Genomic DNA, 54,465 nt, shown 5'->3' on the forward strand with positions numbered 1-54,465 from the left:
GACGCGCACGCGTGACGCTGAGCTGCCCGGCAGGCGCATCGCGGGTGATCACCGAGCCCGCGCCGATGGTGGCCATGGCGCCGATCTCGATCGGCGCCACCAGTGCGCTGTTGGAACCGACAAAGGCGCCATCGCCGATGCTGGTCTGCGACTTGTTCACCCCATCGTAGTTGCAGGTGATGGTGCCGGCGCCGATGTTGACCTTGCTGCCGATCACCGCATCGCCCAGGTAGGTCAGATGATTGGCCTTGCTGCCCACGCCCATCGTGACCTTCTTGGTCTCGACGAAGTTGCCGATATGCACGCCATCGGCCAGCACGGTGCCAGGACGCAGCCGCGCGAACGGACCGATCTGCACCGCCCCTTCCGTCACCACGCCTTCCAGATCGCAATGTGCGCGCACCTGCGTGCCGGCGCCGAGCGTCACATCGCGCAGGCGCACGAACGGACCGATCACCACGCCATCGCCCAGCGTCACATCGCCTTCCAGGATCACGTCGATATCCAGCTGCACGTCGCTGCCCACCGTCACCGTGCCGCGCTGCTCCACGCGCGCCGGGTCGGCCATGCGCACGCCCTGCAGGCAGAGCGCACGGGCGGCACGCAGCTGCCAGGCGCGTTCCAGCTGCGCCAGTTGCCAGGGGTCGTTGGCGCCTTCCACATCCTGCACGTCGGCCACATGCACCATGTCGGCCGGGGTGAAATCGGCGGCGGCGCTGGCAAACACGTCGGTGAGATAGAACTCGCCCTGCGCATTCTCGTTGGACAGGCCGGCCAGCCAGCGGCGCAGCGCCGTGGACTCGGCAGTGAGGATGCCGGTGTTGATGGTGCGGATGCGGCGCTGCTCGTCGTTGGCATCCTTCTGCTCGACGATCGCGGCGACCTTGCCCTCGGCATCGCGCAGGATGCGGCCGTAGCCGGTGGGATTGGGCACATCGGCCACCAGCACCGCCATGCGCCCGGGTGCGTGCAGCAGCTGCAGCAGGTCCTGGGACTGGATCAGCGGCACATCGCCGTACAGCACCAGCACCGTGGCCGCATCCGGAATCGCATCCATCGCCTGCTGCACTGCATGCCCGGTGCCCAGTTGCTGCCGTTGCTCGGCCCAGTGCAGATCGCTCTGCGCGGCAAACGCCGCCTGCACCTGCTCGCCGCCGTGCCCGTGCACCACATGGATCGCTGCCGGCTGCAGCTGCCGCGCCGTGGCGATCACATGTGCCAGCATCGGCTGGCCCGCCAGCGGCTGCAGCACCTTGGGCAGGGACGAGCGCATGCGCTTGCCCTCGCCCGCGGCCAGGATCACGACGTGCAGGGGCAGAGTCATCGAAGCGTTCCAGAACATGGGAGAGCCAAATTCTAGTCGCTGTCCAAGCAGTGCGTCGTGTCCTGCCTGCAGCATGCGCGACGATGACACTTTTCAAGCGCCGCTGCCGTTAGCATGAGCGCCCTTCCACGATGACACGGCCTGCATGAGTCTGTTCCGCCAAGGCAGCCAATTCATGATCATTGGCGCCCTGCAGCTGGCGGTGGACTGCGGCATCTTCATCGCCGCCACCGCGGCCGGCATGCCGGCCGTGCCTGCCAATCTGCTCGGGCGGATCAGCGGCGCGGTGCTGGGCTTCTGGCTCAACGGCCGCTACACCTTTGCCCAGGAAGGCGGCGCACGTCTGGGCTGGCCGCGTTTTCGCCGCTTTGCGCTGATGTGGCTGGCGCTGACACTCATCAGCACATGGCTGTTGTCGGCAACGGTGGATCTGGTTGGCCTGCGCCAGGCCTGGCTGGCCAAACCGCTGGTGGAAGGCGGCCTGGCGATCGTGTCGTTTTTCCTGGGCCGGCACGTGGTGTATCGCTGAGCGCGCGTCCCTGAGCCCGGGCAGTGTCGGACCCGGCGCGTATCAGTGGCAGAAATCGCCCAGGCTTCTCACCAGTGCCGCACGATGCAGCGCGTCCAGCTGCCATTGCGCGGCGTAATGGGCCGCCGCACGCGCGGTGCTGGTCGCGCATTGCGGCGCTGCACGTGCCGGCGCGACCTCGGCCAGTGCGTCGAGCAATTGACCTTGCAGTTGATCCAGACGCGTGCGCAGGATCGCCAGATCCGGACGCGCGGTGTCCGGCGCGCGTCCGCGTTCGCGCCAGTGGTGCAACAACGCGTATTGCACCGCCTTGTTGGCCTCGATCTGCGCAGCGAAGAAACGCGCCGCATCGTCGGCCTCCAGCCCATGCGCAGGCGCTTGCTCGCGTACGCTCTGCAACACCGCCGCCTCGCGGGTCTGGTCCAGCACCGGCTTGCCGCTGTCCCACTTGCTCAGCGCCACCGCATCGCCGATGGCATTGCGTTGCACGATGCGATCCAGCAGCGGATCCAGCGGCGGCTGGCTGCGGGCCGGCAGCGCGCACCCCAGCATCGCCACGGCCAGCAGGCCGCTCAGCGCATAATTACGAAAGCCATCGGTCGTGCGGGTCATCGGGTATTCCTCGACGTGCGTGAGTGAGAGGCCGCGCCGCCTGCAACCGGCGGCACGGCGCAAGGCAGGCAGTGTGCCTGCTGTGCCCAGGCACGGGGGCGGCGCCACGCACGCGCAGCTCCAGAAACGAAAACGCCGACCCTGGGGGTCGGCGTTTCCACTCCACACCTGCGTGCGGCGCTGCATCGGGTATCACGTTTGCGTGCGCTAGCAAATGCGCGCACGCCGGCGTGCTTAGTGCTTGAGATTGCGACGCAGGCGTTCCAGTGCCTGTAGCTGCACGGTCGCCTCGGCCAGCCGACGCTGCGCATCGGCCACATCCACCGTGTCGCCACGGTTGGCCAGCAGACGCTCGGCCTCTTCCTTGACCTTGCGCACGGCAGCTTCGTCGATGTCCTGCGCGCGCACCGCGGTATCGACCAGCACGGTCACCACCTGCGGCTGCACTTCCAAAATGCCACCGGAAATGGCGAAGTCCAGCTGTTCGCCGCTGGCGGTGGTGACCACCACCTTGCCCGGCTTCAGGCGCGTGATCAGCGGTGCGTGCTTGGGCGCGATGCCCAGCTCACCCAACTCGCCGGTGGCCACGACCAGCGTCGCCTCACCGTGGAAGATTTCCTTCTCGGCGCTGACGATGTCGCAACGGATAGTGCTCATGGTGCCTCGCGTTGTGAGGCGGGGATTGGGGATTGGGGATTGGAGATTGGCAACAGCGGCGTTCACCGTCGTTCCCATCCTCATCCACCGTCCCAATTACCGCCGTACCAAATCCCGAATCCCGAATGCCAAATCCCGGCTCTTACGCCTTGGCGCTCATCTTGTTGGCTTTCTCGACGGCTTCTTCGATGCTGCCGACCATGTAGAACGCCTGCTCCGGCAGGTGGTCGTACTCGCCGTCGCAGATCGCCTTGAAGCCGCGGATGGTGTCCTTCAGCGAGACGTACTTGCCCGGCGAGCCGGTGAACACTTCGGCCACGTGGAAGGGCTGGCTGAAGAAGCGCTCGATCTTGCGTGCGCGCGACACCGACTGCTTGTCTTCTTCGCTCAGCTCGTCCATACCCAGGATCGCGATGATGTCCTTCAGTTCCTTGTACTTCTGCAAGGTCTGCTGGACGCGCTGGGCGGTGTCGTAATGCTCGGTGCCGATCACCAGCGGGTCCATCTGGCGGCTGGTGGAATCCAGCGGATCCACCGCCGGGTAGATACCTAGCGAAGCGATGTTACGGCTCAGCGTGACGGTGGAGTCCAGGTGGGCGAAGGTGGTCGCCGGCGACGGGTCGGTCAGGTCGTCCGCAGGCACGTACACGGCCTGGATCGACGTGATCGAACCGCTCTTGGTCGAGGTGATGCGCTCCTGCAACACGCCCATTTCCTCGGCCAGGGTCGGCTGGTAGCCCACTGCCGACGGCATGCGGCCGAGCAGCGCGGACACTTCGGTACCAGCCAGCGTGTAGCGGTAGATGTTGTCCACGAACAGCAGCACGTCCTTGCCCTTGCCGTTCTCGTCCTTCTCGTCGCGGAAGTACTCGGCCATGGTCAGGCCGGTCAGCGCAACGCGCAGACGGTTGCCCGGCGGCTCGTTCATCTGGCCGTACACCATCGCGACCTTGTCCAGCACGTTGGAGTCTTTCATCTCGTGGTAGAAGTCGTTGCCCTCACGGGTACGCTCGCCCACGCCGGCAAACACGGACAGACCCGAGTGCGCCTTGGCGATGTTGTTGATCAGTTCCATCATGTTGACGGTCTTGCCGACGCCGGCGCCGCCGAACAGGCCGACCTTGCCGCCCTTGGCGAACGGGCACATCAGGTCGATGACCTTGATGCCGGTTTCCAGCAGCTCGGTGCTGGAGGACTGGTCTTCATACGACGGCGCAGCGCGATGGATTTCCCAATGGTCCGAAGCCTGCACGTCGCCGGCCTCGTCGATCGGACGACCCAGCACGTCCATGATGCGGCCCAGCGTCCCGGCACCGACCGGCACCGAAATCGCGCGCTCGGTGTTGGTGGCCAGCAGGTTGCGCTTCAGGCCGTCGGTGGAGCCGAGCGCAATCGTGCGCACCACGCCATCGCCGAGCTGCTGCTGCACTTCCAGGGTGATTTCGGTGCCTTCGACCTTCAACGCGTGATAGACCTTCGGCACTTCATTGCGCTGGAATTCGACGTCGACGACCGCGCCGATGATCTGAACGATCTTGCCCTGACTCATTTTGCTGCTCCGGTTAGCTTTGTTCTGTCCGAGTGGCAAATGCCATCTCGTGGAATTTTGTGATTTGGGATTCGTGATTGGGGATTCGCGAAGGCACAGTTCGCTGCGCTCCTACCAATCCCGAATCCCCAATCCCGGCCGTGCTTATACCGCGGCCGCGCCGCTGACGATTTCCGAAATTTCCTGGGTGATCGCCGCCTGACGCGCCTTGTTGTAGACCAGTTGCAAGGTGCCGATCATCTTGTTGGCGTTGTCGCTGGCGGCCTTCATCGCCACCATGCGCGCAGCATGTTCGGAGGCCACGTTTTCCAGCACGGCCTGGTACACCAGCGACTCGATGTAACGCGTCATCACGTGCTCCAGCACGGTCGCGGCATCGGGTTCGTACAGGTAATCCCAATCGTGGTGCGCCACCTTGTGCTCGGCGGCCGGCAGCGGCAGCAGCTGATCGAAGCTGGCCTTCTGCGTCATCGTGTTCACGAAGCGGTTGTAGACCAGATACACGCGGTCCACCCTGCCCTCGACGAAGGCATCCAGCATCACCTTGATCACACCGATCAACTGCTCGATCTGCGGACTGTCGCCCAGATGGGTGACGCTGCCGACCATGTTGACCTTGATACGACGGAAGAACGCCGAAGCCTTCTGGCCGATGGTCACCACGTCGATCTCGGCACCCTTGTCCTGCCACGGGCGCACTTCGCCCAGCATCCTGCGGAACAGGTTGTTGTTCAGGCCGCCGGCCAGACCGCGGTCGGAAGAGATCACGATGTAACCCACCCGCTTGACCTGCTCGCGCTCGACCAGGAACGGATGCTGGTAATCGGTGCTGGCCTGCGCCAGATGCCCGATCACCTGCTTCATCGCCTGCGCGTACGGACGCGAGGTCTTCATACGGTCCTGCGCCTTGCGGATCTTGGAGGCCGAGACCATTTCGAGCGCGCGCGTCACCTTGCGGGTGTTCTGCACGCTCTTGATCTTGGTTTTGATTTCGCGTCCGCCTGCCATACTCGCTCGCTTCGATGGTGGGATTCGAGATGGGTGATTCGGGATTGGCCAAAGCCGCCGACGTCACCTCACCCACAAACCCCGAGTACCTGAATCTGGAGATCCGAACTGGTGATCCTGGGCGTTCAAGCCCTCAGATCACCGCTCCTACGAATCCCGAATGCCCAATCCCGACTCCCGGCGCTGTTACCAGCTGCCCGTGGTCTTGAACTCTTCGATGCCCTTCTTGAAGGCAGCTTCGATGTCGTTGTCCCAGCCGCCGGTGCTGTTGATCTTGGAGACCAGCTCACCCTGGGTGTTGGCGAAGTGCGCGTGCAGGCCTTCTTCGAACGCCAGCAGCTTGTTGACCGGCACTTCGTCGAGGTAGCCCTCGTTGACGGCATAGATCGACAGCGCCTGGTTGGCGATGGACATCGGCGCGTACTGCTTCTGCTTCATCAGCTCGGTGACGCGCTGACCGCGCTCGAGCTGCTTGCGGGTGGCTTCGTCCAGGTCCGAGGCGAACTGCGCGAACGCGGCCAGCTCACGGTACTGCGCCAGCGAGATACGGATGCCGCCGGACAGCTTCTTGATGATCTTGGTCTGGGCCGCACCACCGACGCGCGACACCGAGATACCGGCGTTCACGGCCGGGCGGATGCCGGCGTTGAACAGGTCGGTTTCCAGGAAGATCTGGCCGTCGGTGATCGAGATCACGTTGGTCGGCACGAACGCGGACACGTCGCCGGCCTGCGTTTCGATGATCGGCAGCGCGGTCAGCGAACCGGTCTTGCCGGTCACCGCACCGTTGGTGAACTTCTCCACGTATTCCTCGGACACGCGCGCAGCGCGCTCGAGCAGGCGGGAGTGCAGATAGAACACGTCGCCCGGATAGGCTTCGCGGCCCGGCGGGCGCTTGAGCAGCAGCGAGATCTGGCGGTAGGCCACGGCCTGCTTGGACAGATCGTCGTACACGATCAGCGCGTCTTCGCCGCGGTCCATGAAGTACTCGCCCATGGTGCAGCCGGCATACGGGCTGATGTACTGCATCGCGGCCGATTCGGACGCGGTCGCAGCCACCACCACGGTGTGCGCCAGTGCGCCGTTCTCTTCGAGCTTGCGCACGATGTTGGCAACGGTCGAGGCCTTCTGGCCGATCGCAACGTACACGCACTTGATGCCGGTGCCCTTCTGGTTGATCACCGCATCGATCGCCAGCGCGGTCTTGCCGGTCTGGCGGTCACCGATGACCAGCTCGCGCTGGCCGCGGCCGATCGGGATCATCGCATCGACCGACTTGTAGCCGGTCTGCACCGGCTGGTCGACCGACTTGCGCCAGATCACGCCGGGCGCAACGCGCTCCACCGGTGCGGTCTGGGTGGCGCCCAGCGGGCCCTTGCCGTCGATCGGCTCGCCCAGCGCGTTGACCACGCGACCGAGCAGTTCCGGACCGACCGGCACTTCCAGGATGCGGCCGGTGGTCTTGGCCACGTCGCCTTCGCGCAGGTTCTCGTAATCGCCCAGCACCACGGCGCCGACCGAATCGCGCTCCAGGTTCAGTGCGAGCGCGAAGGTGTTGTTCGGCAGTTCGATCATTTCGCCCTGCATCACGTCGGCCAGGCCGAAGATGCGCACGATGCCGTCGGACACGCTGGTCACGGAGCCTTCGTTGCGCGACTCTGCGGACAGCTTGACCGCCTCGATGCGGGTCTTGATCAGGTCGCTGATTTCGGAGGGGTTGAGCGTGGTTGCCATCGTTCAGTCCTAGGTGCCGGCCGCGAGGGCCATGCGTTTATGTGAATTCAGTGGGCGAGCGAGCTTTGCAGACGCGCAAGCTTGCCCTTCAGCGAGCCGTCGATGACCACGTCGCCGGTGTCGATCACCGCGCCGCCGATCAACGAAGCATCCACCGCGGTGGTGATGTCCACCTCGCGGCCGAAACGCTTCTTCAGCGCAGCAGCGATCGTGTCCAGTTCCGCCTGGCTCATTGCAGCCGCCGAGGTCACCGTCGCCTTGACGACGTGTTCGGCTTCGGCCCGCAGTTGTTCGTACAGTCCTGCCACTTCCGGCAGCAGCGACAGCCGCTGCGCGTCGGCCAGCAGGCCGAGGAAACGCAGATAGTCTTCGCTCGCCTGCGGCGGCGCCAACAACGTCACTGCCTGATCCTGGCCCAGGGCCGGGTTGAGCAGCAGCGCGGCCACGCGCGGGTCGCCGGCCACCTGCGCCGAAAACGCCAGCGCATCGGACCAGGGCGCGAAGTTGCCGCCCTCACGCGCGATCGCAAACGCGGCGCGGCCGTACGGACGGGCAAGTGTGAGGGCCTGACTCATCGATTAAATCTCCGCCGCCAGCTCGTCGAGCAGCGCCTTGTGGGCGTTGGCATCGATTTCGCGCTTGAGCAGCTTCTCGGCACCGCTGACGGCCAGCACGGACACCTGCTTGCGCAGTTCCTCGCGGGCACGCGTGGCGGACGCGTCGATCTCGGTCTGCGCCAGATCCTTCTGACGGTTGGCTTCGGCAATTGCCTCGTGCTTGGCCGCTTCGATGATCTGGTTGGCGCGCGCATGGGCCTGATCGATGATCTCGTTGGCCTTGGTGCGTGCGTCCTTCAGTGCTTCGTTGACCTTTTCCTGCGCCTGCGCCAGATCCTTCTGACTGCGATCGGCCGCAGCCAGACCTTCAGCGATCTTTTGCTGACGCTCTTCGATCGCCTGCAGCAGCGGCGGCCAGATCTTGGTCGCGACGATCCAGATCAGACCGGCGAAGGCCAGCGCCTGGGCAAAGATGGTAAGGGTGATATCCATGGGTCGCTCAATCGCTGTTTAGGGGTGAAAGCGCCACCGCATGGCGACGCTTTCCGACCTTCATCCGCGGACGCAACCGCACGCGGTTGCCTCCACATCCTGCTACCGCTGGATCAGCCGGCAGCCTGCGACAGACGCTCGATGAACACCTGGGCCAGCGGGTTGGCGAAGGCGAACAGCAGGCCGACGGCGACGCTGATGATGAACGCGGCGTCGATCAGGCCGGCGGTGATGAACATGCGGACCTGCAGCACCGGGATCAGCTCCGGCTGGCGCGCAGCCGATTCCAGGAACTTGCCAGCCATGATGGCCAGACCGAGGCCGGCACCCAGCGCGGCCAGGCCGATCATGATGCCGACGGCGAGGACGGTGGAGCTCTGGACTTGAGCGAGGTTGGTCAGGACGGCGAGGTACATGGTGATCTCCGAACGAAAGTTTCTAAGGGTGATGGATGAATCGGGATGAAGCGTATGAAGGGTGCAGCGAAACTCAGTGACTGTCTTCGGCAAGGCTCAGATACACGATCGACAGCATCATGAAAATGAAGGCCTGCAGCGGAATCACCAACAGGTGGAACAGCATCCAGCCGAGGCCGAATACGCCGCCAGCGACCATGCCGGCGATGCCCGCACCGCCCAGCACCCAGATCAGCAGGAAGACGATCTCGCCGCCGAACATGTTGCCGAACAGTCGCATCGCCAGCGAAATCGGCTTGCTCAGCCACTCGACGATGTTCAAAAGCAGGTTGAACGGCATCATCCACTTGCCGAACGGCGCCGTCAGGAATTCCTTGGTCATGCCGCCCACGCCCTTGGAGCGCAGCGAGAAGACGATCATCAGGAAGAACACGCTGATCGACATGCCCAGGGTGGCATTGACGTCGGCGGTGGGCACCGGCTTCCAGGCGTGGATACCGGCCCAGCCCAGCGGGATGGCGATGAAATCGGCCGGGATCATCTTGATGAGGTTCATCAACAGGATCCAGAAGAAGATGGTGATCGCGATCGGCGTCACCAGCTTGCTGCTGCCGTGATAGGTGTCCTTGGCCTGGCGGTCGACAAACTCGAGGCAGATTTCGACAAACGCCTGCCACTTGCCCGGCACGCCGGCGGTGGCATTGCGGGTCGCCGTCCAGAACGCGAAGACCATCACCAGGCCCATCAGCACCGCCATGACCAGGGTGTCGACGTGGATGGTCCAAAACGTGCCGCCACCCTCGCGAACCGGATAGATCAGGTTCTGCAAGTGATGCTGGATATAGGAGGTAGGTGTTGCTGCCTCGCCCGCCATGTGTCCGGAGCCCTTTAAGTTCGAATCAACGCCTGGCCAGAGCCAGAACCTGAAAAATCAGCCCGATGGCGATACCCGCCAGCAAGGCCAGAGGAGGCAGCCGCCACAGGCCGAAGCCAAGCGCCAGCGCCACGAAAACCAACACCCACTTCAACACCATCGCCAGGATCAGCCGGACCATGGCAATGCCGGCTGCCTGGATACCGCCACCTAGCGCGGTACGTGCTGCCACCCAACCGCCCAGCACCGTCGCAAACCCGGTCAATGCCAGACCGGCAGAGTAACGGGGACCGACCAACAGCAACCCCAGACTGGTTATAGCTACAGCGGCAAGCGGATATACCGCAGCGCGCAGCATCAACCGCCGACCCGCGTCAACGGAGTTCAGCACTACGGTTACCTTACGTGTGAATGAGTGGGAAGCGCAGATGCGCCTCGTCGAGCCGCGAAAGTATAGCAATGGGACAAATTGCGAGACAACCGGCAGAGGTCATCCGTTGCTGCGTCGCACCATACAGGGTTGCCGCGGCGGGTGGGAACTTTGCCACAAACCAGCGGTCATAACCCGCGAGGCCTGCACATCCTCGTCGAAAGGTCCCGCCGCAGGTCGCGTATGGGAGCCCCGGAGCATCGGGGCTCCTACTTTTTACGCATTTTGTCGCACCCTGCGACCTTCCCGTTGGCGGTCCAATCGGTGCCATGGCGGCTTGACCCATGCCGTGGCGCTTCGCGCCTGGCGCCCGGATTGCGCAACGTACGACTAAAGTCTGACCCCTGCAGCAGCGGACCGTTTTGTCCGATTGCTATCTCGGCCTTCACGGCAATGCGACAGCTCCTTCACTTATGAAAGACGCCGTCTTATCGAAGATGCGCCGCACAGGCCGAAACGCCTGACCATTCCAAGAATTCGGAGCTCCCCATGAAACACCTTCTCGCACTGGCCATCCCGTGCGTATTGGCTGCCGCCTACGCCGCGCCGGCGCACGCCGAAGATACCGATGACCGCTTCCAGCTCCGTCTGGGTGCGATGAACGTCGACAACGACAACACCATCCGTGGCAACACGCTGGTGGCAGGCAACAACGTGTCGGTCAACGAAGACTTCAAGCTCGGCGGCAAGGAATGGGAGCCGCGCGTCGACGGCGTGTTCCGCATCAGCACCCGCCAGCGCCTGATCTTCGATTACTTCAAGTACGACAAGGATCGCCGCGAGACCCTGACCCAGGACATCAGCGGCGGTGGCGTCACCGTGCCGACCGGCAGCTTCATCAAGGGCGAGCTGAAGTATCAGGTTGCCACCCTGGTGTATGACTACTCGGTGATCGACTCGCCGGAATTCAGCCTGGGCCTGCAGATCGGCGCCGAATACGCTAAGGTCGAAGCCAACGCGTACGCCGACCTGGGCAGCGTCTTCAGCGGTGATGTGCTGGACGAGAGCGAAGACGGCGTTGCGCCGGTGGTCGGCATCCGCTTCACCGCGCGCCCGAGCGAGCATTGGCTGTTCAACGTGCAGGGCCAGTACCTCAACACCAGCTGGGGCGACTTTGGCGATTACGACGGCGACCTGAGCCGCGCCAACGCGATTGCCGAATACCGCTTCACCAAGAACTTCGGCATCTTCGCCGGCTATGACTGGTTCAAGCTCGACGTCGACCAGCGCGGCAGCGATGGCCTGATCGGTCTGAAGCAGGAGTTCAAGGGCCCGGTTGCGGGCGTGACGTTCGCGTTCTGATCGACGCGCAGCGTTGCACCAAAAGGCCCGCGTTTTGCGGGCCTTTTGTTTTCTTGTGCGGTGCCGACAGCACCAGCGAGTGCGCCGATATCGCCATGCGCGACCTGTTGCGTCAGCGCACCCGGCATCTGCGCCTTGAAGACCGGATCGGCATGGCAATGCCGCACCAGCATCCACACCGTCACGCCCGCCTGCGCCGCACGGCAGGTCATTGTGCCCGGCGACGATGCGCCGGACCCTCGTCCCGCTGCGCAGCTGCAACGCGCCATGGGACCACAGCGCAGAGCATCAGCACTGCGAGCACTGCATTCCGTGGCGCATGCAGCGCCCCGGTGGGAACGGCCGCACCCTGCAACCCCTCCCGGCAGCACACCAAAACGACAACGCCCCGCGCAAGGCGGGGCGTCGCTGGCCGTGCCGCAAGTGGCGGCGCTTACTTCTTCTTGGGGATGTACAGGTCGGTGATGGTGCCGTCGTAGACCTCTGCGGCCATGCCGACCGATTCGCTCAGGGTCGGATGCGCGTGGATGGTGTGGCCGATGTCTTCGGCCTCGGCGCCCATCTCGATTGCCAGGCCGATCTCAGCAAGCAGATCACCGGCATGCACGCCGACGATGGCGCCACCGATCACGCGGTGGGTTTCTTCGTCGAAGATCAGCTTGGTGAAGCCTTCGGTGCGGCCGATGCCGATCGCGCGGCCACTGGCGGCCCACGGGAACTTGGCCACGCCGACCTTCAGGCCCTTGGCCTTGGCCTCGGTCTCGGTCACGCCGACCCAGGCGATTTCCGGGTTGGTGTAGGCGACCGACGGAATCACCCGCGCCACCCATTCCTTCTTCTCGCCGGCAGCCACTTCGGCGGCCAGCTTGCCCTCGTGGGTGGCCTTGTGCGCCAGCATCGGGTTACCGACGATGTCGCCGATGGCGAAGATGTGCGGCACGTTGGTGCGCATCTGCCGATCGACCGGAATGAAGCCGCGCTCGGTGATGGTCACGCCGGCCTTGTCGGCACCGATCTTCTTGCCGTTGGGCGTGCGGCCAACCGCCACCAGCACGCGGTCGTAGGCGGTGGCCTGCAGACCCGGCTTCTCGCCCTCGGTGGCCGCTTCGAACGACACCGTGATGCCGCTGGCGTCGGCCTTGACGTCGGTGGCCTTGGTCTTGAGATGGACCTCCACGCCCTGCTTCTTCAGGCGATCGGCCAGCGGCTTGACCAGGTCCTTGTCGGCGCCCGGCATCAGCTGGTCCATGAACTCGACCACGGTGACCTTGCTGCCGAGCGCGCTGTACACCGTGGCCATTTCCAGGCCGATGATGCCGCCGCCAACCACCAGCAGGGTCTTGGGAATGTCGTGCAGTTCCAGCGCGTCGGTGGAGTCCATCACGCGCTTGTCGTCCCACGGGAAGTTCGGCAGCTTCACCGCCTGCGAACCGGCGGCGATGATGCAGTGCTCGAAGCGCAGCAGCTGGGTCTTGCCGTCGTCGCCGACGATCTCCAGCTCGTTGGGCGACACGAACGATGCCACGCCGGTGACGGTGCGCACCTTGCGCTGCTTGGCCATGCTGGCCAGGCCGCCGGTGAGCTTGCCGACCACCTTTTCCTTGTACTCGCGCAGCTTGTCCAGGGTGATCCTGGGCTGGCCGAAGTCCACGCCGAAATCGCCGGCGTGCGCCACTTCGTCGATCACCGCGGCGGCATGCAGCAGCGCCTTGGACGGTATGCAGCCGACATTGAGGCAGACCCCGCCCAGGCTGGCGTAGCGCTCGATCAGCACCGTGTCCAGGCCCAGGTCGGCGGCACGGAACGCGGCGGTGTAGCCGCCAGGGCCGGCGCCGAGCACCACCATCTTGCATTCGATATCGGCCGGCTTGCCGCTGGCCAGCGCCGGCTTGGACGGCGCCGGTTCGGCCGGCGCGCGATGCGACGGCGTTACCGGCGGCTTGCTGCCGGGCGCGGCGGCAGGCGCCGCAGCCGCCGGTGCGGGCTTGCTGTCAGCCTTGGCGGGCGCAGCCGGTGCGACGGCCTCGCCTTCGGCTTCCAGCAGCAGCACCAGCGCACCTTCGGACAGGCTGTCACCCACCTTGACCTTGAGCTCTTTGACCACGCCGGCGGCCGAGGACGGCACTTCCAGCGTGGCCTTGTCCGACTCCAGCGTTACCAGGCCCTGATCCTTGACCACGCTGTCGCCGACGGCGACCAGCACTTCGATGACGGGGACATCGCTGTAATCGCCGATGTCGGGAACCTTGATTTCAATGACCGCCATTTGCTTCTCCTGTGGCTCAACCGGCCGTGCCGGCAAGCGTCTGCTGGAGTTCATCCAGCGACGATTCGATTTGGGTCCAGCGCTTGTCGCGCTTCTTTTCCTTGCCTTCGCTGGCTTCGATCAGCAACGCGGCCTGCTGCAGCAGCAACTCGCCGGCGCCGCAGCTCGGGCGGGTGCCGCTGTAACGCACGCCATCGACCTGGAACGACAGCACCTCGCCCTCGCTCACCGGCGCGCTGCGACCGCTCGGCGCCAGTTGCGTCAGTGCGCCGGTCCAATTGCTGACCAGGCGCCTTGCCAACGCCGCCGGAATCGGGATCTCGACTGTTTCCGGGTTCTGCGCGGTGCGGAACTGTACGCTGCCGCGATCGCTCTGGCTGACCCAGCTGTAGACGCGCTCGTCGGCGCGGCTATGCCGCAGGGTCCAGTCGGCACCGTCCTTGCCCGGCACCAGCGATACGCCGCTTTCCACGCCACGGGTAGGCAGCGTCAGCAACGACAGGCTCGGCCGGGTGCCGGCGTCGAGCAGCGTGGTCACCGCGGTGCCATAGTTGCCCACCGCCGGCGGCCAGCCGCGCCCGAGGGTGCTCTCGCACTCGCGTGCCGCCGCGGATGTCCACGGCAGCACGCCCAGCAGGGCGAAGGTCAGCAGCGCTGCTCTCACAGCAGGACGCGGCGCATGTCGGCCAGCACCTGGCTGAGGTAGGTGGTGAAGCGTGCGGCCAGCGCGCCGTCGATGACGCGGTGGTCGTAGCTCAACGACAGCGGCAGCATCAGCTTGGGAGCGAACTCCTTGCCGTTCCACACCGGCTGCATCGCCGACTTGGACACGCCCAGGATCGCCACTTCCGGCGCATTGATGATCGGCGTGAATGCCGTACCACCGATGCCGCCCAGCGAGCTGATCGAGAAGCAGCCGCCGCTCATGTCGGCCGGGCCGAGCTTGCCGTCGCGCGCCTTCTTGGCCAGCTCGCCGCTTTCCTGCGCGATCTGCAGCACGCCCTTCTTGTCGACGTCGCGGATCACCGGTACGACCAGGCCGTTCGGGGTGTCGGCGGCGAAGCCGATGTTGATGTACTTCTTCAAGGTCAGGTTTTCGCCGGCCGCATCCAGCGAGGCGTTGAACTCGGGGAACTTCTTCAACGCCGCGGCGCTGGCCTTGACCAGGAAGGCGAGCATGGTCAGCTTGATGCCAGCCTTCTCGTTTTCCTTGTTCAGCGCCACGCGCAGGGCTTCCAGGTCGGTGATGTCGGCCGATTCGAACTGGGTGACGTGCGGAATCATCGCCCAGTTGCGTGCCAGGTTGGCACCGGAAATCTTCTTGATGCGCGACAGCGGCTGGGTCTCGGTCTCGCCGAACTTGCTGAAGTCCACCTTCGGCCAGGCCAGCAGGTTCAGACCGTTGCCACCACCGGCCGGTGCGGCCCCGGCTGCGGCAGGCGCGCCGCCGCTGAGTGCGGCCTTGACGAAGCGCTGCACGTCCTCACGGGTGATGCGGCCGCCCTTTTCGCTGCCCTTGAGCTGGTTCAGATCCACGCCGAGCTCGCGTGCGAACACGCGCACCACCGGGCTGGCGTAGGCCACCTTGGACGGCAGCACGCTGTCGGCGTCGAAGGTCACCGGCGGGCTGGACGGCTGCCCGGCCGACGGCTGACCGCCCTGCGCAGGCTGCGCGGCCTCGCTGGACCGGGCGCCCTGCACCTGCGCGATCTCGCGCTGGGCCAGCTTGTCCGGCACCGCAGACACGGCGACCGGCTCGACCTTGCCGGCGGTTTCGGCGGTGTCGGTGCTGGGCTTGGCCGGGGACTGCGCCGCTCCGGCGCCGCCATCGCTGGCAGCGATGATCGCCACCACATTGCCCTGCGAGAGCGTGTCGCCGACCTTGACCTTGAGTTCCTTGACCACACCGGCGGCCGAGGACGGCACTTCCATCGTGGCCTTGTCCGATTCCAGCGTGACCAGGCTCTGGTCCTTGGCGACGGTATCGCCAACGGCGACCAGCACCTCGATCACCGGGATGTCGGTGTAATCGCCGATATCGGGCACGCGGGCCTCGACCAGGCCGCCGTCCGAGGACGCGGCAGGCGCAGCCGGCTCGGCCTTGGCGGCAGGCGCCGGCGCGGCAGCGGGCGCAGCCTTGGCGGGGCCGGCAGGAGCGGCGGCCGGGGCGGCGGCGGTTTCGGCGCCGGCGTCGGCCACTTCGATCAGCGCGACCAGCGCGCCCTGCGACAGCGAATCGCCGACCTTGACCTTGATCTCCTTGACCACGCCGGCCACCGACGAGGGCACTTCCATCGTGGCCTTGTCCGATTCCAGCGTGACCAGGCTCTGGTCCTTGCTGACCGTATCGCCGACCGACACCAGCACCTCGATTACCGGGACATCGCTGTAGTCACCGATATCGGGGACAAGTGCTTCCTTGATTTCGGCCATACGGGGAACTCCGGCAACAGAATGGGGAAACCCCTATTGTGGCTGGCTGCGGGCCGCAGCGCCAACCATTGCCGTGGAAAAAGTCGCGCACCGGACGGGATGCAGCGTTCGCCGGCGCATGCGCCGGATCATTTCGACGCGCGTCGATCGACCCGCAACAGTTGCAGTGGCTCGCCCGAGGGCAAACGATACGCCAGCGCATTGTCCAAGCCGTCGAGCGCCTCGACCCGCGTGCACAGTTGCTGCGCGCGTGGCCGCAACGCACGCGCCTGCGGCTCGATCAGGCGCTCGATGCGCGTTTCCACCCCATCCAGCGACCGCAGTTGCATATCGTTTCCGGTCAGTGCCGACTGCACCGCACCGGCGACGACATCGCCGATCAGCTGCGGCAGCAGCTCGGCCACCATCGCGCCGATGTCGTCATCGATATCGATCGAGGTGAGCTGGCTCTTGCCGAAACTCTGCTTCAGGCGGGTGTCGATCTTTTCGCGCACGGCCGCCAGCTGCACGCGTGTGGCCTCGGGGCTGCGGCTGAAGCCGGCCGCCACCTCGCCCAGCGCAGTGACGGCGATGTCGGCCGTTTCGCGCCCGACCTCCTGCGCCAGCGGCACCACGTCGCGGGTCTGCCGCTCGAACTGGATCAACCGCGCGCGATCGTCCGCGCTCACCGCGACCCAGCGGTCGTCGACGAACAAGGCGCCCTGGCGCATCACCAGCCGCTGCGGCGTACCCGACGCGCGGATCAGGATCAGGCTGCGCGGGTTGAGCGTGAGGTCGTAGTCGCTGCTGACGTTGCAATGCAGATCGTCGGCGCTGGCGGCTGGTACGGCGACCAACAGACCCAGCAGCAGGCCCGCTGCCATCGGTAGTGCGTGCTTGATCGCCATGTGGTCGCTTCCGTTGATGTGTTGGCTGCAGCATGCCTGCACGGGAGCGGCACTTGCCCGTGCCGGACGCTGGCATGACTTCCGGCCGGTGGCTGCGCGCTGACCAACACGGCCGGCGTTGCGGTGGTGACAGGTGTCGGCCAACCCGCCACGACGCAGGCACATGGCTAGCACGGCGCCATCCGCTCGCTGATGTCTTCGCTCATGGATTGGTTGCGCGGCGATCCGACGTCGCTAATCCAGTGCGTCGCGCAGCGGCTGCCAGGCCGCGCACAGCCGTGGCAGTGACCATGCCGCATTGGCCGGGCTGGTGGACGGCAAGGCCCATACCGGCACCGTATGCAGGGCAACCGGCAGCAGCGGCTGCACATGGCGGCGCCATGCCTGCGCGGCGGCCGCCCCGTTGCAGGCGACCGCGCGCAGCTGCGGCAGCGCCGCCAGCCGCGCCGCCAGCGGGTTGACCACGATGCTGCTGGCGACGATGGCAGTGTCCAGGCTGCCGCGCCGCTCGCATTGGCCGATCACATCCCACAGGCCCACCCCGCAGTTGGCCAGCGCCTGCAGGCGCGCCGGATATGCCAACCCGGCGTGGATGCCCAGCAGTTCCTGCATCAACGGCCAGAAACGGTTGCGCGGATGGGCGTAGTACATCGCCGCGTGCAACGAGGCGTTGCCCGGCATCGAGCCGAGCACCAGCACACGGCAATCGTTAGGAATGTGCGCTGGAAGGCCCTGCAACAGGTCGGTTTTCGTCACGGCGATCGCATCTGCGTGAATGTCTTTTTCAGCTTGCCTGTTGCAGCCACGGCCTTCTCCGGAAACTTGCTGAACAAACGAAATTTTAGCGAGCCACGGGTGGGCGTGGATTCAGATTTTCAGGAATAGCTTTGGCGCGGCCCACTCCACGGGCCTAACAAGAACACTGAGGAGACCCCCAATGCGTGCCATTTCCATCCTGAGCCTGGCTGCCGTATCCGCACTTGCGTTTGCGCCGTCGGCATTTGCACAAGACACCACCTACACCGGCGACACCTCCTCGGCTTCCACCAGCGCCGATAGCGCTTCCGGAAAGCATTGGGCAGTGGTCGGCGGTGTTGCTCTGATCAAGCCGAAGAACGATCCGGCTCCCGGCCTGGACGTCGATGGCGGCCCGGCACCGACGCTGAGCGCCAGCTACTACATCAACGACAACTGGGCCGTTGAGCTGTGGGGCGCCGCTGACAAGTTCAACCACCGTGTCAACGCCGATGGCGTGGGCAAGATCGGTACCGTCGAGCAGCAGCCGATCGCCATCAGCGGCCAGTACCACTTCGGCCAGGCCGATAACGTGTTCCGTCCGTTCGTGGGCGTGGGCTACTACGAGTCGAACTTCAGCAACGAGAAGATCGACGCGGCGTCGGCCACCGGCCAGCACGTGGGCCTGGACACCGCCAAGGGTGTCATCGGCACCGTCGGCGTGGACATGAACATCAACTCCACCTGGTTCGCACGTGCCGATGCCCGCTACATGCGTTCGCGTCCGGAACTGCGCGTGGGCGGCCAGGGCACCGGCAGCGAGCTGGAACTGGATCCGTGGACCGTCGGCTTCGGCGTCGGCGCGCGCTTCTAAGCACGCGGGCAAGCGACGTTTCAGTTGAACAAGAACGGGCCGCAAGGCCCGTTTTTTTATGCTTTGAAATCGTGGCGCCGCCCGCTCAGCGCCAGTAGACGCTGCCGCGCAGGCGCGCGCTGCGCCAGCGCCACCACAACAAGGTGGCATAGGCGAGCGCATAGCCGAGCAGTACGCCGGCCGCGCCCAACAGGCTGGCGTGACTGAGCCACCCTTCCGTGGGCCAGGCAGCACCCTGCCAAGTGCTGCGCCACCCCTGCACCATGCCGGCGATCACGCGTACCACCACCAGCGCGGTCAGGGCCAGCACCAGCCACAGGTTGGGCCGGTAGAACAGGCCCTGCTGGGTGCGCTCGAAGCGGGTCAGACGCAGTGCCAGCAGCCCCAGCGCCAGCCCGCAGGCCCAGCCGAAGGCGGCATGGCTGATCGCGCCGGGCCAGAACGCGGCGGCGATCAACACGAAGATCACGAACAACACGGTGGAAAGGCCGGCCGAGACCAAATTGATCATCAACAGCCAGCCGCGTGCCTGCCGCCGCGCGGTGCCGACACGAAAGCGCTGCACCAGCGACAACGGCAACAGCACCGCGAACACCGCCAGGGCGATGATCACGGCCAGCGGTATGGCGAGGAGAAGTGGCATCACATGCTCGGTGGCGGCGAAGAGTGGTTGGCAACCCGAAACGCGCGGACGCCAGGTGAACGTGGACGGCGCGCAGCAACCGGCGTGTCCGCGAGGTGCATGCCGATGCCGGGCGCCGGCCGCACCCGCCTGGCGGTGAGCGCGGTCGGTTGGACCGCCGCTCTTAGAACGCCGGCAATACCGCGCCTTTGTACTTCTGCTCGATAAACGCCTTCACTTCCGGGCTGGTCAGGGCCTTGGCCAGCTTCTGCACGCGCGGGTCGTCCTTGTTGTCCGGGCGCGAGACCAGGAAGTTCACGTACGGCGAGTCCTTGCTCTCGATCGCCAGCGCGTCGCGGGTCGGATTGAGGCCGGCGTCGAGCGCGTAGTTGGTATTGATCAGTGCCAGGTCGACCTGGTCGAGCACGCGCGGCAGCATCGCCGAGTCGAGCTCGCGGAACTTCAGCTGCTTGGGGTTCTCGACGATGTCGCGCTGGCTGGACAGGGCATTGCTCGGGTCCTTGAGTTTGATCACGCCCGCCTTGTCGAGCAGGATCAGCGCGCGGCTGTTGTTGCTCGGGTCGTTGGGAATCACCACATCTGCGCCGGTAGGCAGCTCGGCCAGCGTCTTGAACCGGCGCGAATACGCACCGAACGGCTCGATATGCACGCCGACCACGGTCACCAGCTGGCTCTTGCGGTCGCGGTTGTAGGCGTCCAGGTACGGCTCGGTCTGGAAGTAATTGACGTCGATCTGCTTCTGCACGACCTGGTCGTTGGGCTGCACGTAGTCGTTGAACACGCGCACGTCCAGCTTGACGCCCTGCTTGGCCAGCAGCGGTTCGACCACCTCCAGGATCTCGGCATGCGGCACCGCGGTGGCGGCCACCGTCAGTGTGTCGCCGCCGCTGCTGCCACCGCTACCGCTACCGCCACAGGAAGCCAGGGCCAGCGTGGCCGCAGCCAGGAGGGAACGAAACGCGAATGTGTTCATGTGGGGGTCCGTGGGAGGAGGAATGCGGCACTGCCGCAAGCGCTAAACCTAGCAGACCGCAGGTGGAGCCGCGATCGGCAGGCCCGTGTGCTTGCTGGGCCCTGCGCGCGCCGGCAACACGCGATCGCGGTCGAGCTCAGCGCCGGCTGTAGCGCGCCACCAGCCAGTCGCCCAGCATCTGCAGCAGCTGCACCAGCACCAGCAGGGCGATCACGGTGATCAGCGCGACATCCGAATGCGAGCGCAGATAGCCCTCGCGGTACGCGACATCGCCCAGCCCGCCGGAGCCGATCGCACCGCCCATCGCGGTGAAACCGATCAGCGCGATGGTGGTCACGGTGGCGCCGGCGATCAGGCCCGGGCGCGCTTCGGGCAGCAGCACGCGCAGCACCAGCTGGCGGGTGGTGGCGCCCATCGCCTGGCTGGCTTCGATGATCCCGCGGTCCACTTCGCGCAAGGCGGTTTCCACCAGCCGTGCATAGAACGGTGCGGCGCCGACCACCAGCGGCAGGATCGCGCCGCGCACGCCCAGCGAGGTCCCCATCAACATCAGCGTGAGCGGAATCATCGCGATCATCAGGATGATGAAGGGCACCGAGCGCAGCAGGTTGATCAGTGCCGCGAGCACCCCGTACAGCACCGGGCGGCGGCGCAGCTGCGGGGCACCGCACAGGAACAGCGCAACGCCCAGCGGCAGGCCGATCAACAGCGTCAGCGGCAGCGCGCCGGCCAGCATCAGCAAGGTATCGAGCGTGGCCTGGCCGATATCGCCCCACTTGGCGGCATCGAGATTGCGGAAAAACCCGCTTGTCGTGGCGATCAGAGTCATACGCGCAGATCCTCCACGTGCACGCCGGCGGCGACGAAGCCGGCGCGTGCCGCGTTATGGTCGCCGCCGGTCAGCGCGACGATGAGCTGGCCGTACGGGGTGTCCTTGATGCGGTCCACGCGCCCGGACAGGATGTTGTAGTCCACCCCGGTTTCGCGGGCGATGCGGCCCAGCACCGGTTCGTAGGTGCCGTTGCCCAGGAAGGTCAGCCGCACGATGCGCCCGCCCACCGCAGCGAAGTCGCGATGCAGCTCGGCTTCGTCCACGTGCTCGGCTTCGGACACGAAGCGCCGGGTGGTGGCGTGCTGCGGGTGCAGGAATACCTCGGTCACCGGGCCGGTTTCCACCAGCTTGCCGGCATCCAGCACCGCGACGCGGTCGCAGACCCGGCGGATCACGTCCATCTCGTGGGTGATCAGCACGATGGTCAGGCCCAGCTCGCGGTTGATCTGCGCCAGCAGCTGCAGCACCGAGGCGGTGGTCTGCGGGTCCAGCGCGCTGGTGGCCTCGTCGCACAGCAGGATCTGCGGCCGGGTGGCCAGCGCGCGCGCAATGCCCACGCGCTGCTTCTGCCCGCCGGACAGCTGCGCCGGATACTTACTGGCATGCTGCTCCAGCCCGACCCGTGCCAGCAGCTCGGCCACGCGCGCATCGACCTCGGCGCGCGGGGTGCCGGCCAGTTCCAGCGGAAACGCCACATTGCCGGCCACGGTGCGCGAGGACAGCAGGTTGAAGTGCTGGAAGATCATCCCGACACGCCGACGCAGCGCGCGCAGGCCCTGGCTGTCCAGCGCAGTGACGTCCTCGTCGCCGATCAGCAGCCGCCCGCCGCTGGGTTCTTCCAGCCGGTTGATCAGCCGGATCAGGGTCGACTTGCCGGCACCGGAATGGCCGATGATGCCGAACACCTCGCCGGGGCCGATCCGCAGATCGAGTGGATGCAGCGCCACGATCTGGCGACCGTCAACGGAATAAGACTTGTGCAGGCGCTGAAACTGGATCACCGCGCGTGGCCGATTGGGGGGCCGTGAAGCCTACCAGTCAATGTTTGCGGACGATATTCCAATGAGTTCTAAGTTGGGGATTGGGGAATCGGGATTGGGGATTGGCATAGGACGGGATTGGGGATTGGGGAGTCGGGATTCGCAAAAGCCAGAGCGCCTTGCCGTTGCTCTGGCGAATCCCGAATCCCCAATCACGGCTTATCCAACGACATCGGCCGATCCGCCTTCCGAATCCGCTCCCGGCGCAGCAGATACAGCCCGCTGGCGACGATGATGCCGGCTCCGGTCCAGGTCCAGCTGTCGGGCAGGGTCTGCCACAGCAGCCAGTCCCAGCCGATCACCCAGACCAGGCCGGTGTATTCCAGCGGCGCGATCATCGAGGCCTCACCGCGCAGGAAGGCCTGGGTCAGCGCAATCTGCCCCAGTGCGCCGGCCAGGCCCATGCCGGCAATCAGCCAGGCGTGCTCGCCCCGCAACGGCACCCAGTCGGGAATGGCCAGCAGGCCGGCGCCGACCGCCATGAACAGCAGGAACCACACCACCATCGCCTGCGGGGTGTCGGTGCGGGTCAGCAGACTGACGGTGATGGCGGCGATGGCATAGGCGGTGGCCGCCAGCAGCACCATCAGCCCGGGCAGCGAGATCAGCCCGTCCACGCCCGGGCGCAATACCACGATCACCCCGACCAGGCCGATGCCGATCGCCGTCCAGCGGCGTGGCCCGACCCGCTCGCCCAGCAATGGCACCGACAGCGCCGCCACCAGCAGCGGGGCGACGAAATACAGCGTGTAGGCGGTCGACAGCGGCATGCGCTTCAGGCCGTAGACGAAGCAGCCGATCATCACCATGCCCAGTACCCCGCGCAGCAGGTGCAGGCCCCAACGCACCGGCACGATCGAGCGCGGTCCGGCGGTGGCGAATACCCACACCAGCACGAACGGCAGCGAGGCGGCGCCGCGCAGCAGGGTGACCTGCAGCGGCGGGTAATGCGCCGACAGCAGCTTCATTCCCGCATCCATCAGCGAGAAGCAGGCCACGGCGGCCACCATCCAGGCGATGGCGGGAAGCGGAGAGCGGGTGGTGGGCATGGACCATTATCGCTGCGCGTGCGCGCAGCCTGGCAACCCTGTGTCGACAGGGGCGATGACGCGATGCCCTAGAATGGCGGCTGTTTACAGACAGCAGGAGCTTTGCATGCCTTCCTTCGACGTGGTGTCCGAAGTCGACAAGCACGAACTGACCAATGCGGTGGATCAGGCCAACCGCGAGCTGGATACGCGCTTCGATTTCAAGGGGGTCGAGGCCAGGTTCGAGCTGGAAGACGGCAAGGCGATCAACCAGTCCGCGCCCAGCGATTTCCAGGTCAAGCAGATGACCGACATCCTGCGCGCGCGCCTGCTGGCGCGCGGCATCGACGTGCGTTGCCTGGAGTTCGGCGACATGGAAACCAACCTGGCCGGTGCGCGCCAGAAGGTCACCGTCAAGCAGGGCATCGAGCAGAAGCAGGCCAAGCAGCTGGTGGCCAAGCTGAAGGAAGCCAAGCTCAAGGTCGAGGCACAGATCAATGGCGACAAGCTGCGCGTGAGCGGCAAGAAGCGCGACGATCTGCAGGACGCGATGGCGCTGCTGAAGAAGGCCGACTTCGAGCTGCCGCTGCAGTTCGACAACTTCCGCGACTGAGCACGCGTGATGGCTGACACGGCGCCTTGCCGTGCCGCGCTGTGCAGGCGGGCCACACAGCGCGGCGTAGCAGCCGTCCGCTGCCCGGGCATCGGCCACGCGCGCACCGGCGCGTTACGGATCTGATGCAAGCATGCGCGGCCTGCTCTCCAGCCTGTTGCAACGCGCGCACCCGGCCACGGTGCCGCAGGCGCCGCCCGCTGCCGGGACGGCGTGCGCCGTGACGCACGCACAGCCACGCATCGAAGCCGGCTCGACGCTGCACACGTTGGCCGGGCTGGACCCGCTGGCGGCCGCGGCGTTTGCCGATGCGTTTGCGGTGGAAGTGCAGCGCGCCATCGCCAGCTGCACGCTCGGCCAGGCCAGCACCACCCAGGCGCAGGCACTGGAGCAGATCCATGCGCTCAAGAACACGCTCTCGCTGACCGGCTCTGCCGAACTGCTGAATGCCTGCGACCAGTTGCGCGGCGATGTCGACGGCGGCGAACCGGGGTCCGCGCTTGCGCAGCGCTACACCGCGATTGCGACCGCGGCCGGCCTGCTGGTCGAGAATTACCGGCGCACCCTCCCCAACGACGACACCGCCCCCGATGCGTAGTGGATCCAACCGTGCAGCGCCCGGCCTGATTCTGGCCGCCCGGCAGCTGCGCAACGACAGGCTGGTGCGGCTGTTCGAATCGTTCCTGGAATATCGCGCCTGCGTCGGCCGGGTGATCGTGCAGACCATCGTGGCCCTGTGGTGCTTCGGCTGGCTGTACGGGCCGCAGCCGGTGCTGGTCAGGGATGCACAGGCGGTCTTCCCCACCGCAGCGACGCTGTGGATGGTGGCGGTGGTCTGGATGGTGCTGGTGCGACGCAGGATCATCCCGCCGGGCGAGTGGCTGGATGCGATCGGGTTTGCGATGAACCTGCTGTTCATCGGCATCCAGACCTATCTGGCCTTCATCCTGCTGATGTCGCTGAATGCCTTCCTGCCCTTCATCACCATCGCCGCGGTGGCGCGCTATGGGCAGAAGGCGACGCTGCCGGTGCTGCTCAGCACCTTCGTACTGATGCTGCTGACTGCGCCGGCCGGCTACTGGCTGTCGCGGCCGGCGTACTTCGTGTATGCGGTGGCGCTGAGTGTGGTGCTGCCGCTGCTGGTGGCGCGCATCGTCAGTGCGATGCAGGAGATCGCCCTGCAGGCGCTGGCCGCGCGCGATGCGCAGAGCCGCTTCATCAGCACCATGAACCACGAACTGCGCACGCCGTTGAATGCGGTCATCAACTGCGCGCAACTGATCGACAGCGACACCTTGTCGGCGCAACAGCGCGAACTGATGCAGGCGGTGACGGTCAATGCGATCGCGCTGCGGCATCGGGTGAACGAGGTGATCGACGTGGCCAGCATCGACGGTGGCCGGCTGCAGCTGCACAGCAAGCCGCTGAGCCTGCTCGACGTGCTGGCCACGGTCAAAGCGGTGTGCGCGAGTGCAGCGTCGACCAAGGGCGTGGCGCTGGCGCTGCGCAGCGATGTGGCGCAGACGCCTGACCTCATCGGCGACGAAGGGCGTATCGAACAGGTCATCACCAACCTGGTCATCAATGCGATCAAGTTCACCCCGGCCGGTGGCGCGGTCGACGTGCTGATCGCCGCCACGCAGGTGCAGCAGCGCTGGGCGATCGCGGTGACCGTGACCGATACCGGCATCGGCATCCCCGACGCCCAGAAGGCCTATATCTTCACGCCCTTCACCCAGCTCAGCACCGGTTTCAGCCGCGCTGAAGGCGGGGTCGGGCTGGGCCTGTTCATTGCGCTGTCGGTGTCCGAGGCGATGGGCGGCAGCCTGAGCGTGCGCGACAACCCCGGCGGCGGCAGCGTGTTTCGCTGGACCTTCGCACTGGCCGCCGCCGCGGCGCAAGGCTGCCGCCCGCCGGCGCTGCGCGAGGCCCTGCAACAGCATGCCGAGACGGTGCCGCCGCTGCATTGCCTGGTGTTCGAGGACATGGACACCAATCGGCTGGTGATCGGCAATCTGCTCACCCGCGCCGGGCACCGGGTGAGCTTTCACAGCGATGGCAGCAACGCGGTGCAGCGCATCCGCGAGGCAGCGCCGGACCTGGTGTTCCTCGACCTGCACATGCCCGGCACCTCGGGCTGGGACGCGCTGGGTGAGGCGCGCGCGGCGATCGCCGCACTGCCGCCGATCATCGTGCTGACCGCCGACACCCGCACCGATTCGATGCGCGAGGCCACCGCGGCCGGCGTGGCCGGCTATCTGTCCAAACCGATCAACGCGCACCAATTGCTGGCCATCCTCGCCGCGCATGCCACCCATGCAACCGGCTGACCTGAAACCGGGCAATGCGGCACGCCGGCACTGGCATACCGCCGCGCGCACACGCACGCCGCTGGCGCTGCTGTACCTGCACGGGTTCGCCGCCAGCCCGGGAGAAGCCGGCGAACTGCCCGAGCAGATCGCCGATGCGCTGGCTGCCAACCTGTACGTGCACCGTTGGCCCGGGCATGGCCGCAGCGCCGCCGATGCGATGCAGGGGCTGACGCCGGCGGCGTTACAGGCCTCGGCCCTGGATGCACTGGCGCAGGCACGGCGCATGGGCACACGCGTGGCGATCGTCGGCTCGTCCATGGGTGCCACGCTGGGCTTGTGGCTTGCGGCGCAGCGCCCCGACGCGGTGGCTGCGGTGGTCGCCTGGTCACCGGGCATCCGGCCGGCCGATCCGGCGCTGCTGGATCAGGTCTGCGCCGCGCAAACGCCCTTGACCGACCCGCGCCCGCGCACCGCCGCGTCGCTGGCGTTCTGGTCCGGCACCATCCACCCGGATGGATTCCGCGCGCTGCGCAGCCTGTTCGACGCGGTTGCCGCCGATCCACCGTGGCCACGCGTGCAATGCCCGGTGTTTCTGGGCTATTACCGCGCTGCCAACGGCGAGGAGGATCCCACCGCCTCGGTGCCGGCGATGCTGGCGATGTTCGCTGCGCTCGGCAGCGCGCCGGAGCACACCTGCGCGATGGCCTTCGACACCGGCGCGCATGCGATCGGCTCGCCGCACAAGACCCTGCACGCCGACAAAGTTGCGCAGGCATCGAGTGCGTTCCTGCGTGCGCATGTCGGCGCAAACACGCATGCGGATGCCACCTAGGCTGCGTCAGCGCAGCAACTGCTGCAGTTCTCCCCGCATTCCGCCAAGCGCCGGCCCCGCGCTGCGCTGCACCGGCACAGGCGGCCGCGCCGGCAGCGATCGCATACACTGGCCCACCATCACGCCGCCGCCACGATGACGACCACGCCTGCCACGCTCGACCCGTTGACCGCCACCCGCCAGTGGATCGAGCGCGCGGTGATCGGCCTGAATCTGTGCCCGTTCGCCAAGGCGGTCTACGTCAAGGAGCAGGTGCGGCTGGTGCTCAGCGATGCCAGCACGCCCGAAGCGCTGCTCGAACAACTGGCCGAGGAACTGGTGCTGCTGCGCGACACGCCGGCCGAGCAGATCGACACCACCTTGATCGTGCATCCGGACATGCTCACCGATTTCCTGGACTACAACGACTTCCTCGACAACGCCGATGCGGCGGTGGAAGCGCTGGATCTGGGTGGCGTGTTGCAGGTGGCCAGCTTCCATCCGGACTATCAGTTCGCAGGCGCGGCGGTGGATGACGTGGCCAACTTCACCAACCGTTCGCCCTACCCCACCTTGCACCTGCTGCGCGAAGACAGCGTGGAGCGTGCGGTGGCCGCGTTTCCGGACCCGGACGTGATCGTCGAACGCAATATCCAGACGCTGGAACGCCTGGGCCAGGACGGATGGGAGCGGTTGTTGAGCGCATCGCAGCACTGACCGCCGCATCGGGTGCGGTTGCGCGTGTTGAAACGCGCAGCGATGCCGGCGCGCAGCGGCGCGGCATGACGCGATAACGGCGGGCAAGCCACCAATCTGCATGCCTCGCGCGCGGCGATCGCGTTGCTACGGCCACCACGGCGCCCGCGTTACAGTGCGCGCGACCTCACTCCCCTGGTGCGCCCGATGCCCCTGACCCCCGCCGTCTCCGCATGGAATCCCTCCCCGTTGCAGGACCGCGTGGTGGTGATCACCGGCGGCGCCCAAGGCATCGGCCGTGGCATCGCGCAGGCGGTGCTGGGCGCCGGTGGCAGCGTGGTGATCGGCGACCTGGATGCCGATGCCGGCAAGGCCTGCCTGCAGGAGTGGGCATTGCCGCGACGCAGTGCCTTCGTGCGTTGCGATGCCGCGCGCCCGGCCCAGGCGGCGCGCCTGATCGCCACCGCGCTCACCCGCTTCGGGCGACTCGATGGCCTGGTCAACAACGCCGGCGTGGCCGATCCGCATGTGCCGCCATTGCCGCAACTGGACTGGGACGAGTGGAATCGCAGGCTGGCCAGCCTGCATGGCGCCTTCCTGTGCAGCAAGCAGGCCTTGCCCGCATTGGCGCAGGCCCAGGGCGGCGGTGCGATCGTCAACATCGCCTCCACCCGCGCCTGGCAATCCGAGCCGCATAGCGAAGCCTATGCCGCCGCCAAGGGCGGGCTGGTGGCGTTCACCCACGCCTTGGCGCTGAGCGAAGGCCCGCAGGTGCGCGTCAACAACATCAGCCCGGGCTGGATCAGCACCGACGCCTGGCGCGCACCGGCGCGCCGACGCACACCCAAGTTGTCGCGGCGCGACCATGCCCAGCATCCGGCCGGACGGGTCGGCACACCGGAAGACATCGCGCAACTGGCGGTCTATCTGCTGTCGCCGCAGCTGTCCGGCTTTGTGACCGGGCAGGACTTCATCGTCGATGGCGGCATGTCGCGCAAGATGCAGTACGTCTGAGGCATTGCCGCGCACGCGGCCTGCAGTAGACCGCGCAGGCCGGAAGCGCCGCAGGCGCAAGCACTAGCGGCGTGGCTCAGGCCTGCTCGCTGCGGCCGAACAACACCGCAAGATCCCCTGCCTCCAGCGCGCGCCATTGCCCGGACGGCAGACCATCCAGCGCCAAGCCACCGATGCGGCTGCGGTGCAAGGCCACCACGTGATTGCCGGCGGCGGCGAACATGCGCCGCACCTGGTGGTAGCGGCCTTCGTGCAGGGTCAGGCGTGCCTCGCGTGGGCCAAGCACTTCCAGTTCGGCCGGCAGCAGCGGCTTGGTTTCGCCGTCCAGCAACAGCGTGCCGCTGGCAAACAGCGTCGCCTCGTCGCTACGCAGGTCGTCGGCCAGGGTGACGTCGTAGACCTTGTCCAGCGCCGACTTGGGCGAAATGATCCGATGCAGCAGCGCGCCGTCGTCGGTCATCAGCAACATGCCGCTGGTCTCGCGATCCAGCCGCCCCACCGGCGCCAGCACCGGCGCGCGCGAACGGAAGCGCGGCGGCAGCAGTTCGTAGATCAGCCGGCCGGTGTCCTTGGTCGAGCAGGTGTAGCCGCCGGGCTTGTGCAACAGCAGGCTGAAGCCCGCTGGCGGATCCAGCGGTTCGCCATCGATGCGGATCACATCGTGCTCCACCTGGTCGTCGGCATACAGCACCTCGCCGGCGGCGTCGGTGACCGCGCCCTGGCGAAACAGCTGGGTCACCTGCTTGCGGCTGCCGTAGCCGAGGTTGGCGATGTGCTTGACCAGCTTCATGCGCGCGCTCCGCGGCCACGGATGGCGGAAATCAGCTTGAAACCGTCGCGTTCGGCGGCTACCCGCACCTGCCCGAAGCTTTCGTTGAGCACGTACTCGTAGGGCAGATGCCGGTTGGCGACCAGCAGCAGCTGCCCACCCGGGCGCAACGCCTGCGCGGCCACGGCGATGAAGCGCTGGCCGATATCCGGACGATCGGCGCGCGAAGGCGTGTGGAACGGCGGGTTGCTGACGATGAAATCGTACTGCGCCCCCAGGCCGGCGGTGACGTCGCGCCAGTGGTACTGCAGCTGCGCCGGATGCGCGATGGCCTGCAGGTTGCGCCGCGCCAGGGTCAGCGCGCGCGCCTCGGCCTCGTACAGATCCAGCCCGGTGACCTTGGGGCAACGCGCCAGCACCTCGGCCGAGAGATAACCAAAGCCCGCGCCCAGATCGGCGCCGTGTCCGGCCAGGGTGCTCGGCAGATGCTCGACCAGCAGCGCCGAGGCAGGATCGATGCGGTCCCAGGCAAACACACCGGGGCGACTGACGAAGCGCCCATCCAGAATCGGGCGCGGCGCATCCAGCGCGGCCCAGCGCGCCTGCAGCGCCGCATCGGTGTCGGCAGGCAGCGGCGCGCTCCAGTAGGTGCGGCAATGGTGCTTGGTCAGGCTGCCGGCCAGGCCGGTGAGCTGACGCAGATCCGCCTCGCCCGAGCGCGCGCCCTCGTTGTTGGACTGGCAGGCCACCACGCGGCCGCCCGGTGCGGCCAGCGCGACCGCGCGCGCGAACAGGGCACGCGCTTCCTCGCGCTGCCGCGGCGGCAACACCAGCACCAGGGCATAGCGGGTGCTGTCGGCCTCGATCTCGCTCTCTTCGCGCACGTTCCAGCCGTTGCGCTCCAGCGCCTCGGCGAAGGGACGAAAGCTCTGCTCGCAGGTCAGCGCATCGACAGCCGCATGCTCGCGCAGCGGGAACCCGTCGCGCGCGCGCAGGAACAGCACCGGGCCGCTGGGCCATGGCAGCACGCCCTGGGCGAAGGGCAGAAACAGAGCTTGAAGCGGGGCATCGTGCGGGCCAGCCATCGGATCATCGGGTCGGGAACAGGCCGCCATTGTAAGGGAGCGCTGCCTGCCGCCCGCCCTGGCGCCCGCTTGGGAGGGCATTCGATTGCGTGACCTGCAGACGGCGGCCCTTCCAATGTCTATACGGTCTATTGATGCGCACGCAACATCCGCCCGCCTAGGCTGGGATCACACCAATACCGGAGAGACGCGATGCGAGCCCTGTTCGTAGGTGGAGTGGTCGACAACAGCGAAATGGATCTGGATGACACCCCGCCACCGATGCACTACCCCGAAAACACCGGTGCGGGCCGGCCGCGTTACCGCCTGCACCAGGTCGGCGAGCGCGACGATGGCAGCGTGGCATATGCGGTGTATGGCGCTCCGGAAATGGCCGATGACGACATCAGCCGGATTACCGAAGAACGTGGCTATGCGCGGCGCTTCAGTGCCTCGCCCGAACCGCCGCGCTGAGTGCAAGCGCACTGGCGTGATACCGCGCATGACTGCGGCACACGCACGAAAAAACCGGGCCTGGGCCCGGTTTTTTCGTTTGAACGCCTGGGCCAGCGCGTTGTCTGGATCAGCGCGCCTTGGGTGTCACCCGCCAGATCACATTGCCGACATCGTCGGCCACCAGCAGCGCCCCGGTATTGTCCGGGCTCACGCCCACCGGGCGCCCCTGCGCATTGCCTTCGGCATCCAGAAAACCATCCAGCACCGTGATCGGCGTGCCGCTGGGCTTGCCATCGACAAACGGCACGAACAGCACCTTGTAGCCGCTGGGCGGGTCGCGATTCCACGAGCCGTGCTGGCCGATGAAGGCGCCCTGGCGGAAGCGCTCCGGCAGCAGGCTTCCGCTGGCAAAGCTCAGACCCAGCGAGGCGGTGTGCGGGCCCAGCGCGTAGTCGGGCTTGATCGCCTTGGCCACCAGCTCGGGGTTCTGCGGTTTGACCCGCTCGTCCACATGCTGGCCGTAATAGCTGTAGGGCCAGCCATAAAACCCGCCGTCGCGCACCGAGGTCAGGTAATCCGGCACCAGATCGCTGCCGATCTCGTCGCGCTCGTTGACCACCACCCACAGCGACTTGCTCTGCGGCTCCCAGGCGGTGCCGACCGGATTGCGCAGGCCGCTGGCGAACACGCGGCTGCTGCCGGTGGCCGGGTCGATCTCCAGGATCGCGGCGCGGTTGAGTTCGGCCTCCATGCCGTTTTCTGCCACGTTGCTGTTGGAACCGACGCCGACATACAGCTTGCTGCCGTCGGCGCTGGCCAGCAGCGACTTGGTCCAATGGTGATTCAGGCCGCCGGGCAGATTGGCCACGAAGGTCGGCTTGGCGGTGATATGCGTCTCGCCGGGCTTGTACGGAAAGCTCACCAGCGCATCGGCATTGGCCACGTAGAAACGATCGCCGATCAGGGCCATGCCGAACGGGGAAAACAGCCCGCTGATGAACTGGGTGCGCACTTCGGCCACGCCGTCGCCATCGGCATCGCGCAGCAAGGTGATGCGGTTGGCACTGGGCACCACGGCGCCGGCCTTGCTCATCATCGCGCCCTGCACCTTCTTGCGGATGCCGCCGCCTTCGGCGTCTTCCGGCTTGGGCGGCTCGGCGGTTTCGGCCACGAGCACGTCGCCGTTCGGCAGCACATAGACCCAGCGCGGGTGATCCAGGTCGCGCGCAAACGCGGCAACCTGCAGGTCGTCGGCGGCGATCGGCTTGGCGTTCTCGGTCCAGCGCTTGACCGGCGCCACCTTGACGGTGGGGATCAGGCGTTTGACCGGCTCGGGCAATTGCGGGTTCGGCCCGGTCCCTTGTTCGATGGCAAGCGTGGCGGTATCGCCGCAGGCGGCGAGGAGGGCGACGGTCAGTAACGACAGCGGCCAGCGGGCGAGCTTCAACGCGGGAGCATTCATTGCGCGATCGATCCTGAACAGTTACGACAATCGGCCATCATGCCGTCAACGCCACGACGAGAAGTAAACACATCGTCAATGCGTGACTCAGGGAGCGGCTTGCGGATCGCTGCCCAGCGGCAAGGGGTGCACTGCCACGATGCGGTCCATCCAGATCCAGTGCGGCTCCTGCGCGGCATCCAGCTGGTCGATGCGCAGCTGGCCGTTGAGGCCTTCGCGCTGCTGGTCGTCCAGATAGGTCTGGATGCTCGGGCGCACGGCGACGGTGCCGCTGATCATGCTGCCGTCATCGAGCTCGACGCGCACGCGCTCCTGGCCACCGAGCAGTGACACCCAGTGTTCGAGCGTGGCGATCTGTACTTGTTCCGAATAGACATGCGGGGCGTATCTGGACATGGCGTCATCTCCATCGAGGGAATGCACCACGCTAGGCCATCGGCCGTGAAAGAGGCAGTAAACAGCCTCTTTCACCCGTGCTTGTCAGCCGGAGCGGCGGCGCGACATCGGCGCCGCCTGCCGTCTCACTCCACCGATTCGCGCGCGGCACGCACCGCGGTGACCAGTTGGGCGACGCTGTAGGGCTTGGCCAGATGCTCCTGGAAACCGGAGTCCAGCGCGCGCTTGCGATCGTCGTCGCGTGCCAGCGCGGTCACTGCCACGGCCGGCAGTGCCGCCGCGTCCAGCCCCATGTTCTCGCGCACGGTGCGGATCAGCCCGTAGCCGTCCATGCCCGGCATGCCGATGTCGGTCAGCATCAGGTCGAAGCGTGCATGGCCGCGGTGATCGATCAATGCCAGCGCATCGGTGGCGCTGCCGGCGGTGACCACTTCGGCGCCCTGCTCTTCCAGCAGGCGGCGCAGGTAATCGAGCATGTCCGGCTGGTCTTCCACCGCCAGCAGGCGCAAGCCATTGAGCGCGCGCGCTTCGATGATCTGTTCGGACATCAAGCGCCGTCGCAGCTCGCGCCGCGGACGCCTGGCCTGATCGGGAATATGCTCGGGCAGGCGCACCGTGAAGGTGGCGCCCTTGCCGCGACCGCCGCTGGTGGCGCTGACCTGGCCGCCATGCATTTCCACCAGCTGCTGCACGATCGCCAGGCCCAGGCCCAGCCCACCATGCTGGCGCGTGGTGGTGCCATCGGCCTGGCGGAAGCGGCCGAACAGATGCGGCAGGAACTCCGCTGCGATGCCGTCGCCCGAATCGCGTATCGCGACCAGCAGGTGGCCGTCGTCGCGTTCGATGGTGACGTCGATACGGCCATGCGCCGGGGTGAACTTGATCGCGTTGGACAGCAGATTCCACAGCACCTGCTGCAGCCGCGTGGCATCGCCCAGCACCAGGCACGGCGTGGACGGGGCATGCACCTCCAGCACCTGGTCCTTGCCTTCGGCAGCCAGCTCCTGGGTGTTCAGGGCCTCGCGCACCTGTTCGACCAGATCCAGCGACTCGACCTCCAGCTGCACCTTGCCCAGCAACATGCTGCTGAGGTCGAGCATGTCCGAGATCAGGCGTTTCTGCGCACGGGCACTGCTGGCGATCACCGACAGGCCCTTGTAATTGGGATGACCTTCTTCGACCCGCTGCAGCAGCAGCTCGCTCCAGCCCAGGATGGTGGTCAGCGGCGTGCGCAACTCATGCGACAAGGTGGCCAGGAACTCGTCCTTCAGCCGCGCCATGCTCTCGGCTTCGTTGCGTGCGCTGCGCTCGGATTCGAGCAGCTGCTCGCGTGCCAGTTCGATCTCGCGTTGTTCGGTCACGTCCGGGCTGCTGCCGGCCAGGCCGATGAAACGCCCGTCGGCCGAATAGCGCGGCGTGGCGGTCATTTCGATCCAGCGCCACTGCCCGTCGTGGCGGCGCGCGCGCACCAGTGCGTGCAGGCCGCGCTGTTCTTCCAATGCGGTGGCCAGTTCGAACTGAAAGATCGACAGGTCGTCCGGATGCAGCAACTCGCTCCAGGCCGACACCGTGCCGCTGGAAATGTCGATGCCGAAAAATTCGCCATAGGCACTGTTGACGAAGCGCACCACGCCTTGCGCGTCCAGTACCCAGACCGGCATCGGCAGGCCGTCGGCCAGGGCGCTGAAACGTGCCTCGCTCTCGGCCAGCTCACGCTCCACCCGCTTGCGCTCGGTGATGTCCATGAACAACACTGCAACCCGCGCCTGCTCCGGCTGCCCGACCCGGAACGCATCCACCGAGTACCAGCGGCGCAATGCCTTGGCCTGCATTTCGAAGTGGATGCGGTTACCGGTGCGGGCGACATGGCCGTAGCGGTCGAACCATTCCTGTTCGTGATCGACCAGCATGCCGCGAATGGAGACATTCAATACATTGGATAGACCGGTGTAGCGCTCGAATGCGCCATTGGTCATCCGGATCAGGTAATCGACGGCCTTGTCGCCATCGAACACCATATCGATGACGCAAAACCCTGCGTCCAGATTATGGAAGATCTCGTGATACATCCCCGGGTCGAGGAAGGACTCGGCGAGGGCTGCCGGGTGGCTGGTGGCCAGATCGGGGCTGGTGGTCGAGGTGCTCAAATCGGGATCCAGGGGTGGTGCCAGGGCGGATGACGGGCAGATGAAACCACGCCCGGTGTCGTCAGCGGGTGCACAGCCGGCCGACCCGGTTCACGCGCGTGCCGCCGGCTCCCCAGGGATCACCACAGCAGCGCCGCGCACAGCGCGATGCATGCCGCCAGCACCACGATCCCGGCAATCACGCCGCGAAACACCCACTCGCCCTCGCGGCGCAACTGCTCGTCCATCCAGCGCTGCGCTTCTTCGCGCCAAGCGGTGGAACGCGCGTACTCGGCGTCCAGCAACAGCAACCGCACCCGCGACAGGCCGAGTTTGGCGCATTCGCTGCGGCAGCGCTCGCTAAAACCATCCTCGCCGGTGGCGACCTGTGCGCCCAGCGGCAACTGCAGTTCGAGTTCATGCCTGGACATAACGGGGGCGCTCCTGATCAAGCTCGTGTTCCAGCGCCATCCGCGCCAGTTGGGTGTAATTGGCGCGCGGGCCCTGGCCGCGGCCGGTGAGCATTCCCTGGTAATCCAGGTCCTGCCAGACCCGCCCGGTCCACTCGACGCAATCCTCGGCAATCACCAGCATCAGCGAATAGCGGTACTCCAGCCCGTTGGCGGCGGTGTAGGCGTAGACCGGCGGGAACTGCACCGCCACATCGCCCTGCCGCGCCAGCGCGGCCAGGTGCTCGCGCAAGGCATCACGCGGCGAGGCTCCCGGCTCCAGGCGCAGCGTGCGCGTGGCCAGATCCAGATCCACATCGCTTTGCAGGGCGACGAAGGCGGCGGCCCCGGTGGCGGGGTTGTGGCCGTGCTGCTTCGCCCAGTCGATGAACTGCAGGCGCACGTCCGACGGCATGTGTGCCGGCGCCGAAGAGGCTGACTTTGTGCGGAAAGAGTGGGTGTCCATGCTGGCGATCTTCCGGGCTGCGCCGTGAAGCGCAGGCGCAGGCGCGGTGAACCCGCCGTCATGGCGCCAGCGCTGCGGATTAACCGCGTGGCAATGGCCGGCAAGCCCTTTCGTGGCAAGCGTTGCCGGCACGCAGACGCGCCCCCACACTGCAAGGACGCCCGGTACGTTCCCGTACCTTCCGCTTGGAGACTTTCCATGAAACGTTCCAGCCTTTGCGGCGCCAGCCTGTTGCTGGCAGGACTGCTCGCGGCAACCGGCGCGCAGGCACGTGTACGCAACGTCACCGACCCGCAGGCGCCGCGCGCGCTGACCGGCGACGGCAAGGTCGATGTGCGCTGGACCGACCCGGCGCAGTTTTCCGAAGTGCGCTTCAGCGGCAACCGTTGGGAAGCGCAGCGCGGCGACTGGGTGACCCAGCTGGCGACCTATTTCCAGCAGAGCGCCGCGCGCAAGCTGCCCGACGGCCAGCGCCTGAGCGTGACCATCACCGACATCCGCCGCGCCGGCCAGTACGAGCCCTGGCACGGGCCGCGCATGCAGGACGTGCGCATCGTCAAGGACATCTACCCGCCGCGCCTGAGCTTCAACTACACGCTGACCGGCGCCGATGGCCAGGTGATCGACCAGGGCGAACGCAAGCTGGTGGATTCGGCGTTTCTGATGAGCGGCCCGCGCCTGACCGACAGCGATCCGCTGCGCTTCGAAAAGGCGATGATCGACGACTGGGTGCGCAAGCAGTTCCGCGGTGACCGGAGTACCGCCGGGTTGTAAGCAGCCGCTTCAAGCCCCTCTCCCGTCGGCAGAGGGGGTTGGGGTGAGGGCACGGAGCGAAGCCCACGCGTTGTTTCAAGTGCATGTGGCTTCGCACGTCCCCTCATCCGCCCCTTCGGGGCACCTTCTCCCGATGGGAGAAGGAACACCTCACCGCGTGACTCCCTCGCCCACTGCCGCCTCACCCACATACGTCCGCGGCACGCGCTTGAGTCCACACAGCAGTTGATACGCGCTGACATTGCACTGTGTCGCCAACGGGGAGACCCGCGGCGCATCGCCCCACAGCTGCACTGGCGCACCGATGTCGGCCTGCGGGTGCTCGGTGAGATCCACCGTCAGCATGTCCATCGAAACACGCCCGATCAGCGGGCAGACCTGTCCATCCACCAGCACCGGGGTGCCGTTGGGGGCAAACTGCGGATAGCCGTCGGCATAACCGGCCGCCACCACGCCGACGCGGGTGGGCCGCTCGGCGACGAAGCGGGCGCCGTACCCCACCGGCTCGCCGGCCGGCAGCTCGCGTACGGAGATGATGCGCGAGCGCAGCGTCATCACCGGGCGTAGTTGCGCGGTGGTGTCGGTGTCCTGCGGGAACGGGTTTGCGCCGTACAGCATCAGCCCCGGACGCGACCAATCGTTACGCAGCGCCGGCCAGCCGAGCAGGCCGGGCGAATTGCGCAGGCTGGTTTCGGCCTGCATGCCGCCTGCAGTGAGTGCGAACGCCACCGCCTGCTCGTCGGTGCGGCTGCACTCCAGCTCGTCGGCGCGCGCCAGATGGGTCATCAACACCAGCGAGGCGATCTGCGGCAGCCCGCGCAGACGCAACCACGCCGCACGAAAGTCTTCCGGCGACAGGCCCAGCCGATGCATGCCGCTGTCCAGCTTCAGCCATACCCGCAACGGACGCGGCCTCTGGAACTCGGCCAGCGCGCGCACCTGCTGCGGCGTGGCCACCACCGTCCACAGATCATGCTCGGCAATCAGGCGCAGTTCGTCGTGTTCGAAGAACCCTTCCAGCAGCAGGATCGGCGCACGGATGCCGGCCTGACGCAGCTCCAGCGCTTCTTCGATGCAGGCCACCGCAAAGCCGTCGGCCTCGCCGTCCAGCGCCTGCGCGCAGCGCACCGCGCCATGGCCGTAGGCATCGGCCTTGACCACCGCCAGGGCCTTGCTGCCGCCCAGGCGCTTGGCCAGGCGGTAGTTGTGACGCAATGCGTCCAGGTCGATCAACGCTTGCGCAGGACGCACTACGCGGCCTCCTGCTGCGCGCGGGCGCTGCGTGGCGACAGGTAACGGAAGATGTCCAGGCCTTCGCTATCGATGTCGGGCGTGCGGCCCTGCATCAGGTCGGCCAGATACCGGCCCGAGCCGCAGGCCATGGTCCAGCCCAGGGTGCCGTGGCCGGTATTGAGGAACAGGTTGGCATACGGCGTGGCACCGACCACCGGCGTGCCGTCCGGCGTGGCCGGGCGCAGGCCGGTCCAGAACTCGGCCTGGGCCAGATCGCCGGCGCCGGGGAACAGGTCGTTGACCACCATCTCCAGCGTGGCGCGGCGGCGCGGATTCAACGACAGGTCGAAGCCGGCCACCTCGGCCATGCCGCCGACGCGGATACGGTCGTCGAAGCGGGTCAGTGCGATCTTGTAGCTCTCGTCCAGCACCGTGGAGGTCGGCGCGCGCGCGGCATCCACGATCGGGATGGTCAGCGAATAGCCCTTGAGCGGATACACCGGCAGGTGCAGGCCGAGCGAGAGCAGCAGGTCGGCCGAATAGCTGCCCAGCGCCAGCACGTAGCGGTCGGCGGTCTCGATGCGGCCATCGATCTGCACGCCGGTGACGCGCCCGCCTGCGTGCTGCAGATGCTCGATCTGCTGCCCGTAGCGGAACTCCACCCCCGCCTGCGCGGCCAGTTCGGCCAGGCGCTGGGTGAACAGCCGGCAGTCGCCGGTCTGGTCCTCGGGCAGGCGCAGGGCGCCGGCCATTTGCGCGCCACCGCCGGCCAGGCCCGGTTCGAACTGGGCGATCTGCGCCGGGGTCAGCAGCTCGTAGGGCACGCCGTACTGGGCCAGCACCTCGATGTCCTGCGCGGCGGCATCCAGTTGCTGCTGGGTGCGAAACAGCTGGGTGGTACCGAGCTGACGGCCCTCGAACTCGATGCCGGTGCTGGCACGCAATGCGTTCAGGCAATCGCGGCTGTAGTCGGACATGCGCACCATGCGCGCCTTATTCACTGCATAGCGCTCGGCGGTGCAGTTGCGCAGCATCTGGCTGAGCCAGGCCAGCTGACGCAGGTCGCGGGTGGGCCGGATCGACAGCGGTGCATGCTGCTCGAACAGCCACTTCACCGCCTTGCCGGGCACACCGGGCGCGGCCCACGGCGAGGTGTAGCCGAACGACAGCTGGCCGGCATTGGCGTAGCTGGTTTCCAGCGCCGCCGCCGGCTGGCGGTCGACCACGGTGACCTCGCAACCGGCCTGTGCCAGATACCAGGCCGTGGTGGTGCCGATGACGCCACTACCGAGAATGAGCACCCGCATGTCGTTCTCCTGGAAAGGGTATTCCCCCACAACCAGGCGCTGAGGGGGACAGTTAGACGCAGTATATTGCGAGCCAGGCAGTGCCATTTCTGGAATCAGCCCGCCTTGGCAGTGAATCCTCCTGTCAAACCCTGCAGAGACAGACCCGATGACGACCCGCACCCGCGAGCTGGACAAGATCGACCGCAAGATCCTGCGCATCCTGCAGCAGGAGGGGCGGATTTCCTTTACCGAACTGGGCGAGCGGGTGGGCCTGTCGACCACGCCCTGCACCGAGCGCGTGCGCCGGCTGGAGCGCGATGGCGCCATCACCGGCTACTACGCGCGGCTGGACCCGCATTATCTCAAGGCCAGCCTGCTGGTGTTCGTGGAGATCAGCCTGGCCTACAAGTCCGGCGACATCTTCGAGGAGTTCCGGCGCGCCGCGCTCAAGCTGCCCAACGTCCTGGAATGCCATCTGGTCTCGGGCGATTTCGACTACCTGCTCAAGGCGCGCATCAGCGAGATGGCCTCCTATCGCAAGCTGCTCGGCAGCACCTTGCTGACCATGCCGCATGTGCGCGAGTCCAAGAGCTACATCGTGATGGAAGAGGTCAAGGAGACGCTGGCGTTGCCGATCGAGGGCTGAGATTTGGGATTCGGGAGTGGGGATTGGTAACGGCGTGGGTCAGCGCACCACGCGCATGCCGTCACCGGCCGGGACCGCGTCGTAATAGCGCCCGGTCTTGGTATCCAGCACGCGGTTGGCGCCGGCCGGCTGCATGCCCTGCAGCAAGCGGCCATTGCGGTCGTAGACCATCGGCGCACTGGCCGGCGCAACCTGGCTGCCGGCCGGCGCCACCGGCGTCTGGGCCGGGCCACGGGTCGGGATGGTGGGCGCGGACGGGCGCTGGCCGAGCTGCGATGGCACCGGAGCCGTAGCCGGCGCGGGCTGCACTGCGCGCGGCGCGGTCAGCGTGGGCTGGGCGGGCGTCGGGCTGGTGATCGGCTGCAGGGTATTGGACGAGCGTGTGCTGGTGGCCGATTGCGCCGCCGCAGCGCCGGCGGCAGCCAGCAGGCCGCACAGCAGCAGGCCGCGCATTGAAGAAGAGATCACCATGACGGACACCGTGCTTGATCGAGAAGTACTCACTGGATGGGGGCGCCTGCGTGCTGCGGCAATACGCGGGATCGGCTGCGGGATGAACGCGTTCGCCAGATGAGCGCCGCGCGAAAGGCACTTCCCGCTCCCATCGGGACAAGCTGGCGCGCAGTGCCGGATGGGGGTGCGTGAAGCCTGGCAATCAGTACTGCGTCGTGGCTTCGCCGCCGTAACCTCACCCCAACTCCCACTCCGCGCCCCGGCCTGCGCCAGCGGCGCTTGGTCCCGGCACGCTTGAACCACGCCGACAGCGCCCACATCACGGGTGCAGGCGCGGCACCCTGCCAGCGCGCGCATGCGAGAACCCCATGAGCCAGTTCGATCTGACCCCTCCTTCCCCCGCCCAACGCGACGCACTGATCGCCGGGCTCAGCGACGAGGAACAGCGCGTGCTGCTGCACCATGGCACCGAAGCGCCGTTCTGCGGGGTGTTCCTGGACAACAAGCTCGACGGCGTCTACACCTGCCGCCTGTGCGGGTTGCCGTTGTTCCGCTCCAGCGCCAAGTTCGAATCCGGCACCGGCTGGCCGAGCTTCTTCGCCCCGTACGACACTGCCCATGTGCGCGAAATCCGTGACACCAGCTACGGCATGATCCGCACCGAGATCGTCTGCGCGCGCTGCGACAGCCACCTGGGCCACGTGTTCCCCGACGGCCCGCCGCCGACCGGTGAACGCCACTGCCTGAACTCGGTCTCGCTGGGCTTTACCGAAAACGGCCAGGCCCTGCCCAACCCCTTGCAGCGCGCAGGCGCCGAGACGCAACCGGCCTGAGCCGACACATGCATCCGGCCCGGAGGGATTCCGTGCCGGATGCATGCCTGCAACACCTGCGCCCACTGGCAGGCGCTGCCGCATTGCCGACGCAATGCAGCGACCCCGACAAGGCGTCGAACCAACGCTGTAGCCAGGCGCGATTCACCTGAGCAAGGCTAGGTCACGATGAGCGTTGCAGGGATTGCTTGCAGTGGGCATCCGCGCCGCAAAGCCCTTCAATCAAGGGCTGGAACGGCCTGAGCGCACCTGGCGCAAGTAACGACAGCGCCGCAACCTGCCGCGTGAAGATGCGATCCACCGAGCGATCGTTCAGTTACACCGCACACCTTCACGCCGTGCGCTTCAAGAATCCGCCGCGCAAGCCGAAACAACAGCAACCCTGTTTGCTTTTGGCTGCGCCATGCTCATCATCATCGGCTTCATCGTCGTCATCGTCAGTGTCCTCGGCGGCTATGTGCTGTCGCACGGCAAGCTGGGCGCGCTCTGGCAGCCGTACGAGCTGATGATCATCGGTGGCGCGGCGTTCGGTGCGTTTCTGGTCAGCACGCCCGGCAAGATCGTCAAGGAGACCTTCAGCAGCATCCTGGGCGTGTTCAAGGGCCCGCAGTACAAGTCCGACGACTACAAGGACACCCTGAGCCTGATCTATGAGCTGCTCAACAAGGCGCGCCGCGATGGCTTCATGGCGCTGGAAGATCACGTCGAAAAACCGCAGGACAGCACCATCTTCGGCAACTACCCCAAGGTGGTCGCCGACCATCACCTGCTGGACTTCATCACCGACTGCCTGCGCCTGATGATCGGCAGCAACATCGAGCCGCACGAGCTGGAGCCGTTGCTCGAGCTGGAGCTGGAAAAACATCACCACGAGGCGCTGGCGCCCTCGCATGCGCTGAGCAAGGTGTCCGACGGCCTGCCCGGCTTCGGCATCGTGGCGGCCGTGCTCGGCATCGTGATCACCATGGGTTCGATCGGCGGGCCGATCGAGGAGATCGGCCACCACGTCGGCGCCGCCCTGGTCGGCACCTTCCTGGGCATTTTGCTGGCCTATGGCTTCGTCGCACCGCTGGCCGCGGCGATGGAAGCGCGCGCCGAGCAGGACGGGCGCATGTACGAGGCGGTCAAGACCGCGCTGCTGGCCTGCCTGCGTGGCTACAACCCGAAGATTGCGCTGGAATTCGCGCGCAAGACGCTGCCCTCCAACGTGCGTCCGAGCTTTGCGGATTTCGAAACGCACCTGAAGACGATCAAGTAGGACCGCGGTCATGGCCGAGGGCAAATCCACCGTCGTCATCCGACGGGTCAAGAAGGTGCAGGGCGGCGGCCATCATGGCGGCGCCTGGAAGGTGGCGTTTGCCGACTTCGTGACCGCGATGATGGCGTTCTTCCTGGTGCTGTGGCTGATGGCCGCCACCACCAAGGAGCAGCGCGCGGCGATCTCGGAATACTTCCGCAATCCCAGCCCGTTGTCGGGCAAGTCGCCGGCCCCCTCGCCGGGCATGAATGGCCCTGGCGGCGCCAGCACCTCGATGATCAAGCTCGGCGGCACCGCCGATATGGCCAAGGGGCAGAAGGACGAGATGGGCCGCAAGCGCGACAACGCTGCCGACACCAACGAAGACAGCCGCGCCAGGGACAAGAAGCGCCTGGAAGCGCTGATGCAGGACCTGAAAGAGGCCATCGACAAGAGCCAGGCGCTGGAGCCGTTCAAGGACCAGTTGCTGCTCGACCTCACCCCGGACGGCCTGCGCATCCAGATCGTGGACAAGCAGAACCGGCCGATGTTCGACATGGGCCGCGACCAGCTCAAGCCGTACACCGTGGCAATCCTGCGCGAGCTGTCCAGCTTCATCAACCAGGTGCCCAACCACATCAGCATCACCGGCCACACCGACACCACCGCCTACAGCAGCGATACCGGTTACACCAACTGGGAACTCAGCGCCGACCGCGCCAATGCCGCGCGCCGTGCGCTGGTGGGCGGCGGCATGGACGATGCCAAGGTCACCCGCGTGGTGGGGCTGTCCTCGTCGGTGCTGTTCGACAAGACCGACCCGCAGAACCCGATCAACCGCCGCATCAGCATCGTGGTGATGACCCAGGATGCCGAACAGGCCGCGCTGGCCGGCGCCGGCCAGGGCATTGCGCTGGGCAAGCCCACCCACGATGCCGACACCCATGTGCCGGATCTGAGTGCCGCAGCAACCGCCACCACGGCGGTGGGGACCCCGGCCGCGCTGCCTGCGGCAGGACCCAGCGCTGCTGCGCCGACGGGCGGACCTGCGGCTGCGGCCAGCGCCACATCGCCCCCTGCAGCGCCTCCGGCCACCAGCGCTGCGCCGGCGGCACCGCGCGTCTCCACGCGCAGCCAGGTGGCTTCGGCCACCGCACTGGCCAAGGCTGCCGAAGCCGCCGTGGCCGCACCGCGCACTGCGGTCAGCGAAGTACCCGCGCGGCGCTGACGGCGGCTGCGGGAACTTGGCCTGAAGAGCTGTCTTGCGGTTTTTGGCGTTCCTGGCGGTTGCTGGCTGCGGCCACAGCTACGGCTACGGCAGACGGCAGACGGCAGACGGCACGTTGTCGTGCATGTCGAATCCGATGTGCATGCCGAACTTGATGCGCATGTCGGATCTGGTCGCCCTGCGGGCTGCTTGTCGGGCTTGCTGGGCTTTTAGAGCTTGTCGTCCTGAATTCCGATCCTGACCGGAAATCGCGCGTTGGCGCTCCGACAGACCCGCGGTGCCAGCCGCTGCAGCCTGTCCGACATATCGGCGTCAGCGGCCTTCGGAGCGCTGGAAGCGCCGACAGCAGCATCGTCCGGCGCGGCCGGCGTTCATCGGCCTGGCGGCGGCACCCGAGCCGGGTCACGCGCAAGCGCCTAGAATGGTCGGCCATTCCCAGCGTCGAGAACACCGTGTCCCGCAATTCCAAGGCCAAGCGCGACAAGCGCAAGAAGTCCCAACCCAAGCGCCCGATCGTCCGTCTGGGCCAGGCGCCGCAGATCGCCAACCATGCCGTGCTGCAGGATGCCGACGGCCGCGTGGTCGCTGCGATCGGCTTGCAAAACGGCAGCGAATGGCTGCTGTCGATCGGCGGCCAGACCATGGGCAGCGCCGACAACCCGGTGCCGATGCTGGCCATGCTCAAGCACCTGGCCAATCTGCAGGAGAAGGAAGGCAAGACCATCTCGCTGGAATACTCCACCCAGCTGCAGCAGATGATCGACGACCTGGCCGCCGAAGACGGCAAGACCGCCGAGGAATACCTGACCACGCTGGTGTCCGAGTTCGAGAACAGCGACGCTGAAGGCGACGACGGCGAAGCCGAAGCCGCAGACGCCGAGGCAGGCGATGCCCCGGCAGATGCCGATGCGGACACCGATGCCGATGCTGATGCCAGCGCCGAAGACGCCGCTGCCGACACCGCAGGCGACGCGTCGCAGGACGACGCCGACGACGCAACCGACGGCGGCAAGAAGAAGAAGGGCAAGAAGGCCTAAGGGCCTGCCCGTGGCCGTCTACGTCGACGATGCGGTGCATCCGTGGCGCGAGCAGCGCTGGGCGCACCTGCTCGGCGATACGCTGGACGAGCTGCATGCAATGGCGGCGCGGCTGGGCATTCCCCGCCGCGCCTTCCAGAACAAACTCAGCGGCGCGCACTACGATGTGTCCGCAACGCTACGCGCCGAAGCGATCGCGCTCGGTGCCATTGCGATCTCCCGTCACACCGACCGCGCCCTGCTCAAGGCCTTGATCGCCAACGCGCGTGCACAGGCGCGCGGCGAGGCGCCTTGAGGCGGGGATTGGGGAGTCGGGGTTGGGGAGTCGTAACGGCGATCGCCACAACCTGATTGGCGGCACGCCGTTGTAGGAGCGCGCCCGAGCGCGAGGAGCCGTCCCGGTAACGCCCGTCGCGCGCAGGCACGCTCCTACGTGGCAATTGCTGGGCCGTTCATGCGTCCTGGCCTGGAGGCCTGCAACTTCCAGCACCCATGATGACGGCATTCCTCTGCACATGACGGCACGCCGTTGTAGGAGCGCGCCTGAGCGCGAGGAGCTGTCGCGGTAATGCCCGATCGCGCGCGGGCACGCTCCTACGTGGCAAGCGTTGGCCCGTTCATGCGTCCTGGCCTGGAGGCCTGCAACTTCCAGCACCCATGATGACGGCATCCCTCTGCACATGACGGCACGCCGTTGTAGGAGCGCGCCTGAGCGCGAGGAGCTGTCCCGGTAATGCCCGATCGCGCGCGGGCACGCTCCTACGTGGCAAGCGCGGGCCCCTTCATGCGTCCTGGCCTGGAGGCCTGCAACTTCCAGCACCCATGATGACGACATCCCTCTGCACATGACGGCGCGCCGTTGTAGGAGCGCGCCTGAGCGCGAGGAGCTGTCCCGGTAATGCCCGATCGCGCGCAGGCACGCTCCTACGTGGCAATCGCCGGGCTGTGGACCATGCCTGCGCGGCAGACCTTAGTGGCCACCAGGCGCTTGGCATGCTGCTGCGGCAGCACGCACCACCGCGGCTCGGCACAACCACACCCACAGATCGCTCCTACGATTCCCGAATCCCAATTCCCGAATCCCGGCCCCTCAGAACGCCTCATTCCCCAGCCGCACTTCCACCCCCAACAGCGAGGTCAGCGCCAGCATGGCGTCGTCGTCGCGGCTGAGCGCGATCCAGCCGGCATAGGCGTCGCCGCCGGTGTTCCAGTTCCACAGCGAGTAGCCGTGCTCGCGCAGACGATCGAAGGCCACCGCCATCAGGTCGGGCACACTCAGATCGCTGGAAAACTCCTCGTCATCCAGGTCGCCGCCCCAGTCGATGCGCAGGTTCCAGCGCGCGCTGAGTTCGTCGATGGCGGCAATGAACGCGTCGGTGTCCTTCCAGTCCACGAAAAAGCCCGAGCGCCAGTCGATCGCATCCTTCAAGGCCCACAACCAGGCATCGTCGCCCTCGTCGTCGTCCAGGTCGGCCTGCGCCTCGCGCCAGGTATCGAACTGGCCCAGGGCGGTGTCTTCGTCGCCGGGATTGATCAGCACCAGCAGATTCCACACCCGCGCCGGGTGGTCGTCGACATCGTCTTCGTCGCCTTCGGGCTGCAGGCCTTCGTCGTCTTCGTAATCGGCGCTGTTATCGGGCATGGCGGTCTGGTTCCAGGAGTGCAGGCGTGAAGTGTGAGGCCTGGCGGGGCGCAAGCAAACCTCCCAGCGCGTGCGCAGGCAGCGCCGGGGCTGATCTTCGCGGCGCGGGCCCGTATCCTGTGCGGCCGAAGACGGCCATCCCGGCCGCCATGACGCCTTTCCCATGAGCGATACCCCTCCCGATCATCTGGCCATCGATGCACGCAGCCCGTTCCACAATGCCGATGCGCTCGGCCGCGGCGTCGGCGTGCGCTTCAACGGTGTCGAACGCGACAACGTGGAGGAGTATTCGGTCAGCGAAGGCTGGATCAAGGTGCAGGTCGGCAAGGCCCGCGACCGTCGCGGCAACCCGATGACGATGAAGATCAAGGGTGAGGTGGTGGCCTACTTCCTGGACACCAAGAGCGACGCCAAGCCTGCTGCCGAATAAGAGCGGCTGACACCACCACGTCACGCCGGGCTACTGCAGGCCGGCTGCCCTGCGCCGTGGCTGCAGGGCCCTGGCCCGCCCACCTCGCGGGGCACGCTGCAAGTACGTCCTTGTCAGCGCTGGCGACTGCGAGAGGGCGAGGACCATCGGAGGTGGTCGTTTCGTTGCGCAGAGCTTTCAATAAAGCAGTCGGCAAACTCTCTGGAGTGGCGCCCTCGCCGATTGCGAGACCGTGGGACGGCATGGATGCGGCTACCGAGTCCCCAGGGCCGGGTTCACGGCGCGTCCCGCGAGCGGCAAGGGCGCCGCGCACTCGCCCCAGTCAACGTTGACCCGGACTGCCGACGGCATCCACCAGGGTGCGGCCGACCAAACCACTGCCGTCACCACTCACGCCTTGAGCCGGTAACCGCTGCGGAAGATTGCCGCCACCACGCCCAGGCACACCAGCAGGAACAGGAAAGTCATGCCGGTGCTCACCGCGATGTGCACGTCGGCCTTGCCGTAGAAACTCCAGCGGAACCCGCTGATCAGGTACACCACCGGGTTGAACAGGGTGACCTTCTGCCATAGCGGCGGCAGCATGTTGATCGAGTAGAAACTGCCACCCAGGAAGGTCAGCGGCGTCACCACCATCAGCGGGATCACCTGCAGTTTTTCGAAGCCGTCGGCCCAGATGCCGATGATGAAACCGAACAGGCTGAAGGTCAGCGCGGTGAGCACCAGAAAGCCCAGCATCCACAGCGGATGCGCGATCTCGTAAGGCACGAACAGCCGCGCGGTGAGCAGGATCAGCAAGCCCAGCAACACCGACTTGGTGGCCGCCGCGCCCACATAGCCGATCACGATCTCCCACCAGGCCACCGGCGCCGACAGCACCTCGTAGATGGTGCCGGCCCAGCGCGGCATGTAGATGCCGAACGAGGCGTTGGAAATGCTCTCGTTGAGCAGGGACAGCATCACCAGCCCGGGAATGATGAAGGCGCCGTAGCTGACGCCGTCGATGTCACCCATGCGCGAGCCGATCGCCGCGCCGAACACCACGAAATACAGCGAGGTCGACAACACCGGCGAGGCGATCGACTGGGTCAGCGTGCGGAAGGCGCGCGCCATTTCAAAGCGGTAGATCGCCGCAATCGCATGCCGGTTCATGCGCGCACCTCCACGTTGCGGGCGCCATGCACCAGGTTGACGAAGATCTCCTCCAGCGAACTCTCGCTGGAATGCAGGTCCTTGAAGTCGATGCCCTGCTCGTTGAGCCGGCGCAGCAACGCACCGATACCGGTCTGCTCGGCCTGGGTGTCGAAGGTGTAGACCAGGCTGTTGCCGTCGGCCGACAGCTCCAGCGGCAGATCGGCCAAAGCGGCCGGGATGGCCTGCAGCGGTGCCTGCAGGCTCAGCGTGAGCTGCTTCTTGCCGAGCTTGCGCATCAGCGTGTGCTTGTCTTCCACCAGCACCAGCTCGCCGCGATTGATCACCCCGACCCGGTCGGCCATGTCTTCGGCTTCCTCGATGTAATGGGTGGTCAGGATCACCGTGGTGCCCTGCTCGCGCAGCCTGCGCACCATCTGCCACATGTCGTGACGCAGCTCCACGTCCACGCCTGCGGTGGGTTCGTCCAGAAACAGGATGCGCGGCTCGTGCGCCAGCGCCTTGGCGATCAGCACGCGCCGCTTCATGCCGCCGGACAGCGTGGAAATCTTGTTGTGGCGCTTGTCCCACAGCGAGAGCTCGCGCAGCACCGTTTCCAGATACGCCGCATTGGCCGGCTTGCCGAACAGCCCGCGACTGAAGCGCACGGTGGCCCAGACGGTTTCGAACGCGTCGGTGGCCAGCTCCTGCGGCACCAGGCCGATGCTGGCACGCGCGGCGCGGTAATCGCGCACGATGTCGTGGCCATCGGCCAGCACGGTGCCGGTGCTGGGGTTGATCAGCCCGCAAATGATGCTGATCAGCGTGGTCTTGCCGGCGCCGTTGGGACCGAGCAGCGCGAAGATCTCGCCGCGCCGGATCTGAAGGTCTACCTGCTTGAGCGCCTGAAAACCGCCAGCGTAGGTCTTGCTCAATCCCTGGATGGAAACGATTGGAGTCATGTCTTCTGCACTGGAGCGATCAGCCGCACAGGGTAGGCCGTGCGCCATGAAGATGGGAGAAGTGCGGATGGAATGGTGTCTTCCGGCGCGCGCCGGGAAGCCTCAGCGAACTGGACCGCGTACGCCTGCTGCGCCTGTTAGTCGGCGCATCTCCGTAGGAGCGCGCCTGAGCGCGATGGGGCTTTCCCGCCAACGCCCCATCGCGCCCAGGTGCGCTCCTACCCGAACACGGCAACCGCTGCTGCTCCTGCGATTCCCCACTCCCGATTCCCGCGCGCTCACGCCCGCTTGCGCGACTCGATCAGGTCCAGATTGCGCACCAGCCGGCGCGACAGGTCGTCGGAAATCTCGCGGCGCCTGGCCAGCTTGAACAGCTCGTTGCGCTCGGCCACCAGCGCGGCATGGCGGAACTGGCGCAGCGCCTGTTCGTAGGCACCGGCCTCTTCCGGATCGGTCTCGGCCATGTCCACTGCACCCAGCTTGCGCTGATAACGCTGGCTGACCTGATTGGCGGCGGCGTTGTAGCGCTCGGCATGCTTGCTGCCGTCCACCAGCCGCTGACGCAGTTTTTCCACCGCTTCCAGCGCCGCCTGCGAGGCCGCCTTCACCGCCAGGTCTTCCTTGAGCTGCTCGTCTTCCTCCTCGGGCAATTCCAGCCCGCGCAGCAGCCGCGGCAAGGCCACGCTGGCCACCAGCAGCGACACCAGGATCACCGAGGCGGCCAGGAAGATCGCCAGCTGGCGGGCCGGAAACGGCGAGCCGTCTTCCAGCATCAACGGCAGCGTGAGCACGCCGGCCAGGGTGATCGCACCGCGCACGCCGGCCAGCGAGACCGCCACCACGATGCGCCATGGCGGGCTGACATGCTGCTCGCCGCGCCACTGCGCCTTGAAGATGTTCCAGCGCAGCGACAGGAACACCCACACGAAGCGCAATGCCATCAGGCTGGCGCTGATGGTGGCCACGTACACCGCCAGCCACCACGGATTGAGGTGCCCGGCCTCCTGCACGCTGCGCACCGCCCCGTCCAGGATGCCCGGCAACTGTTCGCCGAGCAGCACGAAGATGATGCCATTGAAGGTGAACTGCACCGTGTCCCACACCGCCGAGCGCTGCAGCCGCATGTTGCCCGGCGCGTTGCCGGCCATTTCCACGTAACTCATGGTGACGCCGGCGGCCACTGCGGCCAGGATGCCGGAAGCATGGAAGGCCTCGGCCAGCAGATAGGCCGCGAACGGGGTCAGCAGATTGACCAGGATCGCCGAACCCGGCTCCTCGCCGAAGTGGCGCCAGATCCAGGCCTGGATGCGGCTCAGGCCAAACGTGGTGGCCACGCCCAGCGCCAAGCCGGCCAATGCCACCCACAGGAAGGTCAGCGAGGCGGTGGCGAGCGAGAAGCTGCCGGTCAGTACCGCGGCCACCGCGAACTGGAAGCACACCAGCCCGGAGGCATCGTTGAGCAGGGACTCGCCTTCCAGGATGTGCATCAGCCGCTTGGGGATCGACACCTTGGAGGCGATCGAGGACACCGCCACCGGATCGGTCGGCGAGATGATCGCCGCCAGCGCGAAGGCCACCGCTAGCGGCATCGCCGGGATCAGCCAATGGATCAGCAGGCCCGCACCGATCACGGTGAACACCACCAGACCCAGTGCCAGCTCGAGGATGGCCGCCTTATCGCGGAACAGGCCTTGTTTGGGAATGCGCCAACCATCCAGGAACAGCAGCGGCGGCAGGAACAACAGGAAGAACAGCTCCGGTTCCAGCTCGTGCCCGGCATCGAACACACCCGAAACCACCGCGCCAAGCGCAATCTGGACCAACGGCAGGGGCAACGAGAACGGCAGGATGCGGATCAGATAACCGCTGGCCGCGACCGCCAGCAACATGGCGAGGACGACATCGATCGAATGCATGGAAAACCCGGAAGAAGAAACGGTGCGCGCGTGCGGCATCGCATAGTGCAACGCACCATCACGCGCCTACGGAAACATACCGGTTTGCATCCGGCGATGAAACCTTTGCGCCACCTCGCCCGGCTTGCCGTTCGTTGCGGCAGATCTGCCATCGGGGCCCGTCAATGTCACACCGTTGCCGACTCGGGTCGGCGCGGCGCCGTTGGATACGCCAGCGAATGGACGCGCGCGCTCTGTTGCGGGAGCGCCCTGCCAGGCAGTTCACCGACAGACTGCAATCAGCTATGGCGAACGTGCCGCTTCGCATGCGGGGACGATTGCCGCGTGGTCTCGACCGGGACGATGAAGGTCGCTTGCTGCAGTTGCAGCCTGGAGTCGTAGTGACTCACCACCACCTTGACTACCTTGGGCTTTTTCCGGAAGGCATACGGCCACTGCGCGCCGACCATCTGCTGGCCGATCTTCTGGCCGTTGGCGTCTTCCACGAGTTTGAGGTGCACCGGGTAATTGCCTGCGCCGCCGTTGTCCGCATCGTTGGCATCGACCACATCGATATGGGCTTTTGAAAACGCCAGCGTCGACGGCCCGCCACCCTTGTCGTTGGCGCTGTCATCGAACCCGATGTTCCTGTAGCTGTAACTCACCAGCAGCACCTGCGTAGGCCGCCAGGACCCACCGCCATCGTCATGGATGTTCACCTTGGCCGGGCGAACGGCATCGATAGTGAACTGCCACTCGCCCGGAACAATCCATTGCTGCCCTGGCCGATAGGCTTCACTGGACGGAGCAAGGGCCTTTGTTGGCGTTGGCGTTGGCGTCGAAGCCGGCGCTGCGGCCGAGACCTGCGTCATGCCGCACACCATCACGCTTGCAGCCAGGCATGCTGCCAGTGCCAGCCGCGTGCATTGGGTTTTTTTCTGTGTCATCTAGCTACAACCTTTCTGCGTGATTCGGTGAATTGCGTTGGCCGCAAATGCGGAGCCAGCCTGCAAGGTTCAGGGTCATTATCTGCACTCCACGCTAGCTGAGATAAGTGCAGCCGGTGGCGCGAGGTTACATGACACAAGCAGCAGATCACTGCCGTCATCATGCTACAGCGTTGCTTATTTAGTCCGGCTTCACCCACGAACTTATGTAGCAAAAACCACCTGATATTCACGCATTCGATAATCAGGTTGCAGGACTAAAGATAATCTTGCCTAACTTCTTCGCGCTTGCTGGTAACTGTCGTCAGCAACGCATTGAACCTTGCCTGCACTGGCTGCGCATCGCATGGACGGCGGCAAGTCGATCGCGTCCTGTCTGCAATGGCACCTCGACCTGCATCGCTTCGGTTTCGACCACCGGCACATGCCTGGGTTGCAGCTGCCGCCCGAGCCCAGCGAGCGCAACAGGCTGTGTCGACGTCTGCGTTATGACGATCTCGAGCAACGCGGTGCCAGGTACGCCCGTGTAAAAACCGCGTGATGCATCCGCGCTGCATCTACCCGCGTATCCAGCACTACGATTGCCATCCAGGCAGTCGCTTACCCAAAGGATCGATGCCTCATGAAGACCTCATTCCAGTCGCTTGCCATTGCCACCGCCATTGCCCTGACCAGCGCCATGGCCCCCGCTTACGCCGCATCGAACCCGACCGTGGGCGGTGCGCCGATGCTGGTGACCAAGGACATCGTCGACAACGCCGTCAACTCCAAGGACCACACCACCCTGGTCGCCGCGGTCAAGGCCGCCGGCCTGGTCGACACACTGAAGGGGCCGGGCCCGTTCACCGTGTTTGCCCCGACCAACGCCGCATTCGCCGCCCTGCCGGCCGGCACGGTGGAAACGCTGCTCAAGCCCGAATCGAAGCCTACGCTGACCAAGGTGCTGACCTATCACGTGGTACCGGGCAAGGTCGACGCCGCATCGCTGATCGCCAAGATCAAGGCCGGCGGCGGCAGCGCCTCGCTGACCACCGTGCAGGGCGAGGCGTTGACCGCAAAGCTCAACGGCAAGAAGGTCACCATCACCGATGCCAAGGGCAACACCGCCAACGTCACCATTGCCGATGTCATGCAGAGCAATGGCGTGATCCACGTGGTCGACAAGGTGTTGATGCCGTAACGGCAGCTCGCTGCCTGACGCAGGCAGTCGCAGGCGCGTGACCTGCATCGGCGGAACGCAGCCAGGTTCCGTCGATGGGTCGACGACGAATTACGCACGCCAGCAACGTTCAGAGCAGCTGCATTGCCGCAAGCACTCGGGTAGGCGTGGACGCTGCGCTCGACACCGGCAGGTACGGGTGGTACATGCCGATGTCGAACACCGCGCCTGCCTGACCACCCTGCAGCAATCCTGTTTGTCGCTCTTGCCTGAAGTGGTTGGCCGCCTTGAAGTGATTGGCCGCGCTGGCGTTGCCCTACAACGCCGGCGCATCAGCTGCACAGCACGAGGCGCAGACACTGTTTTGCATCGTTGTATCCGCGCGTGCCTGGAAACAGGCTCCAGGCAGCGCCACCACACCGCAAAGCGGCGGTGAGGGAACCACTGGCTCGCCAGTGGTTCCACTTGGTGTCTCGTTCTCCGACACCGTGCGCGTGCATTTGCACGCGCATCTTTTATGTCTTCGCCATGCGCTCTGCAGCAACCGGTGCATCCAGCAACTGGCGCAGGTCCTCGACAAACCCGCGGTAGCCTTCCTCGCGCGCGGCCTCCGAGCCCTGCCGCAATACCCACGAGGGATGCACGGTGGTCAGCACCGGCGTGCCGTCGTCCAGCCACTGCCACTGGCCGCGCTGCTGCATCAAGCGAAAGCTGCTTCCCAACACCGCCTGTGCCGCGGTCGCGCCCAGGCAGACGATCTGCGCCGGACGCAGCTGCGCGCGTTCGGCATGCAACCAGCCACTGCAGGCCTGCACATGCGACCGTTCCGGGTTGCGATGCAGCCGCCGCTTGCCGCGTTGCTCGAAGCGGAAATGCTTGACCGCATTGGTCACGTAGACCGTGGCGCGGTCGATGCCGATTTCGCCCAGCGCCATGTTGAACAAACGCCCGGCCGGCCCGACAAACGGACGCCCGCTCAGATCCTCTTCGTCGCCGGGCTGCTCACCGATCACCATCACCGACGCATCGCTCGGCCCTTCGCCGAACACCGTCTGCGTTGCCGGCTGCCATAACGCGCAACGCCGGCAATCGCGCGCGGCCACACGCAACTGCGCCAGGCTTTGCGTGGCCACTTCCGGGACCGGCGCCGCCGCCGGTACTCGCCGCCGCACCGGCTCGGGCGCACGCTCGGCCATCTCGCGCACGCGCACCCCGGCCTCGCGGATCAGCTCCGGCAACAGGCTCGCCTCGGGCAGGTTCTTCCAGTATTTCTGCGGCATTTCCTGCCGCATCATGGTCGGATTGAGACGCGCCGGATTGAAGATATGCGCGTAATAGGTACGCCAGAGCGTCTCCTGCGCATCGTCGGCCGGCACCTGGGTGCGCACGGCGCCCTCGCCGAACGTCAATGCGTCACCGTCCCAGCGCACGCTGCGATACGGGGTGAGGATCGCCCAGCGCATGCCGGCGAAGCGGCGCGCGAAAAACGGCGCCACCCGATCCACGATCCAATGTTCGGGCTCGAACCAAGCCACGAAGTCTTCCTCTTCCACCGGCAAACGCCGAAAGCGCACGAACGCCTTCATCTTGTGCGTATCGCGCTGCACCGCCTTTTGCCACTGCGTCACCCGATGCACGTCGACATCGGTGGCCCGCTCCAGCAGCGCGCGCTCGCCGCAGGCCACCCGCCACAACAGCCGGTACAGCACCGCATAGCGCTGCGGATCGCGGTGACACAAC

General features: G+C 66.4%; 57 protein-coding genes and 1 other RNA gene (2 of these 58 running past the window's edge). 20 read left to right on the plus strand and 38 right to left on the minus strand.

The window, feature by feature from the left end:
* Nucleotides 1–1,324 carry the 5' portion of a bifunctional UDP-N-acetylglucosamine diphosphorylase/glucosamine-1-phosphate N-acetyltransferase GlmU gene (glmU, locus tag ACCQ04_RS17395; RefSeq protein ID WP_226427492.1) on the minus strand. It extends 41 nt beyond the left edge of the window, so the window shows 1,324 of its 1,365 coding nt (coding positions 1–1,324); it begins with the start codon at nucleotides 1,322–1,324; the stop codon falls past the left edge of the window.
* 145 nt (nucleotides 1,325–1,469) lie between these two features.
* Here glmU and ACCQ04_RS17400 point away from each other — a divergent pair, with 145 nt between their 5' ends.
* The gene (locus ACCQ04_RS17400) at nucleotides 1,470–1,853 is read left to right on the plus strand and encodes a GtrA family protein (RefSeq protein WP_016901007.1); all 384 of its coding nucleotides are present in this window, start codon (nucleotides 1,470–1,472) and stop codon (nucleotides 1,851–1,853) included.
* Nucleotides 1,854–1,895: 42 nt separating this feature from the next.
* Here the strand turns inward: ACCQ04_RS17400 and ACCQ04_RS17405 are convergent, their stop codons facing one another.
* The 10 genes from ACCQ04_RS17405 to ACCQ04_RS17450 form a co-directional block, all read right to left on the minus strand.
* Nucleotides 1,896–2,465 (minus strand): chorismate mutase, encoded by a 570-nt coding sequence (locus ACCQ04_RS17405; RefSeq protein WP_154832679.1) that lies wholly within the window; start codon nucleotides 2,463–2,465, stop codon nucleotides 1,896–1,898.
* A gap of 234 nt (nucleotides 2,466–2,699) precedes the next feature.
* Nucleotides 2,700–3,122 (minus strand): F0F1 ATP synthase subunit epsilon, encoded by a 423-nt coding sequence (locus tag ACCQ04_RS17410; protein WP_024938404.1) that lies wholly within the window; start codon nucleotides 3,120–3,122, stop codon nucleotides 2,700–2,702.
* 142 nt (nucleotides 3,123–3,264) lie between these two features.
* Entirely contained in the window at nucleotides 3,265–4,671 is a 1,407-nt protein-coding gene (gene atpD, locus ACCQ04_RS17415; protein WP_016901010.1) for a F0F1 ATP synthase subunit beta, read from the minus strand.
* A gap of 144 nt (nucleotides 4,672–4,815) precedes the next feature.
* On the minus strand, nucleotides 4,816–5,679 hold the full coding sequence (gene atpG / locus ACCQ04_RS17420; protein ID WP_047129381.1) for a F0F1 ATP synthase subunit gamma: 864 nt from the start codon (nucleotides 5,677–5,679) through the stop codon (nucleotides 4,816–4,818).
* A 186-nt stretch (nucleotides 5,680–5,865) separates the two neighbouring features.
* Nucleotides 5,866–7,413 carry a F0F1 ATP synthase subunit alpha gene (gene atpA, locus ACCQ04_RS17425; protein ID WP_039525261.1) on the minus strand — a complete coding sequence of 516 codons (1,548 nt, stop codon included), beginning with the start codon at nucleotides 7,411–7,413 and terminating at the stop codon, nucleotides 5,866–5,868.
* 47 nt (nucleotides 7,414–7,460) lie between these two features.
* The gene (locus tag ACCQ04_RS17430; protein ID WP_016901013.1) at nucleotides 7,461–7,988 is read right to left on the minus strand and encodes a F0F1 ATP synthase subunit delta; all 528 of its coding nucleotides are present in this window, start codon (nucleotides 7,986–7,988) and stop codon (nucleotides 7,461–7,463) included.
* A gap of 3 nt (nucleotides 7,989–7,991) precedes the next feature.
* Nucleotides 7,992–8,462 carry a F0F1 ATP synthase subunit B gene (locus ACCQ04_RS17435; protein WP_016901014.1) on the minus strand — a complete coding sequence of 157 codons (471 nt, stop codon included), beginning with the start codon at nucleotides 8,460–8,462 and terminating at the stop codon, nucleotides 7,992–7,994.
* A gap of 113 nt (nucleotides 8,463–8,575) precedes the next feature.
* On the minus strand, nucleotides 8,576–8,878 hold the full coding sequence (gene atpE / locus ACCQ04_RS17440; RefSeq protein ID WP_002814105.1) for a F0F1 ATP synthase subunit C: 303 nt from the start codon (nucleotides 8,876–8,878) through the stop codon (nucleotides 8,576–8,578).
* Nucleotides 8,879–8,951: 73 nt separating this feature from the next.
* Nucleotides 8,952–9,752, minus strand: a complete 801-nt coding sequence (gene atpB / locus ACCQ04_RS17445; RefSeq protein ID WP_016901015.1) for a F0F1 ATP synthase subunit A — start codon at nucleotides 9,750–9,752, stop codon at nucleotides 8,952–8,954.
* 25 nt (nucleotides 9,753–9,777) lie between these two features.
* Nucleotides 9,778–10,143, minus strand: coding sequence for a hypothetical protein (locus tag ACCQ04_RS17450; protein WP_016901016.1), 366 nt, complete (start codon nucleotides 10,141–10,143; stop codon nucleotides 9,778–9,780).
* 528 nt (nucleotides 10,144–10,671) lie between these two features.
* Here ACCQ04_RS17450 and ACCQ04_RS17455 point away from each other — a divergent pair.
* Nucleotides 10,672–11,484, plus strand: a complete 813-nt coding sequence (locus ACCQ04_RS17455) for a hypothetical protein (protein ID WP_026064024.1) — start codon at nucleotides 10,672–10,674, stop codon at nucleotides 11,482–11,484.
* Between the two features lie 433 nt (nucleotides 11,485–11,917).
* Here the strand turns inward: ACCQ04_RS17455 and lpdA are convergent, their stop codons facing one another.
* The 5 genes from lpdA to ACCQ04_RS17480 form a co-directional block, all read right to left on the minus strand.
* On the minus strand, nucleotides 11,918–13,750 hold the full coding sequence (gene lpdA / locus ACCQ04_RS17460) for a dihydrolipoyl dehydrogenase (RefSeq protein ID WP_226427493.1): 1,833 nt from the start codon (nucleotides 13,748–13,750) through the stop codon (nucleotides 11,918–11,920).
* A gap of 16 nt (nucleotides 13,751–13,766) precedes the next feature.
* Nucleotides 13,767–14,414 carry a hypothetical protein gene (locus tag ACCQ04_RS17465; protein WP_226427494.1) on the minus strand — a complete coding sequence of 216 codons (648 nt, stop codon included), beginning with the start codon at nucleotides 14,412–14,414 and terminating at the stop codon, nucleotides 13,767–13,769.
* Complete coding sequence (locus tag ACCQ04_RS17470) at nucleotides 14,411–16,183, minus strand: dihydrolipoyllysine-residue acetyltransferase (RefSeq protein WP_126966608.1); 1,773 nt, start codon at nucleotides 16,181–16,183, stop codon at nucleotides 14,411–14,413. The genes ACCQ04_RS17465 and ACCQ04_RS17470 overlap by 4 nt, the downstream gene beginning before the upstream one ends.
* 128 nt (nucleotides 16,184–16,311) lie before the next feature.
* Nucleotides 16,312–17,070 carry a DUF2884 family protein gene (locus tag ACCQ04_RS17475; RefSeq protein WP_372358577.1) on the minus strand — a complete coding sequence of 253 codons (759 nt, stop codon included), beginning with the start codon at nucleotides 17,068–17,070 and terminating at the stop codon, nucleotides 16,312–16,314.
* Nucleotides 17,071–17,304: 234 nt separating this feature from the next.
* Nucleotides 17,305–17,832 (minus strand): DNA-deoxyinosine glycosylase, encoded by a 528-nt coding sequence (locus tag ACCQ04_RS17480; protein ID WP_372358791.1) that lies wholly within the window; start codon nucleotides 17,830–17,832, stop codon nucleotides 17,305–17,307.
* A gap of 175 nt (nucleotides 17,833–18,007) precedes the next feature.
* On the opposite strand from ACCQ04_RS17480, the gene ACCQ04_RS17485 reads away from it, so the two are divergent.
* Nucleotides 18,008–18,679 (plus strand): OmpW/AlkL family protein, encoded by a 672-nt coding sequence (locus tag ACCQ04_RS17485; protein ID WP_016901022.1) that lies wholly within the window; start codon nucleotides 18,008–18,010, stop codon nucleotides 18,677–18,679.
* 85 nt (nucleotides 18,680–18,764) lie between these two features.
* Here the strand turns inward: ACCQ04_RS17485 and ACCQ04_RS17490 are convergent, their stop codons facing one another.
* The 6 genes from ACCQ04_RS17490 to ACCQ04_RS17515 form a co-directional block, all read right to left on the minus strand.
* Complete coding sequence (locus ACCQ04_RS17490) at nucleotides 18,765–19,322, minus strand: CcdC protein domain-containing protein (protein ID WP_024940264.1); 558 nt, start codon at nucleotides 19,320–19,322, stop codon at nucleotides 18,765–18,767.
* A 25-nt stretch (nucleotides 19,323–19,347) separates the two neighbouring features.
* Nucleotides 19,348–19,423: non-coding RNA, sX9 sRNA (locus ACCQ04_RS17495), on the minus strand.
* A gap of 62 nt (nucleotides 19,424–19,485) precedes the next feature.
* The gene (locus ACCQ04_RS17500) at nucleotides 19,486–20,295 is read right to left on the minus strand and encodes a MetQ/NlpA family ABC transporter substrate-binding protein (protein WP_102255818.1); all 810 of its coding nucleotides are present in this window, start codon (nucleotides 20,293–20,295) and stop codon (nucleotides 19,486–19,488) included.
* A gap of 136 nt (nucleotides 20,296–20,431) precedes the next feature.
* On the minus strand, nucleotides 20,432–21,124 hold the full coding sequence (locus tag ACCQ04_RS17505; protein WP_024940266.1) for a methionine ABC transporter permease: 693 nt from the start codon (nucleotides 21,122–21,124) through the stop codon (nucleotides 20,432–20,434).
* Nucleotides 21,121–22,128, minus strand: coding sequence for a methionine ABC transporter ATP-binding protein (locus tag ACCQ04_RS17510; protein WP_016903462.1), 1,008 nt, complete (start codon nucleotides 22,126–22,128; stop codon nucleotides 21,121–21,123). Before ACCQ04_RS17510 ends, ACCQ04_RS17505 begins: the two co-directional genes overlap by 4 nt.
* A gap of 191 nt (nucleotides 22,129–22,319) precedes the next feature.
* Nucleotides 22,320–23,216, minus strand: coding sequence for a DMT family transporter (locus tag ACCQ04_RS17515; RefSeq protein ID WP_054592383.1), 897 nt, complete (start codon nucleotides 23,214–23,216; stop codon nucleotides 22,320–22,322).
* A gap of 106 nt (nucleotides 23,217–23,322) precedes the next feature.
* Here ACCQ04_RS17515 and ACCQ04_RS17520 point away from each other — a divergent pair, with 106 nt between their 5' ends.
* The 6 genes from ACCQ04_RS17520 (at nucleotide 23,323) to ACCQ04_RS17545 (ending at nucleotide 28,641) form a co-directional block, all read left to right on the plus strand.
* Nucleotides 23,323–23,808 carry a YajQ family cyclic di-GMP-binding protein gene (locus tag ACCQ04_RS17520; RefSeq protein ID WP_016903460.1) on the plus strand — a complete coding sequence of 162 codons (486 nt, stop codon included), beginning with the start codon at nucleotides 23,323–23,325 and terminating at the stop codon, nucleotides 23,806–23,808.
* Nucleotides 23,809–23,941: 133 nt separating this feature from the next.
* Nucleotides 23,942–24,406: a hypothetical protein gene (locus ACCQ04_RS17525; protein WP_226427497.1), complete on the plus strand. Its 465-nt coding sequence runs from the start codon at nucleotides 23,942–23,944 to the stop codon at nucleotides 24,404–24,406.
* A complete protein-coding gene (locus tag ACCQ04_RS17530) occupies nucleotides 24,399–26,138 on the plus strand; it encodes an ATP-binding response regulator (protein ID WP_126966603.1) in 1,740 nt (579 codons plus the stop codon). The genes ACCQ04_RS17525 and ACCQ04_RS17530 overlap by 8 nt, the downstream gene beginning before the upstream one ends.
* Entirely contained in the window at nucleotides 26,125–26,952 is an 828-nt protein-coding gene (locus tag ACCQ04_RS17535; protein WP_126966602.1) for an alpha/beta hydrolase, read from the plus strand. Before ACCQ04_RS17530 ends, ACCQ04_RS17535 begins: the two co-directional genes overlap by 14 nt.
* 135 nt (nucleotides 26,953–27,087) lie before the next feature.
* Nucleotides 27,088–27,648, plus strand: coding sequence for a DUF1415 domain-containing protein (locus ACCQ04_RS17540; RefSeq protein WP_226427498.1), 561 nt, complete (start codon nucleotides 27,088–27,090; stop codon nucleotides 27,646–27,648).
* A 186-nt stretch (nucleotides 27,649–27,834) separates the two neighbouring features.
* Nucleotides 27,835–28,641: an SDR family oxidoreductase gene (locus ACCQ04_RS17545; RefSeq protein ID WP_226427499.1), complete on the plus strand. Its 807-nt coding sequence runs from the start codon at nucleotides 27,835–27,837 to the stop codon at nucleotides 28,639–28,641.
* 76 nt (nucleotides 28,642–28,717) lie between these two features.
* On the opposite strand, the gene ACCQ04_RS17550 is transcribed toward ACCQ04_RS17545, so the two are convergent.
* Nucleotides 28,718–29,431, minus strand: a complete 714-nt coding sequence (locus ACCQ04_RS17550; protein WP_226427500.1) for a pseudouridine synthase — start codon at nucleotides 29,429–29,431, stop codon at nucleotides 28,718–28,720.
* Complete coding sequence (locus ACCQ04_RS17555) at nucleotides 29,428–30,495, minus strand: class I SAM-dependent methyltransferase (protein WP_226427501.1); 1,068 nt, start codon at nucleotides 30,493–30,495, stop codon at nucleotides 29,428–29,430. Before ACCQ04_RS17555 ends, ACCQ04_RS17550 begins: the two co-directional genes overlap by 4 nt.
* Before the next feature lie 192 nt (nucleotides 30,496–30,687).
* Between ACCQ04_RS17555 and ACCQ04_RS17560 the strand changes: the two genes are divergently transcribed.
* On the plus strand, nucleotides 30,688–30,948 hold the full coding sequence (locus ACCQ04_RS17560; protein ID WP_087962350.1) for a hypothetical protein: 261 nt from the start codon (nucleotides 30,688–30,690) through the stop codon (nucleotides 30,946–30,948).
* A 109-nt stretch (nucleotides 30,949–31,057) separates the two neighbouring features.
* Here the strand turns inward: ACCQ04_RS17560 and ACCQ04_RS17565 are convergent, their stop codons facing one another.
* From ACCQ04_RS17565 to ACCQ04_RS17585, 5 genes are all read right to left on the minus strand, one after another.
* Nucleotides 31,058–32,392: a PQQ-dependent sugar dehydrogenase gene (locus ACCQ04_RS17565; RefSeq protein ID WP_184632604.1), complete on the minus strand. Its 1,335-nt coding sequence runs from the start codon at nucleotides 32,390–32,392 to the stop codon at nucleotides 31,058–31,060.
* A gap of 87 nt (nucleotides 32,393–32,479) precedes the next feature.
* Entirely contained in the window at nucleotides 32,480–32,788 is a 309-nt protein-coding gene (locus ACCQ04_RS17570; RefSeq protein ID WP_016903450.1) for a DUF3247 family protein, read from the minus strand.
* Between the two features lie 125 nt (nucleotides 32,789–32,913).
* Complete coding sequence (locus ACCQ04_RS17575) at nucleotides 32,914–34,947, minus strand: hybrid sensor histidine kinase/response regulator (RefSeq protein WP_372358792.1); 2,034 nt, start codon at nucleotides 34,945–34,947, stop codon at nucleotides 32,914–32,916.
* 107 nt (nucleotides 34,948–35,054) lie between these two features.
* Nucleotides 35,055–35,345, minus strand: a complete 291-nt coding sequence (locus tag ACCQ04_RS17580; protein ID WP_016903448.1) for a hypothetical protein — start codon at nucleotides 35,343–35,345, stop codon at nucleotides 35,055–35,057.
* Nucleotides 35,332–35,778 carry a hypothetical protein gene (locus ACCQ04_RS17585; protein WP_024940280.1) on the minus strand — a complete coding sequence of 149 codons (447 nt, stop codon included), beginning with the start codon at nucleotides 35,776–35,778 and terminating at the stop codon, nucleotides 35,332–35,334. Before ACCQ04_RS17585 ends, ACCQ04_RS17580 begins: the two co-directional genes overlap by 14 nt.
* Nucleotides 35,779–36,027: 249 nt before the next feature.
* Here ACCQ04_RS17585 and ACCQ04_RS17590 point away from each other — a divergent pair, with 249 nt between their 5' ends.
* Nucleotides 36,028–36,603: a DUF3016 domain-containing protein gene (locus tag ACCQ04_RS17590; RefSeq protein WP_024940281.1), complete on the plus strand. Its 576-nt coding sequence runs from the start codon at nucleotides 36,028–36,030 to the stop codon at nucleotides 36,601–36,603.
* A gap of 150 nt (nucleotides 36,604–36,753) precedes the next feature.
* Here the strand turns inward: ACCQ04_RS17590 and alr are convergent, their stop codons facing one another.
* On the minus strand, nucleotides 36,754–37,854 hold the full coding sequence (alr, locus tag ACCQ04_RS17595; protein ID WP_226427503.1) for an alanine racemase: 1,101 nt from the start codon (nucleotides 37,852–37,854) through the stop codon (nucleotides 36,754–36,756).
* Nucleotides 37,854–39,143, minus strand: a complete 1,290-nt coding sequence (locus tag ACCQ04_RS17600; protein WP_039525213.1) for a D-amino acid dehydrogenase — start codon at nucleotides 39,141–39,143, stop codon at nucleotides 37,854–37,856. Before ACCQ04_RS17600 ends, alr begins: the two co-directional genes overlap by 1 nt.
* A gap of 148 nt (nucleotides 39,144–39,291) precedes the next feature.
* On the opposite strand from ACCQ04_RS17600, the gene ACCQ04_RS17605 reads away from it, so the two are divergent.
* Nucleotides 39,292–39,771 carry an Lrp/AsnC ligand binding domain-containing protein gene (locus ACCQ04_RS17605; protein ID WP_024940284.1) on the plus strand — a complete coding sequence of 160 codons (480 nt, stop codon included), beginning with the start codon at nucleotides 39,292–39,294 and terminating at the stop codon, nucleotides 39,769–39,771.
* A 39-nt stretch (nucleotides 39,772–39,810) separates the two neighbouring features.
* On the opposite strand, the gene ACCQ04_RS17610 is transcribed toward ACCQ04_RS17605, so the two are convergent.
* Nucleotides 39,811–40,242: a hypothetical protein gene (locus tag ACCQ04_RS17610; protein ID WP_226427584.1), complete on the minus strand. Its 432-nt coding sequence runs from the start codon at nucleotides 40,240–40,242 to the stop codon at nucleotides 39,811–39,813.
* 350 nt (nucleotides 40,243–40,592) lie between these two features.
* Here ACCQ04_RS17610 and msrB point away from each other — a divergent pair, with 350 nt between their 5' ends.
* The 5 genes from msrB to ACCQ04_RS17635 all read left to right on the plus strand — a co-directional run bounded on the left by msrB (nucleotide 40,593) and on the right by ACCQ04_RS17635 (nucleotide 44,854).
* Complete coding sequence (gene msrB, locus ACCQ04_RS17615) at nucleotides 40,593–41,057, plus strand: peptide-methionine (R)-S-oxide reductase MsrB (RefSeq protein ID WP_046344500.1); 465 nt, start codon at nucleotides 40,593–40,595, stop codon at nucleotides 41,055–41,057.
* Between the two features lie 403 nt (nucleotides 41,058–41,460).
* Nucleotides 41,461–42,315, plus strand: coding sequence for a flagellar motor stator protein MotA (gene motA, locus ACCQ04_RS17620; protein ID WP_024940287.1), 855 nt, complete (start codon nucleotides 41,461–41,463; stop codon nucleotides 42,313–42,315).
* 10 nt (nucleotides 42,316–42,325) lie between these two features.
* Nucleotides 42,326–43,522, plus strand: coding sequence for a flagellar motor protein MotB (motB, locus tag ACCQ04_RS17625; RefSeq protein WP_226427504.1), 1,197 nt, complete (start codon nucleotides 42,326–42,328; stop codon nucleotides 43,520–43,522).
* A 452-nt stretch (nucleotides 43,523–43,974) separates the two neighbouring features.
* A complete protein-coding gene (locus tag ACCQ04_RS17630) occupies nucleotides 43,975–44,559 on the plus strand; it encodes a hypothetical protein (protein ID WP_104567930.1) in 585 nt (194 codons plus the stop codon).
* Between the two features lie 10 nt (nucleotides 44,560–44,569).
* A complete protein-coding gene (locus ACCQ04_RS17635; RefSeq protein WP_024940290.1) occupies nucleotides 44,570–44,854 on the plus strand; it encodes a DUF4031 domain-containing protein in 285 nt (94 codons plus the stop codon).
* Nucleotides 44,855–45,649: 795 nt separating this feature from the next.
* Here the strand turns inward: ACCQ04_RS17635 and ACCQ04_RS17640 are convergent.
* Nucleotides 45,650–46,201 carry a DUF6630 family protein gene (locus ACCQ04_RS17640; RefSeq protein WP_024940705.1) on the minus strand — a complete coding sequence of 184 codons (552 nt, stop codon included), beginning with the start codon at nucleotides 46,199–46,201 and terminating at the stop codon, nucleotides 45,650–45,652.
* Nucleotides 46,202–46,364: 163 nt separating this feature from the next.
* Here ACCQ04_RS17640 and ACCQ04_RS17645 point away from each other — a divergent pair, with 163 nt between their 5' ends.
* Nucleotides 46,365–46,631, plus strand: coding sequence for a DUF3297 family protein (locus ACCQ04_RS17645; protein WP_046344507.1), 267 nt, complete (start codon nucleotides 46,365–46,367; stop codon nucleotides 46,629–46,631).
* 390 nt (nucleotides 46,632–47,021) lie between these two features.
* On the opposite strand, the gene ACCQ04_RS17650 is transcribed toward ACCQ04_RS17645, so the two are convergent.
* From ACCQ04_RS17650 to ACCQ04_RS17665, 4 genes are all read right to left on the minus strand, one after another.
* Nucleotides 47,022–47,783, minus strand: a complete 762-nt coding sequence (locus ACCQ04_RS17650) for an ABC transporter permease (RefSeq protein WP_054593061.1) — start codon at nucleotides 47,781–47,783, stop codon at nucleotides 47,022–47,024.
* Nucleotides 47,780–48,724 (minus strand): ABC transporter ATP-binding protein, encoded by a 945-nt coding sequence (locus tag ACCQ04_RS17655; protein ID WP_054593062.1) that lies wholly within the window; start codon nucleotides 48,722–48,724, stop codon nucleotides 47,780–47,782. Before ACCQ04_RS17655 ends, ACCQ04_RS17650 begins: the two co-directional genes overlap by 4 nt.
* 278 nt (nucleotides 48,725–49,002) lie before the next feature.
* Nucleotides 49,003–50,640 (minus strand): Na+/H+ antiporter, encoded by a 1,638-nt coding sequence (locus ACCQ04_RS17660; protein WP_016900897.1) that lies wholly within the window; start codon nucleotides 50,638–50,640, stop codon nucleotides 49,003–49,005.
* 278 nt (nucleotides 50,641–50,918) lie between these two features.
* A complete protein-coding gene (locus ACCQ04_RS17665; protein WP_226427505.1) occupies nucleotides 50,919–51,566 on the minus strand; it encodes a hypothetical protein in 648 nt (215 codons plus the stop codon).
* Between the two features lie 346 nt (nucleotides 51,567–51,912).
* Here ACCQ04_RS17665 and ACCQ04_RS17670 point away from each other — a divergent pair, with 346 nt between their 5' ends.
* Together ACCQ04_RS17670 and ACCQ04_RS17675 are read left to right on the plus strand one after the other, a co-directional pair.
* Nucleotides 51,913–52,107: a hypothetical protein gene (locus ACCQ04_RS17670; protein WP_115042717.1), complete on the plus strand. Its 195-nt coding sequence runs from the start codon at nucleotides 51,913–51,915 to the stop codon at nucleotides 52,105–52,107.
* Between the two features lie 81 nt (nucleotides 52,108–52,188).
* Nucleotides 52,189–52,746 (plus strand): fasciclin domain-containing protein, encoded by a 558-nt coding sequence (locus ACCQ04_RS17675; protein ID WP_016900899.1) that lies wholly within the window; start codon nucleotides 52,189–52,191, stop codon nucleotides 52,744–52,746.
* A gap of 494 nt (nucleotides 52,747–53,240) precedes the next feature.
* On the opposite strand, the gene ACCQ04_RS17680 is transcribed toward ACCQ04_RS17675, so the two are convergent.
* Nucleotides 53,241–54,465, minus strand: partial view of a UdgX family uracil-DNA binding protein gene (locus tag ACCQ04_RS17680; RefSeq protein ID WP_226427585.1) — the 3' portion only. It continues 212 nt past the right edge of the window; the window shows 1,225 of its 1,437 coding nt (coding positions 213–1,437); its start codon lies off the right edge, out of view — the gene reads right to left on this strand; it ends in the stop codon at nucleotides 53,241–53,243.

The organism is Xanthomonas sp. NCPPB 2866 (assembly GCF_041475745.2).
GTDB lineage: Bacteria > Pseudomonadota > Gammaproteobacteria > Xanthomonadales > Xanthomonadaceae > Xanthomonas > Xanthomonas arboricola.

Excerpts from the sequence above, each read along its gene's own strand:
- motA (WP_024940287.1), top strand. The coding sequence starts at position 41,461 with ATGCTCATCATCATCGGCTTCATCGTCGTCATCGTCAGTGTCCTCGGC.
- lpdA (WP_226427493.1), bottom strand. The coding sequence starts at position 13,750 with ATGGCGGTCATTGAAATCAAGGTTCCCGACATCGGCGATTACAGCGAT.
- ACCQ04_RS17590 (WP_024940281.1), top strand. The coding sequence starts at position 36,028 with ATGAAACGTTCCAGCCTTTGCGGCGCCAGCCTGTTGCTGGCAGGACTG.
- ACCQ04_RS17560 (WP_087962350.1), top strand. The coding sequence starts at position 30,688 with ATGCGAGCCCTGTTCGTAGGTGGAGTGGTCGACAACAGCGAAATGGAT.
- ACCQ04_RS17525 (WP_226427497.1), top strand. The coding sequence starts at position 23,942 with ATGCGCGGCCTGCTCTCCAGCCTGTTGCAACGCGCGCACCCGGCCACG.
- ACCQ04_RS17520 (WP_016903460.1), top strand. The coding sequence starts at position 23,323 with ATGCCTTCCTTCGACGTGGTGTCCGAAGTCGACAAGCACGAACTGACC.
- motB (WP_226427504.1), top strand. The coding sequence starts at position 42,326 with ATGGCCGAGGGCAAATCCACCGTCGTCATCCGACGGGTCAAGAAGGTG.
- ACCQ04_RS17675 (WP_016900899.1), top strand. The coding sequence starts at position 52,189 with ATGAAGACCTCATTCCAGTCGCTTGCCATTGCCACCGCCATTGCCCTG.
- atpD (WP_016901010.1), bottom strand. The coding sequence starts at position 4,671 with ATGAGTCAGGGCAAGATCGTTCAGATCATCGGCGCGGTCGTCGACGTC.
- atpE (WP_002814105.1), bottom strand. The coding sequence starts at position 8,878 with ATGTACCTCGCCGTCCTGACCAACCTCGCTCAAGTCCAGAGCTCCACC.
- atpA (WP_039525261.1), bottom strand. The coding sequence starts at position 7,413 with ATGGCAACCACGCTCAACCCCTCCGAAATCAGCGACCTGATCAAGACC.
- ACCQ04_RS17400 (WP_016901007.1), top strand. The coding sequence starts at position 1,470 with ATGAGTCTGTTCCGCCAAGGCAGCCAATTCATGATCATTGGCGCCCTG.
- ACCQ04_RS17485 (WP_016901022.1), top strand. The coding sequence starts at position 18,008 with ATGCGTGCCATTTCCATCCTGAGCCTGGCTGCCGTATCCGCACTTGCG.
- ACCQ04_RS17490 (WP_024940264.1), bottom strand. The coding sequence starts at position 19,322 with ATGCCACTTCTCCTCGCCATACCGCTGGCCGTGATCATCGCCCTGGCG.
- ACCQ04_RS17670 (WP_115042717.1), top strand. The coding sequence starts at position 51,913 with ATGGACGGCGGCAAGTCGATCGCGTCCTGTCTGCAATGGCACCTCGAC.
- ACCQ04_RS17475 (WP_372358577.1), bottom strand. The coding sequence starts at position 17,070 with ATGGCGATCAAGCACGCACTACCGATGGCAGCGGGCCTGCTGCTGGGT.
- ACCQ04_RS17535 (WP_126966602.1), top strand. The coding sequence starts at position 26,125 with ATGCAACCGGCTGACCTGAAACCGGGCAATGCGGCACGCCGGCACTGG.
- atpB (WP_016901015.1), bottom strand. The coding sequence starts at position 9,752 with ATGGCGGGCGAGGCAGCAACACCTACCTCCTATATCCAGCATCACTTG.
- ACCQ04_RS17550 (WP_226427500.1), bottom strand. The coding sequence starts at position 29,431 with ATGAAGCTGGTCAAGCACATCGCCAACCTCGGCTACGGCAGCCGCAAG.
- ACCQ04_RS17610 (WP_226427584.1), bottom strand. The coding sequence starts at position 40,242 with ATGGTGATCTCTTCTTCAATGCGCGGCCTGCTGCTGTGCGGCCTGCTG.
- ACCQ04_RS17530 (WP_126966603.1), top strand. The coding sequence starts at position 24,399 with ATGCGTAGTGGATCCAACCGTGCAGCGCCCGGCCTGATTCTGGCCGCC.
- ACCQ04_RS17640 (WP_024940705.1), bottom strand. The coding sequence starts at position 46,201 with ATGCCCGATAACAGCGCCGATTACGAAGACGACGAAGGCCTGCAGCCC.
- ACCQ04_RS17470 (WP_126966608.1), bottom strand. The coding sequence starts at position 16,183 with ATGGCCGAAATCAAGGAAGCACTTGTCCCCGATATCGGTGACTACAGC.
- ACCQ04_RS17645 (WP_046344507.1), top strand. The coding sequence starts at position 46,365 with ATGAGCGATACCCCTCCCGATCATCTGGCCATCGATGCACGCAGCCCG.
- ACCQ04_RS17555 (WP_226427501.1), bottom strand. The coding sequence starts at position 30,495 with ATGGCTGGCCCGCACGATGCCCCGCTTCAAGCTCTGTTTCTGCCCTTC.
- ACCQ04_RS17505 (WP_024940266.1), bottom strand. The coding sequence starts at position 21,124 with ATGACTCTGATCGCCACGACAAGCGGGTTTTTCCGCAATCTCGATGCC.
- ACCQ04_RS17455 (WP_026064024.1), top strand. The coding sequence starts at position 10,672 with ATGAAACACCTTCTCGCACTGGCCATCCCGTGCGTATTGGCTGCCGCC.
- ACCQ04_RS17430 (WP_016901013.1), bottom strand. The coding sequence starts at position 7,988 with ATGAGTCAGGCCCTCACACTTGCCCGTCCGTACGGCCGCGCCGCGTTT.
- ACCQ04_RS17600 (WP_039525213.1), bottom strand. The coding sequence starts at position 39,143 with ATGCGGGTGCTCATTCTCGGTAGTGGCGTCATCGGCACCACCACGGCC.
- ACCQ04_RS17665 (WP_226427505.1), bottom strand. The coding sequence starts at position 51,566 with ATGACACAGAAAAAAACCCAATGCACGCGGCTGGCACTGGCAGCATGC.
- ACCQ04_RS17605 (WP_024940284.1), top strand. The coding sequence starts at position 39,292 with ATGACGACCCGCACCCGCGAGCTGGACAAGATCGACCGCAAGATCCTG.
- ACCQ04_RS17580 (WP_016903448.1), bottom strand. The coding sequence starts at position 35,345 with ATGTCCAGGCATGAACTCGAACTGCAGTTGCCGCTGGGCGCACAGGTC.
- ACCQ04_RS17515 (WP_054592383.1), bottom strand. The coding sequence starts at position 23,216 with ATGCCCACCACCCGCTCTCCGCTTCCCGCCATCGCCTGGATGGTGGCC.
- ACCQ04_RS17650 (WP_054593061.1), bottom strand. The coding sequence starts at position 47,783 with ATGAACCGGCATGCGATTGCGGCGATCTACCGCTTTGAAATGGCGCGC.
- ACCQ04_RS17570 (WP_016903450.1), bottom strand. The coding sequence starts at position 32,788 with ATGTCCAGATACGCCCCGCATGTCTATTCGGAACAAGTACAGATCGCC.
- ACCQ04_RS17410 (WP_024938404.1), bottom strand. The coding sequence starts at position 3,122 with ATGAGCACTATCCGTTGCGACATCGTCAGCGCCGAGAAGGAAATCTTC.
- ACCQ04_RS17540 (WP_226427498.1), top strand. The coding sequence starts at position 27,088 with ATGACGACCACGCCTGCCACGCTCGACCCGTTGACCGCCACCCGCCAG.
- ACCQ04_RS17435 (WP_016901014.1), bottom strand. The coding sequence starts at position 8,462 with ATGGATATCACCCTTACCATCTTTGCCCAGGCGCTGGCCTTCGCCGGT.
- ACCQ04_RS17565 (WP_184632604.1), bottom strand. The coding sequence starts at position 32,392 with ATGAATGCTCCCGCGTTGAAGCTCGCCCGCTGGCCGCTGTCGTTACTG.
- ACCQ04_RS17500 (WP_102255818.1), bottom strand. The coding sequence starts at position 20,295 with ATGAACACATTCGCGTTTCGTTCCCTCCTGGCTGCGGCCACGCTGGCC.
- msrB (WP_046344500.1), top strand. The coding sequence starts at position 40,593 with ATGAGCCAGTTCGATCTGACCCCTCCTTCCCCCGCCCAACGCGACGCA.
- ACCQ04_RS17655 (WP_054593062.1), bottom strand. The coding sequence starts at position 48,724 with ATGACTCCAATCGTTTCCATCCAGGGATTGAGCAAGACCTACGCTGGC.
- atpG (WP_047129381.1), bottom strand. The coding sequence starts at position 5,679 with ATGGCAGGCGGACGCGAAATCAAAACCAAGATCAAGAGCGTGCAGAAC.
- ACCQ04_RS17545 (WP_226427499.1), top strand. The coding sequence starts at position 27,835 with ATGCCCCTGACCCCCGCCGTCTCCGCATGGAATCCCTCCCCGTTGCAG.
- ACCQ04_RS17405 (WP_154832679.1), bottom strand. The coding sequence starts at position 2,465 with ATGACCCGCACGACCGATGGCTTTCGTAATTATGCGCTGAGCGGCCTG.
- ACCQ04_RS17585 (WP_024940280.1), bottom strand. The coding sequence starts at position 35,778 with ATGCCGTCGGACGTGCGCCTGCAGTTCATCGACTGGGCGAAGCAGCAC.
- ACCQ04_RS17660 (WP_016900897.1), bottom strand. The coding sequence starts at position 50,640 with ATGCATTCGATCGATGTCGTCCTCGCCATGTTGCTGGCGGTCGCGGCC.